This window comes from Candidatus Nitrosotenuis aquarius (assembly GCF_002787055.1).
GTDB classification, from domain to species: domain Archaea; phylum Thermoproteota; class Nitrososphaeria; order Nitrososphaerales; family Nitrosopumilaceae; genus Nitrosotenuis; species Nitrosotenuis aquarius.
The window spans coordinates 614474-671517 of the sequence record NZ_CP024808.1; the positions used below are offsets into that span (position 1 = coordinate 614474).

Genomic DNA, 57044 nt, shown 5'->3' on the forward strand with positions numbered 1-57044 from the left:
GGTGCAACACCAGATTCGACCTGCTTTAGTGGTGCCATCACATCATGGTCTTCTTCATGTTCTTCTTCATGTCCTTCCTCAGATTCTTCCATTGGGAGTAGTGCTTCGGCCTCTTCTAGCTTGACTAGAATTGCATCAACCTGTGAGTTTATCTCATCGGCAGGTGCGCCAGCCTTTATCATGTCGCGGAGTTCCTCTCGCATCATGATTTCGATTTCCTCCATGAGTTCCTCGTTTTGTTGAGCAACTGGAGCCTCGAGGAATTCGTAATTATCCAAGTATGCCTTGGTTGCATGTGCGAGCGCGGCATCAGAGTCTCCATCCGCATAGGTCTCTTTGACCTCTGCTAGGTGGTGCTCGATTCCCTCAAAGTACGCATGCAGTCCGCCTTCTTCGGATTCATCTCCTAGGATTTCTCCTACTTCGTGCTCGATTCCCTCAACATAGATTTGCACATTTTCTATTGGTGCGATGTCCTTTATTGCGGAATCCAGGTCTGCAAAGAATTCCTCGATTTCCTCTGCTTCGTGTTCTGGAAGATCAGCCTTTATCTCGGAAAAGATTTGCTGTGCACGCCAGACAAATGCCGAGCCGTCCTGGTATTCCACCATCTCTGTGATGGTGCCATCCTCGACTGCCTCTGCATATTCTGCTCCGGCAGTCTCTACTAATGTTCGAACCAAGGCAAGCCTAAAGTTTGGATCCGAGCTTAGCTCGTCCCCAACAACTAGGGTTCTTGCCTCTTCAACCAGAGACTTCATCTCATCAATTGCTGCCTGTGCTTCTTCTCTTGGGGCATCTATTGTCTTGTCTGCAAGCTCTGACAGTGCCGTCTCAAAGGCAGCATCAAAGTCTGCATCATGTTCTTGCAGCTCCGGCTTCATGGACTCGTATAGCTCCGCAATTGGGTGCGTTGCATGGGTCCTTGCCAGCTCTGAATTGGACTCGTTCAGATTCAGCTCAAGTGCATGTAGGTGTCCGAGTGTTTCTTCTAGTGCAGATGCAAAAGATTCCTTTTCAGACTCTTCTGCATGTGCATAGGAGAAACCTACTGCAAAAAGTATTGCCGCTAGTGCTGCAATAGTTTTATTCATGTAAGGGCAAGCTAAGCATTTCGATTTAAACGGACTAGCCATTCTAGATTCTTGGAATGAGGCTTTAGAACAACTAGGAAACGCTCATTTACCAAGAATCCAGTCACAAAACCGTTGAGCAAGGAAAGCCCTGGAATCACAGTGTCAAAAAAGGACGACTTTTCTGAATGGTACACGCAGGTGGTGCTAAAGGCAGAGCTTGCAGACTATGCGCCAGTAAAGGGATTGATTGTGTTGCGGCCAGACGGCTATGCAATATGGGAATCCATTCGAGAAACACTGGACAAAAAATTCAAGGCAACAGGACACAAAAATGCATTCCTGCCAGTACTAATTCCAGAATCATTACTAGCTAAAGAGTCGGACCATTTTGCGGGATTTACCCCGGAGGTGTTCTGGGTTACTCATTCAGGCGAAAACGAAATTGGCGACAAGCTAGCACTGCGCCCAACTTCTGAAACGCTGGCATATTCAATGTATTCAAAGTGGATCCAGTCCTGGCGCGACCTACCGCTGAAAATCAATTTCTGGAACACTGCACTCAGAGCAGAGATAAAAGCAACAAAGCCGTTTTTGAGAACATCGGAATTTTTGTGGCAGGAAGGCCACACAGTGCACGCAACAAAAGAAGAGGCAGAAAAAGAAGTGCTTGACATTTTGGAAATTTATAAAAATACAGTAGAGCAGGAACTGGCAATTCCTGTAATTACCGGCAAAAAGAGCGACAAGGAAAAGTTTGTAGGAGCGGTATACACTACTACTATGGAATCAATAATGCCGGACGGCAAGGCGCTGCAAATGGGCACATCACATTTTCTAGGACAGAATTTCTCAAAGCCGTTTGAAGTAAAATACTTGGACAAAAATAACGCCGAGACATTTGCATGGCAGACATCTTGGGGGGTGTCATGGAGACTAATTGGCGCAATGATAATGGTACACGGCGATGACAAGGGCCTAGTGTTGCCTCCGCGAGTGGCGCCAATCCAGGTGGTCATAGTACCAATATACTATAATGACAAAGACGCAGATCGAGTAAATACAGAAGCAGACAAGGTAGAAAAAATTCTCAAGGAAAAGGGCTTGCGAGTCCATGTGGATAGGCGCGACCAACTAACGCCCGGCTTCAAGTATAACGAATGGGAGATGCGTGGCGTGCCACTGCGAATAGAAATCGGTCCCAAAGACATTGACAAAAACAAAGTCATGTATGCAACACGCCACATCAAGCAAAAGCTGGACCTTCCGATGGACAAAATATCATCGGAAATTGACGGAATTTTGCAGAAAATCCAGGATGAAATGTTTGAAGCAGCCAAGAAACTACTCTCAGAGAAAACCATCAAAACATCAGAATATTCCGAGTTTAGAGCGGCTATCGAATCTGGCAACTTTGTTGATGCAGGATGGTGCGGAAAAAAAGAATGCGAGGAAAAGATCAAAGAAGACACCATGGCAGATATCAGAGTGATTCCGTTTGATGCGCAAAACTCTGGAAAATGCGTGTACTGCAAGGGCACAAGTGTTACAAACGCAATCTTTGGCCGCGCATATTGATATACTGAATTTCTGTATTGTATAATACTTGAGTGAAATTCTGCGAGTTGAAAATCTGGTAAAACATTATTCAAAAAAGAATTTCTTTGGCAAAGAAGTCTCTCTGGTAAAGGCAGTGGACGATGTTTCTTTTTCCATACAAGAAGGAGAGACGTTGGTCTTGGCAGGCGAGTCCGGCTCTGGCAAGTCCACAATTGCAAAACTGATTTTACACGCAATACCGATTGATTCCGGCAAGATAATCTTTGATGGTATCGAGATTGCTAATGATGTACAGTCACTCAAAAAAATTAGAATGGGAATCCAGATGGTGTACCAGGATCCGTACGATTCCATCAATCCGCAAATGAAAATAAAGGACATAATTTCAGAGCCGCTTGAAATCCACAAAATTGGCAATTCCAAAGAAAGGCAGGAGATGGTTGGACAAGTCTTGCACGAAGTAAAGATAGAGCCGGCAGAAGAAATAATGGAAAAATATCCGCACATGTTATCAGGCGGCCAGAGGCAGAGAATTGTTTTGGCTCGAGCATTGGTGCTAAAACCAAAGATGATCATTGCTGACGAACCGGTGTCGATGTTAGATGTCTCAATTAGAGCCGAAGTACTTGAGCTGATGAACGAGCTGCGGCAAAAACACCACATTTCTTTTTTGTATATCACTCATGATTTGGCAACTGCCAGGTATTTTGGGCAAAAAATCGCCATTTTGCACAGGGGTAAGATAGTAGAGAGTGGCCCAATCGATGATGTCTTGTTTTCCCCAAAGCACCCCTATACTCAGGCGTTGCTTGATGCAATATCAGAGCCTGACCCAAATAACCTTACCAGAGAGAAAAAGATCCACATACCATAACTAGACAGAACTAGGCAGTTTTGGAATTGTAGAATTATGCATGAACTAGGCAGTTTTGTGCGTAATTTGTGGTGTTGTGATTTAACACTGGTATTACGGAGGTTAAACTAGAATGGAAAATATCGCATAACCCACCCCCGATTTCGCAAAATAATATTTGAAAAAACTAGCTTGTAATTGACGGCATGCGCTTGTCCTTGTATGTTACAACATGCGAGACGCCATTCTTTGGAAAGACGCCGTAAATCAGCTTGGCCTTTTGCACAACAGAATCCTTCAAAGACACCATGATGAACTGGCTTCCCGCAGAGCGCTGCTCTATTATTTTGGCTAGTTTTTCAGAGTTTGGAGCATCCAGGTGCGCATCCACTTCGTCAAACAAATAGAATACAGACGGTTTTAGCTTTTGCAAAGCCAGCACAAACACAATTGCCGCAAGCGTCTTTTCTCCACCAGAAATTGACGTTGATTCTCTTTTTGGCTTGTTTGGGAATTGTATTAGATATGATATTCCTGAATTGAAGATATCGTCTTCGTTTTGCAGCTCCAGCCAGGCCTCACCACCTGTCATGGTGTGGAATGCATCTCGGATTTCCTTGTCTACTCTGTCAAATGCCTCCAAGAATGTCTGGCGCTTGTCCTTGTCAATTTCTTCTATGAATCGCACTATGGCGTTTCGTTCTTCTTCCAGCTCGTTCTTTCTATCAGACATGGAGCGATAACCAGTTGATATCTCTACAAAAGTCTGTGGCGCAGTTGCGTTCAGCTTTGATGTCAGCGAATTCATCTCTGATTCTAATGCAGACAGCATAGAGTCCACCTCAAATGTCTCTGTTATTTCCTGATAGCCGTATTTTTCTAAGACCTTTTGTATTTTTGCCTCATTTTCTATTATGTCTCGAATATCGCGCGAAAGCGAATCTGACTGGCGCTCCAACGCGTTTATCTCTCGCGTTACCAGCCTTTCTTTTTCGTTTAGCAGTGACAGCCTGTCGTCGAATTCCTGCAGTTTTGATATTGACGTGCCAGAGGTTGCGATAAGATTTTGCTCTTTTTCACGCAGTTTGACTAGGTTTTGGCTTGCCAATTCCTTGTCTTTGGCTATTTGGCCTAGTCGAATTTCTATTTCGTGCTTTTCATGGTTTAGTGAGGATTGTTCTTCTCGCAGGTTCTGCATTTTTGTCTTCTCTCCCAGCTCTTGTGCAGATAGTGTTGCTAGCTGGGATTCTTTTTCTCGCAGATCATTTACAATACTAGACTGGCGCGCCATGAGCTCAGATCGTTTCTCATTTAGCCTGTTCAGCTCTGATGCAATTCTGTGGTTTTCCCCGTCTGCATAGTTTTCGTGCATTAATGTTATTCTCTCCTCTAGTGATGCAATCAGGGATTCCTCCTTGGAGTGGTCCAATGTTATTTTTTCAATTTGTCTTGCTAGCTGGCTGATTCTGGATTCTAGTTGTGATTTTGTCTTTTCTATTGTGGAGACCTTTATCTTCAGATCTGAATAGCTGAGGTCTGCATTTGCAAGGCCCGTCTCGGATATTGAGAGTCGCTCTCTATAGTTTTGGATGATTCCGTCTACTTTTTTGATGGAAAGACGTTTTTTGAGAATGTATTTTTTGAGCAGTGATATTGACTGGTGCAGGCCTTCAACTGAGGTGCTCATTGAGATTATTTTTGTGACCTTTGATATCTTGGAGTTGATGTCAATTACCACTGCGGATGCCTTTGCCTCAAAGAACTCACCGTCAATTGTTACGGTTTTGTAGCCAGACTTTGATAGTCGCAGTGCGGAATCCTGGCTTTTTACTAACAACACATTGCCAAACAAGAACGTCAGTAGCGGTGCGTATTTTGCATCGCATTTTACGTAATCAGACAAAACTCCAAGCACGTCTGGGTCTTTTGGCACAGTCAGCGAAAACTTGGGGATTGCCTCCAGTGGAATGATTTTGAGTTTGGGGAGTTTCTTTGCTCGCGCCACCTCTGCAAGACTAATCAGTGTTCCAAAGTCCTGCACTACAAATGACTTGATCCAGTCCGATGCTGCAGCCAAAATTGCGCGCTCGTATTGTTTGTCCCAGGATATCATCTCGTATACTAGGCCCTCTATTCCTAGCTCCTCTCGGTGTTCCTTGAGGTGTGCAATGGTATAATCTTCGTGCATTATGCTTTTGACTACTCTGATTTTTGCATCATATTGGGCAGCTGCCTTTGCGGCTTTTTCCAAGATGAAATTTAGCTCGTCAATGTCGTGCTCTATTTTGCCGTGTTTTCCTGTTTGCTCTGAGATTCTCCCACGCAGTTCTGAAATTGTTGCCTTGTGGTTTTCTATTATAGACTCTAGTCTTGTCTTTAGTGTTGCAAGCTTGATAGATTCAGAGTCGATTTCTGCCAGTCTGTTTTTGTTTGACTCTATTTTGGATTTGGAATCGTTGATTTCGGATTCCAGTTTTGCAAATTCCACCTTGGCGTGGTTTAGCTTTTGCGTCAGTCCTTGGATTTTGGTGTCGACTTCCTTTCTTTGCGATATTGCATGCGATTGCTGCTTGTATACTGTTGATAATTCCGATTCGACTGACTTTATCTGCTCATAGATCTGGTTTTTGTCTTCTCTGATTTTTGACAGCATTGCTTTTTGTTCTGTGCTTTGGGCTTCGATGTCTAGTCGGGCTTGGTGGAGTGATTCCAGGTCCGATGCTACAATAGGTAATCTTGCATTGATTTGCTCTATTCTTCTGGATTTTGTTATGGTTTCAGTGTTGGCTGACTCGTAGACCTGCATTGCCTTGGATAACTCGGAATCAATTGACGCCTTTGCCTGGTTGTAGGCGTTGACCTCACTCATGAATGTGAATTTTTGCGATTCCAGCTCAGAGATCTCCTTTTTGACCAGAGCACGTTCTTCGTCTAGCTTTTTGGATTCTGAGACCAGCGAATGCATGGAGCGCTCTTTGGATACTTTTTCCACCTGGATTGCCTTCATTTTGTTAGAAGCCGAGATTGCGTGTAGCCGTCCAAGCTCAAAGTTGATGAATTCGTGCCTGAGTTTTTGGTTTCTCTCTGCTTCCAGCTCATCGATTCTCTTTTTGATTTCATCCATTCTTGCTAAAGCCACTTCGAGTCTTCTGTCGGCATCCTCTAGCTGTTTTATGGACTCGGATTTTTTCTCATCAAAGTATGCTAATCCGATTAAATCCTCAATTACTGTTCGCTTTTCTTCTGCTGTAAACTCTGAAATCCTAGTTACTGTTCCCTGCTGGACTGCGTTTAGCTGGTTCAGGCTGGCATTTGCCACTTCAAGTAAATCCAGGATCTGGTTTCGGTTTGTCTGTTTTTGGTTTAGGTAATACACATTTTCGCCGTCCTCTCCCATCTCTCTAGTAATTACAACTGCGTTAGAATCAACTGGGATTTTTCTATCAGAATTATCAAAGTGCAACGAGACTCGCGCCATCTTGGTTCCGCGCTTGTTTCCTTCTATGTCGTGGATCAGTGATCGAAGCTTGTCCACCCTCATTATCTTTGGCTTGTTCTCGCCGAGTGCAAAGATGATCGCATCCAGAATGTTGCTCTTGCCGGATCCGTTTGGCCCAGATATTGACACCAGACCAGGCTCAAAGCCGACTGTGGTATTTGTAAATCCAAATGACTTGAAGCCGTAGATCTCTACCTTTTTGATATGAACCAATAGAGTTTGTTGCCTTACAGGTTTGTTAATCAAATATAGACAAGTTTAGTTGACTGGCTTAACAAAATTCTTGTAATGCTATGAAAAATCTTGTCGCATTCATCTGGGCTTAAATTTGGTCGTTATTGTGCAATGATCAAATGGTAAAGCTGGGCATAGCGCAAACCGTCGCAACACGCACAAACGAAGAGGGAATCAAGCAGGCATCGCACCTCCTAGAGCGCCTAGGCAAAAACGAGGCAGACGTCGTGTGCCTGCCTGAGCAATACCTGACAGACAACAAAATAGACGACTTTGAGGCTACGTTTGCGCCCTTTGCCAAAATAGCAAAACAATACTCCATGAGTGTTATTGCAGGCGCATTTTACACAAAATCTGGCTCAAGGCAGACCATCTCTGCGCCAGTAATTGACGGCACTGGGCAGTTTATCGGAGTCCAGGACAAGATTCATCCGTTTGACTATGAAAAAGACGACATAAAACCAGGAGTCGAGGCCAAAATATTTTCAACAAAATGCAAGTTTGGAGTAATAATTTGCTATGACATGGTGTTTTCCGATGTCGCAGAGACTCTGGTCAAAAAGGGGGCAGAGGTATTGTTCTCGCCTGCAAGAATTGTTCGGCGCGGAATCTACCCATGGCACCTGTACTGCCAGACACGATCACTAGAAAACAGAATCCCAATACTTGCTGCAAACACGCAGACGCCCAAGTTTGGCGGAAAAAGCATCATTGTTGACCTAGAGGAAAACGACGGCGTGATGATACCAAAGACAAAAGTAACTGTAGGCCAGGGAATCAGGCTGGAATCATTTGACCTTGGAAAATACGAAAAATCCCGCAAAATCAGATATTCAGATCACAAAAAGTTTTCCTAGTATTCTCTAGAGTGAAACGCCATAATGTGCGCCTCAAGACTTCTAACTGCAATAAGCTTGGAGCAAAAACCGCACTCTACCTCAAATCGCTCTGCCTGCTCTGGAGTAATATCCTGAGACGCCATTATTGTGATTTTGTCTTGTACTAGTGCCATTTCCTTGCCAAGTTTTCAAACTAGTCCTAGCTTGATAAGGTTTTGCCGATAATACCAGTTTTGGAAACGCCGTGATCCCTAATACAGTAATACCATCCCACTATTTTTGTCCACATTGCACAAAATTCAGTCGAATTAGTTTGCAAAAAAGACAAAGTCGGTAATTTGCCAAATTCCAAGTGACGTCTTTACAAAGCAGACATAATCAGAATCAGCCACAAAATCCCTTTTTCTGACCAGATACCTGAAAAACATGCCAGGATCAGAAGACTATACCGTGTTAGTACTTCACTTTAGGCCAAAATATTGACAAAGTATATCAGTGATTTTTCGCAAAAATACACCATGGCTCCAAAGTTATGGGTCAAGGAGACCAAGCCAATTAGCATAGAGGGCGGATATCTCATCGACGGCTTTCCATCAGTTGGATTTACCAGCGCAATAGCAAGCGAGTCGCTGATGCATGGAAATAATTATGAACTGGTCGGATTTGTCGACTCGTATGATTTTCCAACAGTATCAATACTAAAGGATGGGGTTCCCAGCTATGCAACCAGAATCTATGTCAACCCATCACTAAAGGTGGGAGTGTTTTCATCATATCTGACAATTAACGAGCCATACCACAGAGCTATAGCAAAAATGATGCTGCTGTGGGCAAAAAAGCACAAGTGCTCTTTGGTAGTCAGCTCATCTCCTATGAACCTGGCAGACAATGACAAAAAGCAAACAATCGCTGCCGGAAGCACCCAAGAGGCGCGAGAGAAAATAAAGCAGGCCGGAATGATAGTACTCCAAAACGGTACCATCCCTGGAATTCCAGGAGAGCTGCTAAACCAGGGAATGCTGCACGGCCAAAACGTCATCGTTGTTTTGGTAAACGTGGACGAGGCAGGCCCCGACTTTGGCTCTAGTGCTGACTTGTGCATGGCAATGTCCAAGATTCTGCCGGGAGTCTCATGTGATCTATCCATAATGAGAAAGCAGGCCGAAGTAGCAGAAAAACAGATCAAGGAAACAGAAAAGGAAACAAGGGCGCTACGCGACTCTATGTACGGCTAGATGCAAGAATTTTTTGCGTTTTTTGCCACAGTAATCGTGGTTTCTGCCTCTGGAGTGATGGCGCCAGGACCGCTTTTTGCCTCCACAATATCAAGCGGCCTGAGGCAAAGGCTTGCTGGATTTAAGATTGCCATAGGCCATACCATGGTAGAGCTGCCACTTGTGGTGCTGATTGGCCTGGGGGTCTTGACGATCGAGGGTTTTCCGCAATTTCGAATCATAATAACAATACTCGGTGCGGCAAGCATCTTTGGATTTGCCGCATTGCAGCTAAGATCAGCACTGAGTGGAGCAGTCACAAAAGACTCCAAGTACGGACCGTTGTTCACCGGTATTTTGCTTACGGGCCTCAACCCGTTCTTTTTGGTTTGGTGGTTTACAATTGGAGTCAAGCTGATTTTGGATGCCATGGTGTTATGGTCGTTTTGGGGAATCCTAGTGATGTTTGCATTGCACATCTGGATGGATTATGCATGGTTGACCTTTGTCTCGGCATCATCTGCAAAAAGCACAAAGTTTCTTTCCGGGAAATCCTACAAAATATTCATGGTTGGAATCAATGCTGTCCTGGTTTACTTTGGGGTAACTTTTCTGCTGGATGTGCTCTAGCCGCACTGCAAGGTTTCCAGGTTAGACGGACATTCCGCGTTTAGGGTCTGGATTTTTTCTGCCAACGACACGCACATTGAATAGTCCATGGCAGACTCGTACTGGATTATCTCGTCTATTATTGAGAATTGCCTTGCGGGGCACGAGTTGAAATTCTGAAACATGATAAGGGATGCAATAATTATGATTCCGCCGACTACGGATAATTTGTAATAATTACTCTTTTGAAACATCAATTTCTATTGTGGATACGTTTCGGGTCTTGCCGTCTTGGGATTGTAGTGAATCAGACGCAATTCGAACATCCTTGATGTAATATCCCACAGTGTTCATGCGCTTTACTATCATCTGGGATACATCCACTGCCTGCGTGATTCTCTGTCCGCGAGCCTTGATTGTTACGACTGGTTGAGTGGAAAGCTGAGTAAGCGTTGCTGTGACATAGGTCATGATAGGCTTTATGCCGACAAAAATCACGTCGCGCGTCTTTTTTGCGTTTTCGTCCTCGTCTGTTCGAATCTTTTGTGACTCTTCCAAAATTTCTTGTGCTTCGGTTGGCTTGTCAGACTCGCTCATGATTTGCTATGTTGCCCTTTTGCTTTTATTTAATGCTTAAGTTGTTTTTGGCCAAATAATCTTGGATTGTTTTTTCTATTTCGTCTGGGTTTTTGCACTGTTTTACTATTGAGACGATGTCTTCTTCCTCTATTTCGTAACAGTTGAGAAATTCTTGCTCGTCTTTGTATACCAGCATGACTTTGTTGTTGTGATAGCAATAGTACATTTTCTCGGATTCCATTTCCTGGGCGATGATTTTGATTCCTTTTTCGTCAGGAACCAGTGGATATCCCATGAGAATATCTGCAAAATCTGTTATTTAGACTCAGCTTGCCGATATTGTAATAAGGATTTTTTGCGCAATGATATTCATGCGGGTGATATTTCACATTGACTTTGATTATTTTTTTGCCCAGTGCGAGGAGATTAGAAACCAAACACTCAAGACCAAGCCAGTCTGCGTTTGCATTTTCTCAGACAGGGGTGGGGACAGCGGTGCAATTGCCACTGCCAACTATATTGCAAGAAAATATGGAGTAAAGTCCGGCATGCCAATCAAGTTTGCAAAGGCAAGGCTAAGAGAAATTCCAGAATCTGCATTTTTGCCTGCGGATTTTCCATATTATTCAGAGATTTCGCAAAAGGCAATGGAGATAATGAAGTCATATGCAGATGTATTCGAGTATGTAGGTCGCGATGAGGCATACTTGGATGTCACAAAAAGATCAGAAGGCAGCTTTGCCATTGCCACGCACTTGGCCCAGCAGCTAAAAAACCAGATTCGCGCCGAACTGAAAATGACTTGCACGGTTGGGATTTCTACCAACAAGCTTGTATCAAAGATTGCATCAGGATTTAGAAAGCCAGACGGACTAACTGTAGTAGAGCCGGAAAAGACAGAGTCGTTTTTGGCCCAGCTAAATGTAGGTGACATTCCAGGAATAGGCAAGGTGACTGGAGAAAAATTTGCAGAACTAAACATCAAGACAATCTCGGATCTGGCAAGGCTTGACGTATTTACCCTAAACAAGATGTTTGGCAAAAAAATTGCATCATACATGTACAATGCCGCCCGAGGAATCGACGATGACCCAGTGGCAGAGCGAGCGCCTGCTGTGCAGTATTCCAGGATCATAACGCTAAAGCAGGATTCAAAGGACTTGGCCTTTCTATCGGATGCACTGGATGAGATTTGCGCAGACCTGCACGAAACAATACTAAAGCACAGAAAAATGTTCAAGTCCGTTGGAATCCAGTTTGTCCAGTCTGATTTGTCCAACAAGACAAAATCAAGAATGCTCAAAAACCCAACATCAAGCCTGGATGAGCTCAAAAAGACTGCTGTTATTTTGCTCCAAGAAGCCCTAGCTGATCAGGACCAAAACGTGCGAAGGCTGGGCGTTAGAATATCAGAATTGTCCGACATTACTGGCCAAAGATCAATTGAGAATTTCTTCTAGGCTGCCATTTTTTTGATGCGCTTGGTCTCTATTGCAGTTACCGCAAACAGATACGCAAAGAGCCACGGCAGAAACATTATCTCGCCTGCGATTCCGTGAAATTCCTCAAACTCGACTGGATTTGTAGAGACCTTGAGGACAAACAGCGACAACGAGAATATCCTAATCATGTTGACAAAGATTGTTCCCGCAATTCCTATTGCAAAGTACATTGCCTTGCGCTTTGGGGCAATGTTCATCTTTAGCAAAAACGCCATCATTACCAAGGAATAGATGATGACCGAGTGCACACCAGCAGACGGCCAAAACACCTGCAGTGCCATGGAGCCATGCTCGCCTTTGAGAAACATCAGGTTATTTCGCGCAATCGCAGTTCCCAGATCAAAGAACTTGATTATCTCCACGTTTGCTTTTACCAAATACGGCACTATATATTGTAATGGTCCTAGTGTGTCGTACGGGAAAAACGCGTCGAGTGAGAGAATAATTGCGCTGCCACACAGAAAAATCGGTCCTGCCGGCGCAATTCTAATCCATCTTTTGCCAAACAATATGGTAACGGCGGCAATTACAAATGCACCCATTATCACAAAGTCCCAAAGCCATGTCCAGGAATGAATCAGATTTACGTTATAGTATTGGGCGCCATCCTGTATGTATTGCCTGAGGCCATGGTCAAGGGCTATCAAATACGCAAAGACTGCAGTTGCAAATGGAATTGTTGCTATGACTCGTTTTTGGGAAACTATGGTCTTGATTCCAATTAGCTCTGCCACAATGAATGCCATTGCAAAAAGCCAGCCTCCCCTTCCTTGGTTCCAGCTTAGTGAAAACGAGTCAGGCTGATACGCCAGTGCAAACAGAACGGGGCTGATTATTATGATAATGGCAAATGTCAGAGATTTGTTTTGCAACGATTAGAGGAAATCTTGGTTTGAATAAAAACTAATTATTTCTTCTTTATAGTGAGCGTCTTTTGGATCTCATTCATCGAGCTGATGAATTTCTGTTTTGCCTCGTATTCGTTTGAGACCTTGACTATGACCTCAGTTGATGACAACAATACATCCTTGACAACTAGCGGTGCAGAAAGGCCCAACAGCTCTGATAGAAAATCAAAGAGGTTGTGGAACTTGGTTTGGTTCTTGTACTGATACATGACTCGCCCGTCCTTGAACACAGGTTTTGGATCAAGTGGGATTACCAGCTCTGGAGACGTCATGTCGTTGATGAATTTTGCAGTGTCGGCTTTGATGGATGTGGACAGTTCCTCTTTTTTTGCCTCCAGATTTGCCTTGGTTTTTTCCAGGTTTGCCTGCTGGTCGTCATATTCTGTTCCAATCATTTTTGCAAATGCAGACTCTGTTGGCTTTTTGAGCGGGATTTCGTGCAGCTTCATGTTTACTATTTTGAGTTCGTCTTCTATTTGCGCAAGATATTTTCTATTTGCCTTGATCTGGCCGGCAAGTTCCTCAAGATAGGTAAAATCAGACATGATACCCTCACTGGCTAAACTGGTGAACTACGTCCATTAGAGACTGTTTGAAATCTTCAGTGGTCAGGCCCCATCTGCCATATTCGTCCTTGTATGCATCCCAGGCTTCTTCTGCCTCTCGTGCAATCTCTAGCACCTTTGGTCCTACTGCCTTTGTGTTGACAAGAATTGTGATGTTTGCCTGTTCTTTGTCCAGGATTGGAATCTTGACAAATATCATCCTGGAATCCTCAATGTTAAACCTCTCCTTGATTATTCTCTTGAGCAGTTCGCGCTCTTTGATGTCAAATTCTCCTTTTACTTTAACCAGTGCACAGCAAGAGTCTTTTGGTCCGCCATAGTTGCGAATGTCAGTCTCGTCAACATCAAACAATATTGCATCTTGTTTTTTGTTTAGATTCTCAATGATACTGTCCATGGTGTTGTGCTTGTTGCCAGTAATGGTGTTGAGATTCCACTGGTCTTCGTCTGGCAATACAGGTATGACCCACGGGATTGCAAACTTGGGTCTCTTTGTTGCAAGCCAGGTTCTGTAATTGGACATGTCCCATTCTGTTTCTCTTGCAAATGAGGAAATGAACATGGAGATTGCGTTTGCGGCAATTAGGTTCATGCCCTTGTAGTCCTTCCATCCGACTTCATGCTCCTTTGGCAGATCATCTATTATAGATGGAATCTTGTCCACTCGTTTTTCGTACTTGTGTGCCACCTCTCGCAGTCGCTTGTTTGAGAACAATATGGAACAGTCGGAATATTTTATCTGGTATTCCAGATTCATCACAATGTTAATTGCAGCTGCCTCCAGTATGACTGGGTCCCAGCCGAATTCCGGCAACAGTCCCAGTGTCGCAATTGTTGCGTGTTCCTTGGTGTTGCTTCTAATAAATTCGATAAACGAGCATGCAAAAGAGCTGCCTGTTCCCCCGCCCATTGCAAATGGAACGGTGTAGCCTCGAACTTGTTCTGGCGATAATGCGGATAATTGTTTTCCAAAGTCCCATTTTTGTGTGACTTCGTTTTTGAATCTAGATCGTCCCTCTGCCCAGTTTCTTGCAGCGCCTCCGGCACCATGGATTACGTGCTTGTCGCGCAGTGCAAAAAGATCCGGATATGATTGTAAGATGAGATTTGCAGCCCTTGGGTCCAGGTCTACTAGCAATGCCCTAGGAATAAGCGGGGTTTCGCCACCCGTATATGCACCTGGGAATCGGAGTATGGTGCTTCCGTACCTTTTTAGGATTCTGGACTCGTCCTTTGTGTCCTTGAGAACCGGCTTTAATGGGTCAGCTCCTACATCAAGCAGCAACCTACGGTAGGATTCTGCTCCAAGACCAATTCCACAGTGACCAAAGCAGGTCATCAGAACTGGCGCTGGCGGTAGTGGGGCGCTTGCTTGTGCCATGTTATTTGTTTGCCCCTTGGAGTTTAACTTGGTCTACTAAACAAAATAAAGTGATTGCTTGATCGTTGTAGACATGTTTCATGAGTGGAATTACGCGTAAATGGATTTAACCATTAAGTATGAATTATCCGTAGTATACGAACCATAGAATCAGAAAAAATCTGTGATTGTTTTTTGCTTGAGCATCTTTAGTGTAGTTCCCTTGGCAAGCCACTCGTTTTTGCTTATACTCATATTTTTGCAAGCAAGATCAAGCCCCTGATCTAGAGTATCTACCAAAGTTGGTATTTTACTCATTGCGGCCCTGATTGCCTCTCTGACCTGCCACACTCCAACAGGTACTGCATATTCCGGTTGTATCTCTCGCAAAACCAAGACACCGGCTTGCCTTTTTTTCTTTGAGAGATATTCCGCTATGCCAAGCTTTGCCGCAAAATATGCACCTGCAATACTTGGATAATGACCCAGTCCGTTTGCGTCTTCTGCATCTGCGCCAAATCCGATTTCTCCCCTGTCTGTGTGCCAGGCTTCTTCCATTTCGTAAATCCATCGGTGCGGAAACAACAATACGGAAAACAGGTTCCCCAGATGCTCGTGTGTAAATACAAGATACGAGTCAATTTGGGAATAGTCCAGGATTTCATCGACCAGACTTTTTGATATGATATCATCGGTTGCAGTGATGCTCCATCGTGTCGGCACTAGCTTGCGGTCTTTGCCAAACATTCCGATGGAAAAGCATTTTTGGATTTTTGAAATCTCTATTCCGGAATTATACAAAGATAGAACTGCGTCTTCTGCCTTGAGGTCCCTGTCATAGTATGCTTTCTCAACTGGCTTTGATGCAGACATGCCGGAGAATTTTGCCGACTTTATCTCACCAATTGGGCCAAACGGGGCAGACTCGCCGTCAATAAACGTAGTTGGCGTGGTGTTTTTGTAAAATGTGATTTCAGAGTCAGGCGTGTTCGATGACATTGCTAGCTCCTGCAGATTCTCAATGTATCGGCCTTGTGGATTGCTCACAGAAACATTTTGAGTTCCGCGAACCAAATTCAGTCTAAAGTTTACAATTTCCTCCAAGGTTTTCCCAAGCCATCGCTCTGGTAAATCAAGCAGGCTGGTGTCGCCGTGGATTGGCGGAACCATCGGGCCGACACCTACCTTTGGGTAACCAAAAGATCCAACAAAGACGGAAGGCGGACTGGAGCCAGAAACTGAACTGGATGAAAACAGATTCCCATATTTTGAGAGATACTCGTTCCAGTTTTTTTCTATGGATTTGCGAATGTTTGCTGCAGTTGGCTCCACGAGATAATCTTGGGATGCGTATTATTTAGCATGATTCGTTGATGCGGTGCTACTCAAAAACGACATATTGTAGCTTTGATGTAATAATATCAATGAGGATTGTCTCTTTTCTGCCAAGCGCAACTGAGCTTGTCTTTGAGCTTGGTGCTGGAGACGATCTGGTCGGTGTGACGCACGAGTGTCTTTACCCAGAGCAGGCAAGGCAAAAGCCGCGCGTGATCAGCTCCGTTTTTGATCCAGAGACAATGACTAGTCGCCAAATCGACGACAAGATAACCGAGCTTGCAAAGACGGGTGCTCCAATTTTTCTAGTGCATGAAGACAATATCAAAAATGCCAAGCCCGACCTCATAATAGGCCAGGGAACATGCGCCGTGTGTTCTGCATACACCAACGAGGTGAACCGAGCTCTAGAGATTCTAGAAAAAAGGCCGCAGGTTGAAGTAATTGATCCCCACAATATCGACGATATCATATCCAGCGTAAGCGCAATTGCAAAAAAGATTGGCCGGGAAAGCCAGGGAAAAGCACTAGTCGAGTCGCTCCAAAAAAGAATTAATCACATCAAAGAACAAAGCCACGCCACAAGGCCCAAGGTGTTATGTATAGAGTGGATAGAGCCGTTTTTCACGTCGGGTCACTGGGTTCCGCAGATGGTGCAAATTGCAGGCGGCACAAATCTGATAAGCAATACCGGCGAGCACTCTAGAAAAATGACATTAGACGAAGTGGTATCGGCAGACCCAGACATCATAATCATGATGCCGTGCGGATTTGACACAAAAAGAGCCATATCAGAATGCACATCTAATCTGCAAAAAAACCCAAGATGGCAAAACCTCAGGGCGGTAAAGTCAGGCAATTTGTATGCAGTAGACGCAAACTCGTACTTTTCCAAGCCAAGCATTAGAACCATAACTGGAATAGAGATACTCTCAAAGATAATCCACCCAGAAAAGTTTGCAGAACTAGTTACGTCAGACGGCGCATTTGCCAAGATCTAGTCTTGGGGATAATCATCATCAGACTCTAGGGTCTTTTTTGAAGGCCTAGTGGGTACAAAAAGCACAGTCATGTTTTGGAATAATCAAAGCCACTCTAATATCGAATCTGGCGTAAAAAAGTCAAACGCCAAGTTAATTTTTTGCAAACCAAATACGCCTAGATATTAATTTGAGGTTTGTCCACATACAACACACAGCATCTGATATCAGACCAGTCCCATATCAAACCAGAATGGCCTGAATCCAGCCTCCTTTGGTCCTATCTCGTGGCTTTCCCTTCATGTATGATTCAGGCGGTTCTAATTTTTAATACTGCAATTGTCTCGCAGCGACCTTGTTGTTTGATAATAAGCAAGGCCCAATATTCCAAGCGAGAGAATCCTCAAAGGCACCTCATAGGTGGTCAAAAATGCAGTTGCAGTTCCGCCAATTGTGCCAAACGTCGATATTATTGAAAATCCCACAGGCCCGCAACTGCATGCTCCGGCAGACGCACCAATAATAGAACCGACAACTCCGCCACTTGCGCGCTTTACCTTTTGCACCAGTTTTATCAAATAGACATTCATTGGTATAACAAGTGATGACATGGTAGAAACCCCGATTACCAGTGCAAAGCTGAGTATTCGATCATCTGGAATGTAGAAAATAAAGTACGGCTCAAAGAAGACAAACTCTGATAGTGTAGACAGCACCATGAACATTGCAGTAAATACTGCACCTGCAAGGCCAATATATCCATAATTTGAAAAGACTAGTCGGAGTGAATTTGCCATTTTTCAGCTTTTCTTAAAACAAGTTAAAAGGATTCTTCCAGATTATTTTTTCCTAAAGAGTCTTGCAATCATTTTTGGTATAGAGTCAAGCGGGCATGACTCGCAAGAGACCTTGTCTGTTTTTTCTTCCATGGTATAATATAGGCACAATACCATATAAGAAATTCCCAGAAAAGACAATCCTAAATATCAAAAATTTCCCCACAAAACATGCTGGATAAGATCATAACAGGACTGTTTGTCGGAGTTCTTGGGACATTGTGGTTTTTTACAAGAAAATGCGAGCTGCCACACCCATACAGACTAGTCATATACGACAAACTTGGAAGACAGGCAAACTTGGATCTGAGAACCATATTCCACACACATACTGCGGCAGTAAGTTTTGCCAAGCATTATCGGGTGTTGTTTCCCCGTATGATTTTGTCCTAGAATCTGGCATTCCCCGCCTTAGGCGCAGATTTCTGGTTCATTAGAAATAATGCATTTTCATGTGGTTTTGCAATAACACTTCGTATGGGGTAACGTATCCGCAGTGACTGCACGAGAACATCGAGTTTGCCGGCTTTTCTTTTTTTATTGGCCCCTCATGGATTGACGTTATCATAATTATCTCGTCTTTTGGCAATACCCCATAGTTTGCGGTTTCCCCTATTGAGGCAAAAAACTCCTTTATTGCCTTGACCACATGTTCTGCGTCCAGTTTCTTGTCGTCCATTGTACTAAGCACGAATTCGTGCAGCTTCATGGTTGGGATTGCCCCTAGCCAGTCAGATACGAACACTGCCATTTCGTGCTTGAGATGCTCTGCCTCACGGCAGTCAATTGTGATCAATGCCACAAATACGATCGCGGCGTATTTTTAGATGTGGTTTTGCCGGTTTCCTGAACTTAAGGATTACGTACAAGTCCTGTCAAAGCGCTAAATACAAAATCAAACATCATGTGGAATTGATGGCAAGAAACCTGATTGCATGTTCTGTGTTGCTGAGCTTTTTTGTCATTATTGGTACAGTTCTTCCTAGCTTTGCTGAAGAAATCAAGGCAACTGATCAAATCAAGAAAAATCCTGCAATGATGGAGATGCTAAAGAAAATTGAACTATCAAAAAAGATCCTAGCACAGATGCAGGAAGGAAAAACAATCGATAATACCAAGGCGCAGCAAATGCAGGAACTGCGAAACAAAGTAAAAGCAAGCCTGGCCGAAGAAGTAAACAGAATGAACAAGGATTATGAGCAGTACAATTCGCAAAACGCATTTGCAAAATTTGTCTCCAAAAAGCCAGGACATGTCCAGCCAATATACCAAGCAATGTTCTCATACCATCAGGAAAAGGTAAGTCAGGCAAAATCAGAATACAACAAGATAATTTCTTCTGGCGGCAAGACAAAGGACGCATGGGATGCATACCACAAGTCATCTGCCACAAACAGAATAAAGCTGATTCAGCTAAACAAGGACCTTTCCATAAAATACGGCAATGCGGATCCCGCAATACAGAACACCTTTGATGAGAAAGGCAAGCTTCCGCGAACTAGTGAATAGATTTTTCCGACAATCTGTGGCGCAAATAGAACCTAAAGAGCACGACAGAGCCAAGCAGGATAACAGATGATGCAATAAACGTCATGGTGTAGTCAAAGGTCGTAGCCACAAATCCCGCAGTCAGGGCACCTCCAAAGACTCCCATTCCTATCATGGAGCTGTTCACGCCCAAGTACGTACCTTCAAAGCCCTTTGGAATTGCTTTGAAGAGCAAAACCGAGTTTGCAGTGGTAAATATGGAAAACCCGACCACCATCAGGCACATCGAAAGCATTGCAAATGACAACAAGACATGGCCAGAAAACATTGTGAACAAAAATGCCGCAACCAAAGCACCCACGATCCTTGGCAAATACGCAAGCATCGTTGCCTTTTCCTCGCCAAGCCTTGAGATTATTTTGGGTGCTACAAAAAAGATTGCAGCCATCATGCATGTCTGTATCAGATATAATGTAAATACAGTCGAGTCGGAGAGTTTTAGCGTTTTAAGAAACGGAGTCAGCGCCGTAAAGTAGATGTTGCTTCCAAAATAAAACAAAAAGTTTGCCAAAAACAAAAATCCAATCTCATGTGAAACTTTGCCCTTTAGGATAGACAGAATGTGCTTGTAGTCATGTATGCTTGGGATTTTTGGAAAAACAAAATGGTGATGCAGCCTAAAGTGGCCAAACGCATGCTGGATGCCATGCACCGAGTGCGCAATCGTGTGTAGCTCTATGTGAAAGTGTGTCTTGCTGATTTGCGTACTAATACCAAATGCGACTGCGCTTGCAATAGCACATATTGCAAAATATTGCCTGCTATCAAAGTACAGGCTCCACACTGCGCCAATCAGCATTGCGCCAAGGCTGCCAAACGTGGAAAGAATAGACGTTCTAGCAAACAGCCTGCCCCACTGATTGTTCATGCTAGTTTCCATTACCAGCATCTGAGTCACTGGACTGCGCGCAGTCAAAAAGAATCCAGATAGTGGGGCCACTACATAGAGGGGCCCAAGATCATTTGTAAAATACAGCCACATGCAGCACAAGATTATTACAGAAAAAGACACAAGCAAGACTGCCTTTTTTGCATGATACCTGTCCAGAATTTTGCCCCAGAGAATAGAACCTAGTGCAGCTGCCCCGTAATGAATTGCAACCATGATAGAGACTTCGCGAATTCCCCCACCCAAATGAATCACAAAAAGCGGAATTGCTGTGTGTAGTCCTTCGGCTGCTATGTTAATGGGCGGAATAAACCAAATCCATTTTTTGCTTATTGTAGACAACCCAAAGTCAAGCCAAGAGTCAGACTAATCTATGATGCATTAAAACTTGTTGTACAGAATTGTGGATTAGTTTGCGCCCATTTCCATGGATTCGCTAAGATCAATGGTGTGGTTTTGCGGGGTTGGTTCTGTGCCGTTTCCAGAGGATGCGCTTTCTTCTACTTCGACCTCTTCTTCTAGTTCTATTTCTTCCTCGGTTTCTTCTGAGGTTTCCTCCATTACCTCATCTTTTGGTATGGATTCTACCATTCCTGCCAGTTCTTCGTGGGATGGATCATGTGCAGATACCCAGCCTCGTTGTGATAGTATGTCATAGCTTGATTCTTTGATGCATGAAGGTCTAAAGTTGTTTGCCTTGAAGACCAGTTTCATTCCATCTCCACATTGGATTTCATGTGGGTCTGTTCCGCTCTTTAATTGCTGTAGCGGAGATGCAACAGGTGCTGCAGTGGTTAGCATTTCTTCTTCCATAGTGTCATCCATTGTTTCATCTGTTTCTTCCATAGTGTCATCCATGGTCTCATCCATTACTTCCTCATCGGCAACCTCTTCGTCTGTTACTTCCTCGTCAGCAATCTCTTCGTCGGTCATTTCCTCATCTGTCATTTCACCTTCAGATGGTGCCTCTTGAGCAAAAACAGGTGCAAATCCAAACATCGTGGATGCAACTATACCAAGTAACAAAAGCAGTGTCAGTCCCTGCATTGATTAATCTGAATTGACTTTGCATTTAACCTTTTTTATAATCATAGAATAAGTGCTGATCCTGTGGAACCAATAACATGAAGATGGACTCAGAGACCTTTGGCATAGAAAAGGGACATGGTCAAGAAGCAATCGACTGGTTAAACGAGGAGGCAAAAAAAGACAAACTCAAATTCGAGGCAAGACTCTATGGTGAAGAAATAGAGACTCAGAACTTTGGCACCTTTGAGCTGTTTTCATGGATTGGTGATGTTCAGGTTGCCAGAAAACTGGTAATCAAGGCAAGCAAGCGATTCAAAATCAAGGTAATCGAGGGCGGCTACAGGACCAAAGACAAAATCTTCAAAATGTCAAAGCAGGACTATGGCGTAGTCAGAAAAGGAGACAAGGTAATCGGACACCTGGCATTTACTGCACCAATGTTGGGCGGCAAATGGAAGGTAGCCGAAGAAGAGCTTCGCTAAAGCACAAATAATCAAGTGCTGCAATTTTTCTTGTGCGAGTAGGAATTGTTGGCACTGGCCTTCTGGGAAATGCAGTCGGCCTCAACCTCCTAAAGCGAGGACATGTGGTTACTGCATACAACAGAACAAGGTCCAAGACAAAAGAATTGGAAGAAAACGGTGCAAAAATTGTGGATTCACCAAAAAAAATATCAGAGAATTCCGATGTTGTGTTTAGCATTGTAAAAAACGCAGATGCCGTAAGAAAGGTTGCATTTGGGGACGAATGCATTGCGTGTGGAAAGCATGACGGCCTGATTGTGTGCGACATGAGCACAATAAACCCAATAGCGTCAAAAGAGATTGCCCAGGAATTTGCAAATAGAGGAATTCCATTTTGCGACACGCCAGTCATGGGCGGCCCAAACGTTGCAATTACAGGGGACCTAGTAATGATGGTTGGTGGAGAAAAGGCGACATTTGAGAAATGCGAAAAACTATTCAATGACATTGCAAACAAGGTCTTTTACCTGGGGCAAAACGGCACGGCTCATTCTGTCAAGCTTGCAATGAATCTGCAGATAGCAATGCTTGCGCTGGCAATATCTGAGGGAATTACGCTTGCGCGAGCCTCAAAAATAAAGCCTGAAACTTTTCTGGAAATTCTCAACTCGACTTATTTTAAGACGGGAATGAGTGAGAACAAGGCCTACAAGATGCTAAAGCATGACTATTCCCCGACATTTACGCTGTCAAATCTAAAAAAAGACCTTGACACAATCAACGAGGCGGCAAAGTCATTTGGAGTAAATCTCCCCATGGCAACAAAGGCAAACCAAGTTTATCAAGACGCCGAAGAGGAATTTGGCAGCCTAGACTATACTGCAATACTGGAATACCTATCCAAATCAAAATGAAGGATCGGATTTTTTCTTGGCAAGATATGCGCGATATGATATACCGGTGACCAAAAAGAAAACTCCCGCAATGGCACACCAGATAACAAACGGGACTGCTTGCAGTTCTGCCATGGCATGATTTACCACACAATAAATAAATAGATTTGAAGATTGAGCAGCTACATGCCGGAGATAATCTGCAAAGACTGTGGAAAAAAAATGTTCCATGAAAACGAGGATACGCTCAAAATAGAAGAGGCAATCCACAAAAAGTTCTGCAGAAAAAAGCAAGGCGAAGTACACAGCTACATGCACCGCGATTCCGATCACATGGCTACATTTGATGAAGAGCGTGCAGCCGATCAAAAAGGCAAGCAGCTAGTAAAATAATTGGATATTTTCGATTCTGCAATCATCGAGTTTAATCTTGGCAATTTCAAAAAAGCGCTTGTATTATTTGACCAAGTGCTACAGCTAGAGCCATTCCATGTGACAGCACTGATCAAAAAGGGCAATATTTTGGGCAAGTTTGCCAGATATTCCGATGCCATACAATGCTATGACAAGGCATTAAGTGTGGAGGCAAAAAACTCACTTGCCCTCATAAACAAGGGCCTTGCACTGCATTATTTGGAGAGATATCCAGAGGCAATCGCATGCTATAACATGATATTGCAGGACAAGCCAAACAGCGCGCTGACCCTATACAACAAGGCATCAAGCCTAGTTCGAAACAGCCAGACACCAGAAGGCCTCGAAGTTCTAAAAAAGGCAATCAGCCTTGATTTTTCCTGCAAGTACAAGGCACGCTCTGATGTGGATTTTGAGCAAATACAAAAGACGCCGGAATTCAAAAGGTTGGTTTTGTAAAAACATAATATTTGCAGATTATTGCGGTTTGCATTGGCCAGAGAGATAAACTATGACATTGTTATAGTGGGCGCAGGTCCTGCCGGATCGTCTGCCGCATTTTCTGCTGCAAAGACAGGCGCCCGTGTGGCATTGCTGGAAAAAGAAGAAACAATAGCACAGACTGTTCGCACAAGCGGGGTTACCTGGATGGACAGCATACGAGAATTTGAAATCCCGGAATATTGCTACAATCCGGTCAGAAATTACGGATTTTGCTCGCCTGGAAACGAGGTCGTCATATCATCCGATACTCCAATGGCTGCTGTGCTCGATGTTCGAAAGACATACAGATGGCTTGCTGAAAAGGCAAGAAAGCAGGATGTCGAACTATACACAAGCACTGCGGTAACAAACGCAACGCGAAGTCCACATGGAATAACATTACACGCAACATCAAACAAGGAAGAGATTTTGTTTCATGCAAAAATCGTAATTGATGCAAGCGGATTTCAAAGCGTGGTTGCAAAGTCACTAGGATTAGTGACACAGTGGAAGAGGTTTGGTGCCGGCGCAGAATACGAAGTCGAGGTGGAAAATGCAGACCCTGACACTTGGTGGCTCATGGTTGGCCAGGACTATTCTCCTGCAGGCTATGCTTGGATTTTCCCAATGGGTGGTAAAATTGTGCGAATCGGAGTAGGTGTGGGAAAGCCAGAATCCGCACTAGACCCAACTGAGCGACTAGAGCAGATAATGCAAAAAAAACTCGGACCAATTTCCAAGCTTGGCAAAATCACACAGATAGAATTTCATTACGGGTTGATTCCAAATGACGGACTGTCAAGAAAGACAGTCTATGACAACTTGATTCTAGTAGGAGATACTGCTGGACAGGCAAACCCGCTAGTGCTGGAAGGGATTCGTTATGCAATACGATTTGGGAGAGTTGCAGGCGATGTAGCAGCCAATGCAATTCTAAGCGGCGATCTGTCAGAAAAATCCCTCAAACCGTACGAGGGAAACTGGAAAAAGGCAATCCAAAAAAAAATAGAGTCGGCATCAAAGGTCCAGACTCGCTGGATTGGCCTCTCCGACAAAGAATGGGACAAGGAACTAGACATCATAAAGGAGCTCAGCATCGACGAGTTTTTGGATTTTATAAAGGCGGATTTCAGTCTTGCCAGCATAATCAAGATGGCAGTCAGTCACCCAAAGATGGCAGTTCGGCAATTATTCAACATTGTCAAGAGTACGGGAAAGTCATAGTAAGTCAGAGTTTTCAAATCTTGGTGCAAGCTGTCTTTCCAGAATCTCAAATTCGGCAAGCCATTCTTTTCCAGATTTTATCAAATAGATCATGTTCACATCAAATGGTGACTCCAGTACCGCATCAATCTGGAATATTGCAAGTTTGAGTGTTATTTGCGACATGGCAAAGACTTGGCTATCAGAGAACGTGCCTCTGCCTGTCTTTATCTCAACCCAGCACAATTCTTCAGGATAGTTCACTGGAAAGTATTTTTTGCGAGTGCCTACTCGGCATGCCAGAAAATCAAAGACAAAGCTTGGGTTTTGTGCAGAACCGTTTGTGGGCTGCATCATTGCCTCCACCTCATTTCGAATGTTTTGCGGGATTTTGACTCGAATTCGGTTAAACCCTTTTTTGAATGTGAAAACCCACTCGTCGTTTTTCATAAAATACAGATTCTCAAGTGAGATGTACGCCCAGCCCCTCTGATCGCAGTATTCCTTGTAGTATATTTCCCCCAAAGACCCCTTTAGTGCATTAGTTATTCTCGGTCTTGACACATTTTTTGGAATTATTTTCTAAACAAAAAGGGATATGATGTTCTATTCTACAACATATTTTTAGAAATTAATCTATTCTAAAGAAATCAGACACTGTCAGCTCGTGATATTCCAGCTGTGCAACATATACACCAGGACCATACAATTTTGACAGTACCTGGTTAAAGTGCCCAGACGCATTGTCCTTTAGAGGGATTTCGTCAATTTTCTCGCCTGACTGATCAAAAATGTCCACGTAAATGTCCTCTGGGAACGCAACTGTCTTATAGATTGCGCCAGACAAGTACAGTTTTCCGTCATCAACATATGCATCCAGCACTCCAATCTTGGAGCGAGTAGGCAGATATCGCTCAATCATTGATTGTAACTCTTTGATTTCAGATTTTGCAGACGATAGGTCCTTGTCGCGTAGCGCATTTTCAATATCAGTCATTGTAGAATCAAATCTTGCCTTGTTGGAGTTGTATCCAGAAGAGCCAAACACCCGGATAAAGTTCTGCAGGTCTTCGTACTGGCGTGCCAGGTCCACGTTTTGCGTGTATTCCTGCGATGGTGGTGGAGTCTTGGCAGTAACAGTCGGCTTTTCTGCAACATCCACTATTTGCGACGCTATTGCGTTTCTCCACTGCAATTTTACAACATACAGTCCTGGTTCTGTTGGCGCAAACCATTGCGTAAAAAAGTCGCCGTCCTTGGTATCAGAGAACTCTAGTGTGCTGTGCTGATTGCCCTGCATATCATATACAGTAAGGTACAGGTTCTCGCGCCTATCAAATAGTTCCTTGTCTACTGCGCCATTCATTGCCCAAGTTTGCGTTACCGGATTGTACGAAATATCAAAGAGGATCTTTTTGTGGCTTGACTCTATCTGATCTGCCACATAGTTGCGGATTTCCTTTAGCTTCTTGTCTGCATCATCGAAATTGCCCAAGTCGATTTTCTGGTATGCATCATCAGTCATGTCGATGAATCGCTCTGAATCAAAGTCGGCATTATAAAATGTGGTAACAAAGTTAGAGAGATCATCCAGCTTGTTTCGGTATTCAATTCTTTTTAGCTCATCAAGGGAATAGCCGGATTCAGAGCCGAACGGATCCTCGTCGTATTTTTCAGAGACCTGGCGCCACTCATCAAATAATGCGCGAACTTGGTTGTCTGCTGCATCAAGGTCCTTTTTGACTACCAAGTCCCGCGCCTTGTCCAGGCGTACCTTCATGGATTCGGTAAAGTCGGTATAGCCAGGCAGGAACTTGTTGTGGCGCTCGCCAAGCAAAATTAGATTTTCAATTGATTTTGCCCTCTGCAAAATCTCGGATGCCCTAATCTTGTACGAGTCCTTGGTGTAGGAATCAAGCTTGGTCGCAATCACAGAGAGCTGTGTATTGTAATAGTTTAGCAGGACCTCGATTTTGTCTATTTTGTTAATTGTTGGGTTGCCTTTTTCTATTTCAATTGCGGTCTCGATTACCTTGAGTGCGTTTTTGATTGTGTTTAGGCTTTCATAGTCGGATTGCAGCTCTGCTCTTGCCCTTAGTTTTTCATATTCGAATTTCATCGTGGATAGTGGATTGCGCTTTTCTCGCAGCTCGTTAATGGAAATTTCATAGTCTGATACAATTTTGAGTATCTCCTCTAGCGTTTGCGCGTCTTTTACATTGTCTAGTAGAACCTGAAATGACTCTACGGTAGATTGGCTTGCGGCATTGTTTTTGGCAAACGATATTGTGCTGGATAATCTAGATGAAATCTCGATTACGTTTTTCATGTCGACTATTTCTTTTTGTGATGCAATGATATCATCTGGCGAGGTTGCGCCGCCAAGCTTGCTCATAAGCGAGTCCAGCCTTGGCTTTATCAATACTGCAAGCTCAGAGTTTTGCGTATCATCCGATAAGACAAATCGGTCTACTTTGTCCAGGTTGCGCAAAAGCAGCGTCGCCTCGTGAAGCTTGTCCACTTTTGGTTTTGCCTCCAGAAATTGCGCCAGAGTTTCCTTTGCAAGCAGCGACTCTCGTAGTGTGCTCCATTCTGTTCTGATCAGTCTTGATAGGTTGTCGTCTTTTTTGAGCGTGCCATCAAGCAGTCTTGCCTCTGTGAGCAGATTCACCAAGTTGTTTAGCTCATCCGCATACACTGGGCCTGTCCCGCGAGCAAAGATGAATCCAATTTCTTCCTTGACTTGCCTGCTCATAATAGAGCCCGACTTTGTCATTAAATTCAACAATAATTGGTTGAGTTCTGAATAGCTTAGCTGTTTTTCCTGCTGTTGTTTTTGCGGATCCACATTAATCAATGAAACATAAACGTCGCTGAGCTCCCTTACTGCGGATTTTGCATCTCCGATTGCGGAATAAAACGCAACGCCTGCAGTCTGGGTGTCTATTTTCTTTGCAGCCTCGGAATCCAGTTTTGATGCAGATACTAGCGATTTTGTTGTTGCAAACGCCGTCTCTAGTGCAGGGCGGATCCTGGAATCAAGATCCAGCACGTCAGATTCCGAAGGATATGTCAGGAATAGATCAGAGTACAGTGATTTTAGCTTGGAAATATCGCTAGTTGATTGCAAATCAGAAAATCTAGTCTCAAACTCGCCCGATATTGTCCCGGATTTCTTTACTGATGATATTTTTGATTCAATCACTGACATGGCAGACGCCAAATAGTCCTTGCTTGACTTTTCTGTTGCCTTTTCGTTTTTGACATCAAATGAGCTGGATGCTGTATAATCACCATAGAAAACTCGAACGTCGTATTTTCCTGTCAGGCCGCATATTTTGCCAGTCAGCGGTATTGGGTCGGTGATGAAATTTCCATCAGACAGAGGTTTTAGCTGCTGAATCTGGCAGAGGTCCCCATTAGGGTTGATTATTTGCGTTACCACATACAAATCTGGGGAGATCTGCGATAACTGGCCAAAAATAAAGACGCTTTCGCCCTTTTTGTAGTCGCCAAACGTGTCAAGCAGAACAATTCGTGAGCTTTGAGAAAATGCGCTAGTCGGGATAAGCAACATTGCCGCCAGAACCAGTGCCGTGCCTACTTTGCGCATAGAGTGATCGATCAAGGTCGAAAAAGACTACTTAAGCATTAGGTATGATTTCTACTCAGGCTACAATTAGCTGTCTTTGCAATATTTTTGGCACTGGTGCTTCTTCTATTTTCGGAATCTCTGCCATAAAGCACAAGGCGTGAATCTGCTCCTTTGTTCTTGTGCCACACTGTACGCAGACTAGGCTCACTGTTCCGCGGCATTCTGCGCAGATTGTGCATTTTTTTAGTTGCCCGCCACAGTTTCGGCATGATTCGTCTGGCATTTTGTTCTCAAGATTGCTTTTTGTTATTTTTGATATAAGGCTGTGGTAGAATTTGTATGAATGAATCATCAGCGGTTTGTGCGCGACTTGCGTGATTTTCTAATATATAGAATAACACCGACAATTATTGCGCCAAGTATAATGGAAATAATTCCATAGTTGTTTTGAGCCTCTGGCTTTTTTGATTCTATGATGGTTTCGGTGTAGGTTTCATCTATTTTGTCCACCGCTGAAAAGCTTGTCAGGTAAATGTCAGGCCTAAAAACAGAGTCAGATATGGCATATACTTTGATGTCGTGGCCTCCAATCATCATTGTATTGGTAATGTCAGAATCAAGCAAAATTTCTGCAGAGCCATCTTGAACTGGGATTATTCCGCTTGTGATTTCTGCGCCAGACGCGTCATTTACAAAATAATACAGATCAGTCGAGTGCTCTGCAGTAATTGGAATTGTAATTTCTTGGCCGCGCATTATTTTGTCTGGCACGTCAATTGATGTTATTTGCGGTAGGCTTACTTGCTCAAATTTGCTCCAGTGTCCTGCAGAAAACGGATATGACTCGTCATCAAATGCTCGAACAGTAATTGTCCTTGCCTCCGGAGAATAACTATCCAAGTAGAACGGGCCGTTGCTTATTACTGCGTGGTTTTTCTGCTCTATCCAGGATATGGTACTACTATACCTAGAGTCATAGTATTGTGCAGTATTGCCAAATCTTTCCAGTGGGGGGGGGACATAGCCAGACTCTGAGAATTCCTTTAGGTATTGCGATACTAGTTGCGCATCGCGTGGAATTATTAGCGAGAGCCAGTTGAGGCTTTTTGCCTGGGAATCTGTTCTTGAAAACGAGGCCTTTCCATCAATTACTGCCTTTTCCATTGCGGCCATTGGCTCCCACGGCATTGTAACCCAGACTCCGCCCCAGTCGGCAATCTCGGTTTCATCAAAGTGCCAGTAATCAACATAGACTTCGATGGTATCATCATCAATCGGTCGAACAGCAATCAGCGTCTTTGCGGATTGGCTTGCAGTAGGAGTGTATTCAGGATCAAACGTCTTGTCGTTTTGCGTTTGCGCAGAGCCCCATTCCTGCGTGAAATAAACAGAATACAGTACATCGTTCATGTCCATTTTTTGGCCATGGTGCCAGTTGGACCAGAGAAGGTCGTACGTTATCTTGCTTGTTGCCTTTTTGTCCTCTGCAAAAATCCATTTTTGCTGGGTTGGATCCCAAAATATTGCGTCATCTGGCACGTCCAGCTTTTCTGTAGGTCCTGCCGTTTCCACATTCCAGTCCTGACGCACTGCAAAGTTTTGGCCGGAATAGGGATTTTTGAACATTCCAGGATCATACAATACGTCCCAAATGTTTTTGGAATATGCGTCTGCCAGTCCACGCACTGGATTCCACGCTCCCTGGTAGATCTGCTTTACGCCAATTTTGAGTGTGTCATCGTTTGCCCTAGAGTTGATTGGCGTGAATCTGGTTTGTATTCCCCCGCCAAAGTCATTGATTACACCATCAACCTGTTCGTTTACTACAAATGGGTCTATCTTGGCCGCCAGAAATATTCTCACAGATTCGTTTACGCCAAGAACGGTTGCCTGGCGAATGAGCTCTGCCCGCTCACCATATGAAGTGTAATTGCTGGAATAGATTTTCTGTGTAAGCTCATCCAGCTTTTCGTTTTTGTAGTTCCAGTATTGCGGATTGTTAAAGCCAGGCATGTTGGAATACCATGTGGCATACATCTGTGCTAGTCCCAGCGGATCATACTTTACAAATGCGGACCTGCCTGCATAGCCTTCGGTGTACAGGCTCCATTTCAGGTCTGCAGGATCAGAGCCATACACCAGAACATACGCCTTGTTCAAGTCCCCAAAGTCTTTTTTCACTGCAAAGCCCGCCTTTTCAAGCTCGGATGATATTACCTCGCCAATGGATTTGCGCACAGGATCGTCGTTTCTAATAAAAAACGTAACAGTGACCTGCTTGTTATCATAGTACCACTTGTTGTCGATTTTTTGCGCCCCTGCCTCTTCCATTGCCTCCGATATCATGGAATTTGCAAGCTCCGGATTGTACCTAAAGTGGAACTTTTCAAGCTCGGATACAATATTTAGAAAGTCGGGATCAAAGGGGCCATAATTTGATGTCATCACTACTCCATATCCAGACATCAGCTCATCTACGATTAGCTTTCTGTCAACTAGATAATTCAGTGCAAATCGCGCCTTTTGATAGTAAAACGGGTTGAACTCGTCTCCTTGTGCTGGATTTACCAGTATGCTAAACGAGCCGCCTGTCGTGTAAAATATTTTCAGGTCGCTAGTGTCTGTATCCGATATCAGCTCTGCAGGAATTCGCGAATAGTAAATGTCAAGATTTTTCTTTTTTACCTCTTCTATTGCTGTGCTCTCATCTAGATACTGGATGAATTGTATAGTATCAACAAATGTGCCTTTTTCTGCAAACGCAATTCCAAACCCAGAGACAATTAAAACAGCAAAGAATAATACCTTCACGAATCTGCTATGATATCATCTAATTTAAAGCTCCAATGGTGTTTTGTATAACACCACATTTGTACAAATCACATGCAATCCTTTTAATTTACAAAAACACAAAACAAAACAAATTGAGTGCAAGATTATGGCTTGACGGAATCGACGGCATAATACCAGGCGGAATATCAATTGAGGATTTTGCAATTGTATCAAAGACAGACAAAAATACCGCAAGACGCATGATCCAGGAGCTTGCCGCAAACGACATTGGCAGCTTTGACGGAAATACAATAGAATTTGAGGAAGGCGACAAGCTCCGAGCGGCGATTGTTGCCCTAAGCAAGGGGGTTTTGGTAGACGAAATAGCAAAACACTTGGACTGGAAGGACTTTGAGGGCCTGGCAGCAAAGATACTTGAAATTCACGACTTTGCCACAATGCGGAATCTAATCCTGACAAACCCCCGCATGGAAATCGACGTCGTAGGAATCAGGCTGGGCATTGCAATGCTAATTGACTGCAAGCACTGGAAAAAGATGACTCCATCAGCACTAGATGAAATTGTCCAAAAGCAAATAGAGCGCACAAAACACTATGTCGCAAAGACAAAGGGCGCAATTGCGGCACCAGTCATAGTGACACTATACCAGGACAAGGTAAGCTTTGTGGACAAGGTCCCAATTGTCCCCATTTTCCAGCTTGGAAATTTTTTGGACGAGTTTTACGGGAATTTGGAAAACGTAGAAACTATAGGAAAAGAGAGCCAATAAAGATCAGAAAACTTCCAATTGCAAATCCCTTGGTCAAAAGCAGAGACTTGTCTAGTGCCTTGGAGAAATCCTCGAGTACCGCAGTGCCCATAACCTTGACCTCTGCTTTGTGCTCTAGGATCTCAAACGATGTTGGTTCCAGCTTGGCCTCTGCTTGTTTTGCTATTGTATAATACCAGTTTGCCACAGTGTCTGGCGTTGTGATTTTGCCAAAAGGATAGTAGCCGGTTCTTGTGCGCACTACGATAGAGCTAAAGTGCGTATCTGATGTACACAGCTCCACTAGTGACATGCCATTTTTTGCAAAATGATTCACGACATGTTCGCGCACGCCATTTTCCATGTTATTAGAGTCGGACCAGCCAAAAAAGAATTTCTTGCCGTTTATTTTCAGGCACAACACTCCCAATCCACCTGGGCCAAGATCAATTGATTTTACATCTATGCCGTTAGAGTTTGCATAGCCAAACTCTAGTGGGTATGATTCCTTTGTAACCAAGGATTCCAGTGTTGCTTTTGCTGCCTTGAGCATGTCTTGCGAGTCTTCTTGGCCAATTTCCTCGCCCATTGCATTGTGGCAGTCCACCACCAAGATTCTCTCAAAGTCGCGATTGCTTGCTAGATGTTCAATTTCCTTTTTGATATTACTAGGTACATCCTCCATTCCGTGCGGCGACAGCGACAAAAACAAGATTGCAGTTTTATCAAAGAGCATTCCGGTTACGCGCGCCTTGTTGACAGTAACCGTTACTGGCTCTGTACAGTTAGAGCCCTTTTTGAGAACCACATTGGTTGAAAATGTTCCAAGGTAATCGTTTACAGCATCTTGTGATGGCAGGTTCAGTGCATGGTCAGATACGCTGTGCATTACCATTGCAGACGAGTTTAGTGTCTTGTAGATTCTATACGTGATGTTGCTTCCGCCAATTGGGTGGTATGGTCCAGGGTGCACCTCTGGCAGGACCATCCTAAAGTCGCCATTATTTGACTGGAACCTAATCTGCGATGTTAGAACATTTGACGGATTTGAGCGCGACTCTATTATGGATTCTACTTCTTCATAGTTGTCCCTTCCCCTTGATGCCAGATATGCCTGGATTAGCTCGTGCGTGCTTTTGATTTCTGGGCGGCCCGCCCTGTCTGTAAGATACGACCAAATAGACGCAATTGCCAAAAACGTGGCACCCAATATCATTACAATTGGGTCTGTCAGCGATGATATCCACAGTTCCTGCGGAATCAAAACAAGATACATTGCAACCGGCTGGACAAAGCAAATTGCCCATGCCTTTCTCATCGATAGTCCCAGAGTTGTGGTGAGCAGTCCGATTCTAAAGCTGGTAAAAATCAACATTCCTTCTGTTACATATAACAATGACAATTCGGGTTTGCCCAAAACGGAAAATGCCGCCATTCCCATTAGTACAATTGCAAGCCATGACATGTTGCCAAAAAGCGACATGTGTAGCGCCTTGGAGTATTCCCTATTTCGAATCAGCCTTGCATCAATTTTCTGTGTAATTAGCAAGACACCCATCAAAATTGGCAGGCGAAATGCAAGCTCGTCTTGTCGCTCAAGATATGATGTCAAAATGAAATACCCAGTTATTGCGGCAACAATACCAGAAAATATCAGGGAATGGTATTTTGATGAAGGAGTAAGTAATGTCAGGGAATAACGCTTGTGTATTTTAGATACATCATCGTATGATTCTGTCATTTTTGGTCTTTATTTTATTAGGAATAGGTCAAGCATCCAAGATACTACGATTAGGCCGACTGGAATTGCAACTACGATTCGTGGATCGAGTCTGTATCCTTTAGTTTCGTCTTCAAAGAAGCGCAATAAACCTGCGGACGATGCTGGCAATGGTGCACTTTTCTTTTTGCTACTGCTGCTCATTTGATTGTGAAGCTAGGCACTAAAGATAAAAACTTTATCATTTGAGGTTCTGTTACCTTTATGGGACACAACTATTCGTGTTACCGTTCGGGACATTGGATCAAAACTTGTACTCGCTACTTTTATGCGGTTTTGCAAATTCAGGCTTTATGTTTCCATTTTGGTAAAATTCTGACTTCATGATGTTGACTAACTGTAAAATTGGATCATGAACAAAGAACATAGTAATCCCAAAGGTTAACCCCGTGTTTCCATCACCCACATAACTTCTGGCCCACTTGGTAGTCTTACCATCGTTGATAATTTCTTTTTTAGTAACTGATACTCCTAAAACATTCTGAGCGATTGCAATTACAGTTCCATCATTAGCATCCACAATAGGAGAGCCACTAGATCCACCTGTTCCTACAATATCGGTTTGGATTCCTTCTGGCTCTATTGTTCCATCATATGGGAAGATAGTTGAAATTCTACCTGTCTGTAGAGCGGGACTTGTTCTCGTTGTACCTAGTGAGTTTTGTTTAACCATAAATGTCCCCTTTGGAAAACCACACATGAATACTTCATCATAAACTTGTAAAATAGCCCTTTTTAGTTTCAAGTGTTCTAAATTGTGTATATCGCCATAAACTCGACCGACAGAAATATCCAAATTCAAACTACTTTGATATGAAGAACTTGTACTTGCTTTTAGATGAATAATTTTTAGAATCTGAAAAACTTTTACATCTATTTTCCCTATCTTCCCTGTCTCTCTTACGACATTTTGTATTATCATTACCTTCGCATTTTTATTCTCTGCAAACCGATCTTTTAATAAACAATCTAAATCATCTAAAACATGAGATGCGGTTACAAAAAATCCATCCTCACTGATAAAAAACCCAGTTCCACCGATAGCAAGAGGAAACATTGGATTACTTTCATCAATAATTCCTATGGCTACAGTTGATGCTTTAAGGTTAGGAATTATGTCTGTATTTACCATCTATAGTCGAATTTTGTATCAATGTCAACCACTTATCTTTTCCTTCTATCTTAATTCCACACTTCTCAGCAGGTGTTTTATTTTCTAATGCAGAATGTGGTCTAACATAATTATGATAAATTTGATAACCTGAGATTAAAGGAGAACCTACTTTCTTTATCCCCGTACTACTTTCTCTCGGTCACGTATTTCTCCGTTAAGCCTTTCCATCTTGTTGTTATTTCTATCCCCTTTGATTGTGATATGTCGAATGTGAACTGTTCTTGGTGCTTGCATTGTGCGGTATTCTTGCAAGTAGGCGTTATGATATGATCTTAATCCATCTGTAATCATTACTTCGGGTTTCTTGCCTGTAACTTCTTTTCCTTTTCTGAATAGGTTGCTTGCGTCATGACCTTCTTTTCTGTCTGCCACTTCCTGAGCAATTAGGAATCTTTGTCGCATCATCCATTTTGTGGGGTTATTGGGTGGATAAGAAAAAACCAGACAGATTTGAGATCATAGCCTCAATCATAGTACTGATTGGTGTTGCAGTAATCTTTTACTTTCCACGTTGACCCAAACGATTCTGTACACGAATAATTCCCAAGAGATGAACTTACTTTTGCAGCTTGGATACGGTCTCCAATAGCGCATTAATCGACTTTAGTATCTGTTGCTGCTTTTCATGGTCTTTTTCCGCCTCTAGCTCCTTTGTGAGTTCTTCCAGCTTTTTGTTCATAGAGTCTAGGATTGGGTTTGCTGGCTGATCTATTTTCGGCGCCTCAACAGCCTTGCTCTGGTCAGGCTCTTTGCCACAGCTGACACACAGAGCATTGCCGTCCTTCATTACGCGGACTCCCTTGCAATAGGGACACGGTTCTGCAAGAAGTGTGGCCCCCTTTAGCAATAACTCCACTGCCTTTTTTCTAAGATCCTGTGACATGATATGATACACCAAGTCTTTGATAAAAAAACTTGCAAGAAAATTCCAATAAGGCTTAATAGTCGGCTCAAGGAAATTATTTTAGTAAAATAATGGCAGTAATTTGCAACACATGTGGACTACCTGAAGATTTGTGTGCTTGCGGCGATCTTAACAAAGAATCAACCAAAATTGTTATTAGGTTAGAAGAAAGGCGATTTAAGAAAAAGGGCACGATGATCGAAGGACTGGACTCGAAGCTAAACGACCTAAACGGAACGCTATCTGAGCTAAAGCGCAAGTACGCCTGCGGAGGCACTACAAAAGACAATTACATTTTCCTCCAAGGAGACCACCGCGACACCATGAAAGAAACCCTAGTCAGACTCGGATTCTCCGAATCAAGCATCGAAGTCCACTAAATGCAAGACCACAAAATCCTGCAAGGCTTAGCAATTCCATATTCCGCACTAGTATCAGTCATCTTTGGGCTGATGATACTCTCATTCCCAATTGGAGCGTATTTGTTTTTCAACTCCCAGATAGGAAAAAGCATCGACTATGCATTACCAGTAACAGAGATTGACTTTCTAAGTGGGCAGGACTGGCTTGGCTGGCTTGGAATCGGCGACGTCTTCATTGTCGCCTGGGCCGCATTCTTGGTTTTATTTGTAATATCCAGCATGGGGCCAAAAAAGAATTTTCTCAAGGTATTATCTCCCATTATGGCTGGCTCGTACGAGTCACAGGACGGCAGCTACCTAGTCCAGATCATCAAGTGGTTCTCAATTATCGTTGTGCTATCCGGACTAATTGACATCATACAACAGCTGGCAGGAATCACAATAACGCCCCCCGTCTTTGAGAACGACCTTACAGGATTTCTTGGAATCACAACTGCGCCAATAATTGAAGAGCTAGGATTCAGAGTAATTCTGGTTGGCATCCCGTTATTTTTGCTATATTCACACAGGGCGTCTGCAAGATTGTTCTTCAAGTCGCTGTGGAATCCGTCCGCAAATCTTCCCATTACCAACCCAAAAAAGGCAATCATACTTGTCGTACTGGTTGGTGTCATGTTTGGCGCAGCCCATGTTTTATCAGACCAGTGGAGTAACGGCAAGTTTGCCCAAGCGGCAATGGCCGGAATCATAATCGGCTGGGTCTACTATAGGTACGGCTTTGTTGCTGCCTTGCTAATCCACTGGGCGACAAACTATGTAGTGTATTCTTATGCGTATTTGGTGTCCAGCATCAACGAAACCAGAGTGATGGACTCGTTTTCACATTCTTTGATCTTGACAATAGAAATAATTTTGCTTCTGACAGGCATATTGGCAATTACACTAAGTATACTAGAATACAGAAAGAACAAGTTGGCAAAAAAGCCAGAATATCTAAACTAGAAATTTTCTAAGATGGTTTCCAGTCTTTGGGCATAGAGCCGCGGTTTGAGCTTGGCTTTGGTTCGTCCTTTGGCTTGTCATATCCTGCTGGAAGCGAACCACGCGCAGAGCCTTGGTCATAGACGCTTGTGTGTTGCTTGTGGGACGTGTCATCAGATATGAGTTCTGCTTCTCCTCTGTTGGTCTTGTATCCGCCAGATGCCTCACTGGTGTCAACTCCTCGAAGATATTTGGGGTCAATGCCAGTCTGGATGTATTCAGATTCTTTCTTTGCTTTTTTGTTGCTCCACCAAAAGAATCCACCTGCACCGGCTGCTGCCATGCCAGCCATTCCATATATGATGAATATTGGGAATGAGCCAGATGATGTCTGCGCACCAGTCGATGGCGATACAGGTGATACTCCTACTACTTCTCCGCCGTTTAGTTTGTCAGGTGATGCATAGCCTGCAAGGAAAATGTTTCCCGAGTCACCAGACTCGATTGTTCTGATGTGATAAGTTTTATCGGAGGTAAATGTCGCCTCAAATTCCTTTTCTTTGATTTGTCCCTCACGGAAGCTGCTCTCACCCATTGTAAATGACGATACCACTACTTTGGCGCCAGAAAATCCGTACTTGCTAGTCTCTGCAACAATACCGGTTGGGTCTGCCAAAAAGTGCCAGTTGCCAATTCCTAGTCCACCAATGCCGGATGCATCAATTAGTGGCATGCTCATTACATTTCTTGCCTCGCCAGTTATCTGGGCTGCAACTTCGGGATAGTTTTGCTCATAGAATGAAATTGGTTTGTTTATTTCAACGTCGCCGTGTTCTTCTGTGGTAATTACAATAGAGTCATTGACTTTGATTCCTCTCCACAAAATGTCAAATAATGCTGGAGAGCCTTCAGTGTACGGCTTGATCAGATAACCATCAATTTTTGGAGTCAGAATAATTCTATAGTCAACTGATGTGTTCTCGCCTCTTCCAAAGAGGGATGCATGATAGTCAATAGTGATATCAGTTACACGTGCTGAGCTTTGCAACTCGTGTAAATTGTCATTTAGTTTTTCAATCAGCATATCGACGCCGGGGGCAGACGAGTCTACTGTAAAGTCGATTGACTTTGATTTTCCCCTCAGTGCTTCTGCTATTGCGCCGCCTTCCTCGTATTCAATGTAGGCAGTTCGCTGGAACTTGAATTGCGGGACTTCGGCAGTTTCAGGAGTTTTTGCATCCCAGTTTAGCTGGGCAGCAAATGCTGGAGAAACAGATCCTGCAATCAAAATAGACAAAAGTGAAAATGCTAATAGAGAACCCCTATTCACGAATGGTACGCTTGCCTGCGCAGTAATAAATCTTGTCTTGAATAATGAAAATCGGCAAGAAATTTTACAAAACAAATTTTCTTTGAATTTTTTACAATTTTTCTTTGAGATTTTTGTTTTGTGTTGTTTTGATACATTATTGAAAAGGTAATATTGATCCGCGGCATCATACAAAAAGGGTTTTATGATAACAATTCTGGCGGGGGGCACAGGTTCTGTTAAGCTTGTCCGCGGTTTGATCTCGCAGACCCGCGACGTAAATGTGGTGTGTAATGTTGGCGACAATTACTGGTTGTACGGCTTGTACGTCTGTCCTGACATTGACACAATAATTTATGGCCTAGCAGACATTTTGGATTATGAAAAAGGGTGGGGAATTAGAAAGGACACTTTTGGATTTTTGCGACAAATGGAAATTTTTGGTGAAGAGACCTGGTTTAGAATCGGCGACAGGGACGCAGCGACCCACCTAATTAGAACAAACATGCTAAAGAACGGCAAGAATCTAGGAGACATCACCAAGTGGATGTGCGAGAAATTCGCAGTAGAGGCAAAGATAATGCCTGTAACCGACAACACCATTGAAACCAGAATCACGACAGAAAAAGGCGAGATGCACCTGCAGGAATTCTGGGTAAAGTACAAGGGCAAGGACAAAGTCGAAGGAATCCAGTATATTGGCGCAGACAAGGCAAGGCCAAATCCAGAGGCAGTAAACGCAATTCATGATTCAGAACTAGTAGTTATCGCACCAGGCAACCCCCTGACTAGCATAGGCCCCATGCTTCAGATAAAGGGAATTAGAAAAGAGCTCTCAAAGAACAAACGCAAAGTGATTGCAGTAAGTCCGATTATTGGCAACAAGGCATTTTCCGGTCCGGCAGCAGAATACATGGCAGCTGCAGGAATTGAAGTCTCTCCATACGGCGTTGCGCAAATGTATTCAGATGTTTGCGGAAGCATTGTGATTGATTCAAAGGACAGACTGCTGACAAAACGAATTCAGAATCTGGACATGAAGGTCTTTGACACTAGCATCAAGATGACTAATAAAATAGCAGAAGATGCATTGGCATCATTTGTTCTCAAGAACGCAAGATAGCTTGCAAATAGCATCAATCATCCCAGTAAAGACATTCTCAAAGGCAAAAAGCCGACTAGGACTATCGCAAGACAAAACAGAGCAATTATGCAAAATAATGTTAGAAGAGGTACTGTCCGCAATTTCCCAGTCCCAGATAAACAAGACAGTCATTGTATCGCGCGACGAGTCCGCCCTTGAGATAGCAAAAAAATACAACACAGTCCAGATCTATGAGGAAAAGGAAAACGGGGTAAACGCCGCAGTGGCACTGGCGGAAAAATACCTGCTTGAGAATAATTTTGGTGCATCGGTTGTCTTTCCGCAAGACATTCCTCTGATCAGAGCCCAAGACATCGATGAGCTGTTAAGATACCAAAAAACACCCCAGCTTATTGTTGTGCCATCAAGAAAATTTGACGGCACAAACGCGCTTTTGCGCAGCCCGATTAACATAATGGAGACGCATTATGACGAGGACAGCTACAAAATTCACCTCTTCACTGCCAAGTCCCGCAACATTCCAACCACGTTTGCCCTAATTAGCAGAATAATGTGGGACGTGGACGACCAGTCCGACATAGAATTTATCATGAGTAATATTGAAAAGCCAGTCCTCGCAGACAAGCTCAGAAATACACTAGGATAAACCATGATACCACTAATTGGAATATTTTTGGCAGTGACGCTTCAGGCAAGCACAGTACTAGTGCCTGGAGGAACAGTCACATTCTATTTGCATGACGATGATCTCAACACATCGCATCGAGGAATTGACGAAGTCTCTACATCAGGATTGCTTGAATTCAAGCTTGCAGGAACTAGCATTTCCGGACCATCTAAAATAGTAGAAACCGGTGTTAATTCAGGGGTCTTTGTAGGCAAGGTTTCAATTCCCACCACAATCAACGGCCGCGACGTAACGCAGGGCGACGTTCTAGTAATAACATACAATGACGAGTCCGATGCATCAGGCAACTCCCAGACAGTGTCAAAGTCAATCAAGGCAAAAAAATCAACCACGGCACTAGAGACATCGCAAAAAAACATCCGCATAGGCCAAACATTTCAGGTCAGAATCTATGATCCAGACTTTAATCTGGATTCAAGAACCGCTGACAACATTTCACTGAGCCTAATAGAGTTCAGGGGCTCCAATGGAATCAGAACTACTTTGGCAAATTCGGCATTTGAGGCAAAGACATCAACATTAAGAGAGACAGGAGACAACACAAACCAGTTCATAGTCACACTAAAGATGCCAAAGGAAATTGACGGAAAAAGAGTAAAGATTGGCTCTACTGCCCAGCTCAAATTCACAGACACCACGTCCCCTTCCGGCACAACTGAAAAGCTAAAGACCAACATCAAAATAGGTTTGAAATAAAATTGCGTGCTGGCCATAACCCTCCTTCTGTTTGTAAACGACATTTCGCTTTGCAGCCTACCTGAGCCATAGGTGCAGATCCCGGCTCTGTTTGGCTTTTCTCTGTATGGGGCAGATTTTTCATTCCGTCTGCTGGAAATCTCAGGGATTGCCATCATAGTGCTCCAGTTCGGATTTTTTCTGTTCTGTTGCCTGCCATCTCTGGCTTTGCGTCACCGCAACACACATCTGCATTGAGGGAGGAGTTTCCTCTGCTTTCGCAGTAATCGTCCACCAGCTCGCATTGTGTTGTGGTATAATCAGATATTTACACTATTTGAGTTTGGAGTCAAAGTATTCCTCGTCATACCTATGGGCGCGCTTTTCCTTAATAGAGTAGCCAAGGTGTGCAAGGTCGACATAGATTTTGTAGAGGTGTCTGTTTTCGCGCATCCTAGATGATATAATTCTCCAAAATCTTCTGGCATGGAATTCTGAGAACTGGTGGTCGCGAATGACAAAGAGCGACTTTTTTGTCTTGTCCACCACCTCTAGTGTTTTTGGGGAAAACGCCGAGTCTGCCTGGTTGCCTGCACCCAGAATTATTGTCTCATCCTGTATTTTGGAAAAGCTCTCAAGCAGTATGGGTGCAACATTTTTTGTTTTTGGGTAGACCTTTTCAAACTGGATCTTTTTGATGTCAAGATCAAACATGATCTCATTAATTCTATTCATGATTTCAATTTCGGTTTCCGGCTTTTCCACAACACCGCGAACTATACGAATTCTGGACGAGTGCGCCCGGGAAATTGCGTGCGCCACTCGCAGCCCAAGATCAGAGTGTCGCCCTTTATCATACGACACCACAAGATTTGCCAGGTCCTGCTCAAAATTAGCACCAAGCCGAACACCAATAAAGTCACAGGTCGAAAGGGAAAGCAGCTTTCTGTTGTTTCTCAAAAACGCAAAGTCGATTATGACCAGATTGATTCCCTGTTCTTCCACAGTAGACAATATAGCGTCGGTTTCATCGTGAGAGACGCGAACCAAGTATCGGTGCCGAATGGATTGCGGGATTTGCTGCTTGAGCTCATTGAATTCCTCTATTTCCGATTCGGCCACCTTGTTTGTGGCATCAAGAGGCAAATGTACTGGAATCTTTACTACGCTCAAAAACGAGATTTCGCCTTGTTTTTCTTGGATGATGGAGTTTGCTATTTTATAATAATTGGTGACGTATTTTGGGTGGTAGATTATCAGGACTCGGTATTCCTTGCGCTCTTTGGGCCCCTGGTTGTACACAAGCGGGGCATAGTGCTCTATTTCTTTTTTTGAGGTGTATGATTTGTAGATGATAAATCCAGACACGATCCAGATTATTGCAATTACCCAGGATACCGGCTCTGTAAATAACAAGTACACAGACAGCCCAATTGCTGACAAAATTCCAAGTGTCGGAATAATTGGGAAAAACGGCGTCTTGAATGAATAGTCCAGCTTTTTTCCATAGAGCCGGCGTATTGTGATTGCCGCATAGTTGACTTGGGCAAACAAGAATAAGAACATGACACTTGCGGCAATTGCAAGGCCTGTCAGGTCTAGCGACAATGCCATCACAAGCATTATGATTCCAGATGCAATAGTGGAAATCGCAGGAGTTTTGTATTTTGGATGAATCTTGCCAAAAAAGTGCGGCAAATTGTAATGAGTTCCCATTGCATATGAGACCCTGCTAGACGAGTACGTAGTTGCGTTCAGTGCAGCAAGAGTGGAGACAAACCCTCCTGCCAGCACAATCATTGCGCCAAACGGCATAAAGTTCTTTGCAGCCTCCAGTATTCCTAGCTCGCCAAAGCTTCCAATGAACTCCCATGACGGCTGGCCTACCTTGTCCGATGACAGTCCGCCAATGAATGAAAACGTAAATAGAATGTAAATTGCAATTACGACAAACAATGAAATGAAGATTGCCCTTGGGATGTTCTTCTTTGGGTTTTTGAGCTCGTTTCCCGTTTGTGCTATGACCTCATATCCCTCAAACGCAATAAAGGTCAGGCCCATTGCTATTACAAGGCCGGATATTCCATGCGGGAAAAAGTCTGAAAAGTTCGACGGCCATGTAGGGTTTGCAAACGCCATTGCAAATAACGCTGCGACAATCAATACACCAATAATTGTGATTTGCGTTATCGTGATTGCGTTTCCAACTTTGCTGGTTGGCGCAGTTCCGCGAACATTGATGAATGTGAAAATCACCACTGCCATTGCCGCAAATCCTTTTTCTACCATGTCGGAAGATTCCAAGATCCCTGCCATATCCAATAGATGTGCAAAAAACGACGCAAATGCCACCGCGTAAAGACTGCCTGCTATTGTATGTGCAAACCAAGACATCCATCCACTCAAAAACGCATTAGGCCTGGGCATTCCCTCCCTAACCCAGCGATATCCACCACCAGTGTCTGGAAGAGCAGAGCTCAGTTCCGCATATGTAAACGCAGTAAATATTGTGATTATTCCGTTTAGCAAAAAGGCGATCATTAGTGCGGGGCCTGCCTCGCCCATGCCAGGTCCCACCAGAACAAAGATGGCACCTCCTATCATTGCGGCAACGCCTACCATTATCACATCTAACAGGCCTAGGTTACGCGTAAATCCCGCATTTTGGGCTTCATGTGCCATGTCTAACCGACCCCAAAGAGTGTTTGAATAAATCTTTACTCTGAATAGCTTATTTGCTACTCAGTCAATATTTTGTACAATTCCGTATTCTGCAAGCAGGGGTCGGATCTGCTCTTCTAGTTCTAGCTTGGAATAGTCTGCGAGCAGCTCGGAATTTAGCTCATAAAATGTGTGACCCCAGTTGAACTTTGATAGCAACTCCATTGCAAGATCATCATATCGCAAAATGAATGCGGCCCCTGCAATTGCCTCAACAGTAGTCAGCTTTCCAAGCTTGGCATAGTTTACGGGGTTTCCTGCCAAAAGCGGCGGCAGTTTTCTTGGGATTCCTCCAAATCTTTTTTTGAATGTTGTATCTGCCAGGTTCCATGAACAGTCAATTCCGGTAATAGAGTCGGCAAGCTTTGCGTCATGGTATAGTAGGGTTTGTTTTGCAAACGGGTCCAGTATGATTGTGTTTTGTGCTGTCCTTGTGACAGATTTTGCCAGATTGAACTTTACTAGCTTGGCAGCTGTGCATTTTTTTGGATCGTCTTGGCGAAACATCAGTACCTGGACATTCATGATTCCAATACAAAACAGGAGAATATCTTCCTACTGGACATTCATGATTCCAATACAAAACAGGAGAATATCTTCCTACTGGACTTGCTTGTAGACTATCTCGTAGTATAGCTTGGCAGACGGAACATGGTTTTCTACTTGGATTATCCATGCAGAATCCGGAATGATATCATCGTCTAGTTCTGGAGATATTGCAAATTTTTCTAAAATTGTGTCAGGTCCAGAATATGTAACCTTGTATGGCAGGCCTGCAAATGTCACAATTTGGTATGCTACATCTTTTGTCTTGGTAGGTCCTGAGATTAGGCATTCTTCTGCCTGTCCTATGATGCATGTCCCATCATCAGCCAGTATTGTAAGATTTGTAGTCTTTTCAGCGCCTCTTGATGCCACCATGGAGCCTTGGAGTGTGTTTGGTGCAATCACCAGATCATCTTTTGTCTGCTCCACTAGGGCAACTTCGACTATTGGGTCTGTGATTCTGTTGAATTTTTCAGATATTTTCACGTCGCTGGTTGCCTTTTTGGCGAGCTTGTCCACCACCTCAAAGGTAGTCTTGAAAGTGCCAAATTCCGTGTCTGCAATCACTTCGTATGTTCCAAGTGCCGAGTTTGCCGGAATTTTATAGTCATACGAGTAAAATCCATTCTCATAGCTTCGGGAAATGTCGACTTTTTTGTTGCCCAAACCGCAGTAGAATGTTCCACAGTCGATTTTGTCATCTTTTTTGTGCTCGACTAGTAAGTTAAGTTTTGCCAAGTACAGAATCTTGTTAGTGGTACCTGTAATGTATGCAGTCTCCCCTGGGAGATACGCCTCTTTATCGGTGATAATTGTTAGCGTGGTTTTGCCCGTGACTCCAAGAGGAATGTCGTTTTTGATTTCAAATGTGGCGTCTGCTCGCAGTTTTTGGTATGTTGCAACAATCTTGTATTTTCCATCCTTGAATACAGTCAGTGGAAGGTCGTATGTTGTCTTGAATGCGCCGCCCTTGTCCAAATCCAAATTAGAATTAAAGATGACCTTGTTAGACATTGTTCGCACCTCAACGTTTACTCTCTCAGCTACCCCACCATATGTGGTGCGCACATCATCTTGTCTTTTAATCACATTACCAGTTACTTCCAGCTTTTCACCTGGACGATAGACTGCCTTGTTTGACTTTACTTCAATTGGTTTTACCTCTAGCGTGTCCTGTGAGGGATTCTCAGACAGCTTGAAGAACAAGTCAATGCTCTGCGAGGTTGCAATTACAGAGACTTTGTATGTCCCAAATACGGTTGGGCGTGCCTGTCTTGGGTCTCTGATGTCTGCCAGATCAAAGTCCTTTGTTGGCGCAGTCCAGCTCCAAGTGAATCTGCTGTTGTCTATTTTTGCACCACTGCCCACTGTTTTGCCATCAGGCTTTGTTAGGACAATTTTGACTGCAGACTGCCCGCTGACTAGGGTTCCCTCCAGATTTACTGTTTCTCCTAGGCCATAGACTTCCTTGTCTAATTTGGCTAGAATTTCCCTGTTTTTGACATCAATGTCACTGTCCACTGCAAATGTGGTCTCAAAGATTCTCTTGTCATACATTCCTCGAATTGTATACACGCCAGGCGTAAACGATGACGGATTTATCTTAAAGTCAAGCTTGAAATTTCCTGCAGCGTCAGGAATGGCAGTAAACGAGTAAGTGGATGTCTTAGTCACTACCTTGTCTTGGACCAGCTGCTTGCTGCCAACAAGTGCCACCTTGATTTGCTGGCCCTTGTCATCCATGACAGATATCGACACTGGTGCTACCTCAAAGCTACTGCGCTCTCTTAGCTCAACGTGTCCGTTTACTAGGACTGTGTCTCCTGGGACATATCTGTCCTTGTCGGATTTTACAAAGTATTTTGGAGTCGCCACATATTCTTCAGGGTTTTCCACTATTTTGAAATCAGTTGTCGCCTTGCCAAATTCCTTAGACACTGTTACTGTGTAATCACCAAGATTGATTTTTCCTGCAGGGACTTTGAGCTCGTACCTAAATGTGCTGTCACCTGCCAGCTTTACTTGATCTTTGATTTTGAAAATATTATTTACAGTATTGCCAATAGAGCCAGTGCCTGTCTGAATCACTTCTAAATCCAGTGCAACTACATACTTGTTGCTCCTACCAGAAATTACGATTGGCTCGCCAGGTGCATATGCGTCCTTGTCAGTTACCAGAATTATTTGTTCTAGGTTTTTTTCGTCTTTTGCAAGCTCAAATGATGTTTCGGCGTGCTGCTTGCCATAGTCTGCCACAATATCCAGAGTACCATAGACTGGCTTGGTTGGGCTCATGTAGACATTACCAGAGAATTCGCCGAACTTGTCTGGAAAGAGCTTGCCAGAAAATATCTGGATTCCATTTGGATTGTACACGGTATACTTGAGGCCCTCGCCTGGAATGACATTATTAGTAGAGGCGGAAATCTTGACTGTCTGTCCTGGAATATACGTAGACTTGTCAGTAGAAATGGCAAGCTCCGATATTTCCTCTTCTTGGTCTGCTATGACTTGTTCTCCCATTGAGAATATTGTCGAGTCTGTTGCTTCGCCGTATTGGACATCAACACGATATGTTCCTGCACCAGCACCAAGAACCTTGTGTAGTTTTATTTGTGTCTTGTATTCCAAATTCAAGTCCGGGTATATCGTAAAAGATCTTTGATAGCTGCCAGGACCGTCAACATCTATTCGGAGTTGTTGCTGCGAGAAGAACGGCTTTTCCTGGTATACTCGCTTTGATACATTTCCAGAAATTATTGCTGTTTCATCAAAAATGTAATTTTTCTTGTCCGACTTTACAAACACAGTTAGTTCTGTTGATTTTGCGCCAGCCCCAGGAAGCTTGCCATTAGAAGAGCCTGGAGACGACGATTTGAAAATCCAGACATTTGATTCAGATACTACGCCGTCGTATTTTCTCTGCCAGGATTGGAAATCATTTTTCTGATCAGTAATTATCTGGGTTTCATCAACAACTTTTCCCTCCTTGTTCTTTAGCTGGACTTTTTCTGAGACATCAGTAAACCACAGGCTTTGGTAAGAATAAACTAGGAATTGTCCTGGCTTTATCATCGTTCCAACTGGCAGAGTCAGAGTCTTTTTTGTAACAGTAGTCGATGCGATTTTCCATCCACCAATGTCCACCGTTTCATCTGTTGGGTTGTACAGCTCGACCCATTCTGAAACTGTCTTTGAATCATCGCCTGCCGGGTTTGTGTCTACTTCATTAATTACAACATGGTCAGCCAAATCCTCAGCACCATACGATACTCCGATTATTCCAACGAATAGTAAAGCTGCAAATACGCCAGCTAGGGGCAAAGTCCTCATTTTTTCTACCTACGTAATTTCGAGCCCAATATCATTTTAGATCTAAATTGAGCAAAAGTTGAGCAAGTGGTGAATTGGGGGTGCATTTTACCCATTTTGGGCGTTGATTGCTAAAAAAGAATGCGTATGATTCCTATTTGATACCATCACAGTTTGGGCACTTGCCGCCAGTGATTTTTGCCCCGCAATGAACACAGATTCCCTCTGGAATTTCTTTTTGGAGTTTTAGATTTTTTCGACCTACATATGCCTTGATTCCAACATATATTGCAACTGCAATCAGCACTGAATAGATTAGAGGAAGTCCTGCGCCAAGAAGACCAATCATGAAAAACAAAATTCCGGCAATTAGAATCCATTCGCGTTTTGCGCCCAACGATTCAGTACAAAAAATCTCAATTAAAAATGATATTATTAAAGTGGGATCGGCCGGATTTGAACCGACGACCTCAGGTACCCAAAACCCGAATCATACCAAGCTAGACCACGATCCCGCTTGTGTGTGCAAATTTTTTGCCCCAATTTAAGATGTATGATTTTAAATAACTATTCCAGTCCAGTGCAACTATTGCAATTAGACGATTACATCAAGGCAGGCAAAATAGCATCCGAGGTCCGTGAGCTTGCAAGGGCCAAGGACTGGGTTGGAAAAACGCTCTACGAAATCTGCGAAACAGTCGAATCTGAAATCCAGTCACGCGGAGGAAAATGCGCATTTCCAGTAAACGCAAGTCTAAACGAGATTGCAGCCCACTACACCGCAGAGCCAAACGACCCCAAGGTCCTGACCAGCTCGGATCTGATCAAAATAGATCTTGGAGTCCAGATAAACGGATACATTGCAGACACCGCAGTATCCGTGTCTTATGATCCCCAGTCTGCAATATTGGTAGAAACGGCAGAAGAGGCACTCAAGGCGGCAATGGCAATGGTAAAGGAGGGAACCAAGTCAAGCGAAATTGGAAAGACAATACAAAAAACTGTAATGCAGTACAATCTCAAGCCAATTGCAAACTTGTCAGGTCATTCCCTAGAACAATACACGATCCATGCGGGAAAATCAATCCCAAACATGTGGTCAATTGGCTCCTTTGCTCTATCCACAAAGGAAGCATATGCCTGTGAGCCATTTGTCACCACGTCAAAGGGGCTAGGGTTTGTCAGGGAGGGAAAGACAAGGAACATTTTCGGCCTCGTCTCACGCAAAAAGACAAAGAACGAAAATGCAAACAAGCTAGTCGACTTTATCTGGGACAACTTCAACACACTGCCATTTGCCCTCAGGTGGATAACAAAGTCATACGAGGAAAAAGAGGCAAGAACACTGCTTGAGGAATTGATAAAAAACAAAATTGTTCGCGCATATCCAGTGCTCAATGAGGCAAATAGTCAGCGCGTAGCGCAGGCAGAGCACACGTTCATCCCTACCGCAACGAGTGCAATAGTAACTACTCTATAGCCTGGCCGAAAATCTTTGAGATACTAGTCGGGATTTTGCAGGTTGTGCATTCCGAAGCATGTACAAAAAGACAGTCGCCTTCCTGAAATTTCCTTTTGGTCTCCTTTTTGCAAGAGGGACATTTTTCTATTGTAAATGCGACCAGCGGTTTTTCTTTTTTTGAGAACATTATTGCGGCACCCCCAGCGTGTTGCCAACGCCGACTACCAGTACAGATTGGCCCTGCTTTGTGTTTTCTTTGATCATTGTGTAAACTTTGGATTCCACTTCGTCCGCCTTGTCTGCAATTTCTTTGGTCATCAGTGTGATTGCTTCCTTGATTGATTGTTTTATGACAATTGCGTAAACTGGAATGTTGTACTTTGTTGCGACTTCTTCTATTTGGAATCTGTCTGTTCCAATTCCTCCAATTGCTGCGCCAAAGCCCTGTGCCACAGTGCCTGAGGTTTCTCCTTCCAGCTTTAGGCCTGCATCGACCATGATTATTAGGTCTGGCTTTTTTTCTGCAGCCAGAATCTCTACTGCATCTCCAGGCCTACCCACAGTAGCAGAAGGACCTTCTGCCTTGAGTAAGATCAGTTTTCTTCCTTCAAAGTCGGACTCTGCATAAACTGTCTCTAGGCCTATTGGCTTTTTTTCTGATTGCAGCATCATTTTGCCTATCACCATTGGGCCTATTCCGTCGCCAAGGGGTTGGCCTGACTTTAGTGCCGGAACTGCTCCCTTGAGTGCCTCTGCCTGCTCCATTACAAATGGAAGCATCATTTGTAGCGGCAAGATAAGTGGAAAGTTGTTTTGCTTTTTTGCAGTAAGGAAAAGGTGCCTTACTATTTTGTGCAACAGGTTCAGCGACGTTACTACCTCCAACAGATTTTGAATTTTGCTTGCCTCAAGCGGTGTGAGGTTTTGCGTAAGGGACAAAACTTGGGCTCTGGTGTAATCCTCTCGAGAGCGCAACATGTGCTTTATTTTCGGCATTATTCCGTTTGGGTCGATATCGACAGGCATTATGGTAAAGTATTCCAAATAGCCGTCGATTTTCTTTGTGACGTCGCCAGAGGATTTTTTTTGCAAATAGTCAAGGAGGTCCTTTCTTGTTTCATCCTTGTATCGGCTGAGCTTTTCAATTCCCTTGTTTATCTCGCCAGAAGTTACCATGAGCTGGATTCTCTGGCCGTAAAAGACAAAGATCACAATCGGCACGATCCAGATCAACCACATTATTGGGTTTGAGGAGTCGCTGTTGCTGCCAAACAGATTATCGACTGAAAATATCTCGGTATAGTTCAATTACACTGCAAGCCTTGGTTTGCCAAATTAATGGATTTGTGTAGGGCGATCATAGAACCTGTGCCAAATTTCAAAGAAATTGGCTGCCGGGTTAACAAATAGAAAGTGCTCTTTATATAGCCTAGATAAGTCAACTGCTAACGTATGCCACAAACAAAGCCGATAGTAAGCATCGAAAATGTAGTTGCTTCTGCTTCAGTGGATCAGAAAATGGACCTAAACGAGATTACTCGTAATTTTCCAGATGTAGAGTATCATCCGGATCAGTTTCCAGGACTTGTCTTCAGACTAAAGAGTCCCAAGACTGCAACTCTGATTTTCACATCAGGTAAAATGGTCTGTACTGGCGCAAAATCTGAAGAGATGGCACGAAGTGCAGTAAAGTCGGTTGTTCAAAAGCTCAGAAAAGGCGGCATCAAAGTCAAAAAGGATGCAGTAGTGGACATCCAAAACATTGTTGCATCAATTAACTTGGGTGGAAAGATTCACCTCGAGCAAGCAGCAAGAACTCTACCACGTAGCATGTACGAGCCAGAACAATTTCCAGGTCTGATTCACCGAATGCTTGACCCAAAAACGGTAATCCTGCTTTTCTCATCAGGAAAGCTGGTGTGCACTGGAGCTAAAAAAGAGCCAGACGTGTACCGTTCTGTTAACAACCTGCATTCGTTGCTTGAAGAAAAGAACCTAATGATCTACGACTAGATCTTTTATTTTATTTTAGTTCCCAAAGGAACTGATTCATCCACCGTCAACCAATAGGGTTTGTCGTCTAGGTCAGCTGCCAAAAGCATTGCGTTTGATTCTACGCCGCCAACTGTCTTTGGTTCCAGATTTGTAATTGCAATTACCGTTTTTCCCACCATTTCTTCCGGCGTGAAATATTGCGCGCCGCCGATTATGAGGTCTCTTGTTTCCCCGCCAAGGTCAATTGTGCCCTTTATTATCTTGGTTTTTCCTGGGATCCTCTCCGTTGCGGTGATTTTTGCCACCCTTATCTCGAGTTTGGCAAAGTCGTCATATGTAATTGCCATAGGAAGGGGTCTTTGGCAGCGCTTAAAATGAATTTCGACACCTAGGCGTAGTTTTGTAAAACAATCTTTGGCAGATTGGCAATATTGCCACACAGTTAATTTATCTGAAAAGAATTCACAAAATCCGTATGGGTCAGTTCTTTACAGACGACATCGACTCACTCCTAAAGTTGGGCCACGGAGACTCTGCCCGCCTAGCCAAAATAAGGGAGGAATTCGTTCGCACTAAACTAGTATCAATTGATGATAGAAAATACGTAGAAGGCTTGCTTGCAAGATATTCACAGCCTGTCGAGACAAAACAGGAAAAACCAAAAGAGTCCCGCATAGTTCCTCCTCCACCGCCGCCAAGAAACCCGCCAACATTACTAGAAGTAAAACAAAAACCAAAAAAAGAGGAATCTATTCCAAAACTAGAAGGTAGTAAAACAAAGCTGCGAAATGTCGTAATTGCAGTCTGTGCCACAGTGTTTGCTGTTCTGGTAGTATCGTTTGTTGCAATGAACCAGGATTTGGAAACAGGAATCGGCACGCCAAGTGTTGCCAAGGCACTAGAGCTAGATTCTACATCATATGTTAGAGGCGACATAATTTCAATTTCCGGCAAGACAAAAGAGGCAACAAGCATTGCGACACTATCCATTACAAATCCAGCAGGCACACAAATTTGGAGCGAGACAGTCACTGTCAAGCCAAGCGGCACATTTGCCACACTTGCAATAGCTGGCGGAGAAGGATGGGACCAACCCGGAACATACACTGTTTCGGTGTCATATTCGGGAAATTCGGATACTGCCACGTTTAGTTTTGATCCTAGCTAATCAAGACTAATATTTGCGGATCAAAAAATCACACCATGGCAACAATAGAGGCCACAGTTACAATTAATGCACCTGCAGACAAGGTCTGGGATGTTGTCTCTGATCTTGACGGTGAGCCAAAATTCTGGAAGGGAACAAAATCAGTCCGAAACATTTCAAAGGATGGCAACACAATACAGCGCGAAATAACAATTGCATTTAGAGATTCCAAATGCATGCAGACAGTAACACTGCAGCCAAAGCAGAGAATTCTTGCCACATTCACAGAAGGCATCATAAACGGAACAAAGACAGTCCAGCTAATACCTGAAGGGCAAAAAACAAGGCTAGAGACAATCTGGGACATCAAGATGACAGGCATGCTGGGCATGTTCACAGGCATGGTCAAAAAACACATCAAGAGCGGAACCGAACAAGCACTAGAAGCAATCAAGCAAGAAATCGAGAAATAAGTCATGATTTTAGATGCAGTAAACTATGCCTTTGTGGCAATCCTAGTCGGAATTTGCTTTGCATGGGTTGCGCTGATAAAATCCATGGCAGACTCGTTCAAGCACACGCCGATTTTGGATAAATTCGATGCAAAACCCCACCACATGCCGCGAGTCTCAATAATACTTCCTGCAAGAAACGAGGAAGGATTCATTGCAAAATGCCTTGACTCGCTAATATCGCAAGATTATTCCAACTACGAAATAATAGCAATTGACGACTCTTCAGAAGACTCTACTGGAGAAATAATTTCAAAATATGCAGAGAAAAACTCCAAGGTCATTCATGTCACTGCCGGACCAAAACCGGAAGGATGGATGGGAAAAAACTGGGCCTGCATGGAAGGCTACAAAAAGGCAACAGGCGAATTGTTGCTATTCACAGACGCAGACACCAAGTTTGAGAAAAACGTAATATCGTTGGCAGTCTCGCATCTGGAATCAGCAGGCCTTGATGCGCTGACTGTAATCCCAAAGATGGTCTGCCTTGATACTTGGACAAAAATCACACTTCCTGTGATTTCGACATTTTTGCACACAAGGTTTTCCGCAATACGGGTAAACGATCCTACAAAAAAGACGGGCTACTTTTTTGGCAGCTTTTTCATTATCCGAAAAACAACGTACAATTCCGTTGGAACCCATGAGGGAGTAAAGCACGAAATCATAGAAGACGGCGCACTGGGTAAAAAAGTCAAAGAAGGCGGATTTAGGATGAAGATGGTCCGAGGCGACCGACTAATTGAGGCGGTCTGGGCTCGCGACCGGTCAACACTGTGGAATGCGCTAAAGCGACTGATGATTCCGCTCTTTTTGCAGAACGGCAAAATTGCAGTAGGAATATTCTTTGCGGTATTGTTTTTGCTCTTTATGCCGTACATGTTTTTGGCCTATTCCATACCGTTTGCGGCTAGTTCTGCGTCGTTTTCTGCTGTCTTTGTGTCATCTGCAGTGTCGTCTGCATTGTTGTTCTCAGCATGTGTGGTAGATGCCAAGGCACTGCAAATCAAGATGCAATATGCCATTTGCGCACCTCTTGGAAGCCTAGTGGTGGTTGGCGGATTTTTGGTAGGCCTCATCCAGGCAAAGAGCAGCTCTGCAGTGTCATGGAGAGGAAGAACTTATTCCATGAAAGACCACAGTCCAGACTTTATCAATGTCTAGGCAAAGATTATAGGCGCACCAAAAAGAACCGAGTCATTGAGCAAATCAACTGTAATTTTGGGAGGATTGCTTGCAACAGTGATTGTTCTGGTATCATACAGCATTTTTCTAAATCCTCCAAATCAAACCCCTACAATAGAAGACATTTCTGAAAATACAAAAAATTCAGTAATTGCCCAAGACAAAAAAGACCTATCATTAGTTGAGATATTTGAGAAAAGCGAGGCAGGGGTTGTTCGACTAAACGTAAAAAGACCTGCAAACGATGCAAGGGGAATAGGCGGAGTCGGCTCTGGCTTTGTGTACGACTCCCAAGGATACGTCATAACAAATGATCATGTAGTGCAGAATGCGGAAAAAATCACTGTCACGTTTTTGGATGGACGATCATACAAGGCCAAAGTGATAGGCCAGGACCTCTACACGGACTTGGCAGTAGTCAAGGTAAATGCAAGCTCTGATGTTTTAGTGCCATTGCCTGTTGGGGACTCGTCTAAGCTTCGAGTGGGCGAGCCGATTGCGGCAATTGGAAACCCGTTTGGGTTATCAGGCTCCATGAGTTCCGGTATAGTAAGCCAGGTTGGAAGGCTGTTGCCATCCCAGGACAGGGGATTCCAAATCCCAGATATTATACAAACAGATGCGGCAATAAACCCTGGAAACTCAGGAGGCCCGCTCCTTAACATGCGAGGCGAAGTAGTTGGAATCAACACTGCAATACAATCTGAATCTGGCGACTTTGCAGGAGTCGGATTTGCAATACCCTCAAAGACTGTCCAGAAAATCATCCCGGTCTTGATAGAAAACAAGACATACCACCACCCATGGGTTGGAATCTCTGGCAGAGACATTGACCCTGACTTGGCAGATATTCTAAACCTCAAGGACGCCAGAGGATTTTTGATAATCAATGTGCTAGACGACAGCCCTGCACAAAAGGCAGGCCTGCGAGGAACGACAGAAACAAAGGAGGTGGACGGGGTTCGACACCAAATAGGCGGAGATGTTGTGTTGGGGGTTGATTCCAAGACTGTCAGAAAAATTGATGATATTTTGATTCACTTGCAGCGAGAAAAAAAAGTCGGAGATGAAATGGTTCTGCAGATTTTGCGGGACGGCAAAGTAACGGATGTTGTAATTACACTGCATGAGAGGCCGTCATCCATACTTGCACTGAACACGACAAGTGCGACAAATTCGACTCAAAGATAAATACCACAACCAAAGATTAGCCTTGTTGAGTGATCTGGTGCTGGCATGCGAGCCGCTAAATCATGTTCTAGAAGGAAAAGAGATTTCAAAAAAACAGGCCTATGAAATTTTTGATCAGACCAAAAATAACACCACAGAACTATACAAGACTGCAAGCCTTCTACGAAACAAGCACAAATCCAACAATGTTACATTTTCAAAAAAGGCATTTTTCAATTTGGTGAATCTGTGTAGGGATGTCTGCAGATACTGCACGTACAAGGCAGAGCCAGGCGAGCAAAAACTGTCCATGATGAGCAAAAAAAATGTGCGTGAGCTGGCAGAATTGGCAAGAAAATACCATTGCACCGAAGCGTTGTTTGTGACAGGCGAGCGACCAGAAGAAAAGTACTCACTTGCAAGGGAATGGCTCAGAGAAAACGGATTTGCAAGTACTGCTGAATATTTGGTCCATGCCTCTGAAATCGCACTGGAGTCAGGCCTATTCCCCCATACAAATGCCGGAAACCTCACAAAATCTGAGATCAACTCGCTCAAAAAGACAAACGTCAGCATGGGCCTGATGCTGGAAAACTCTAGCGAAAGACTGGCAGAGAAGAAAATGCCGCACAACCTAGCTCCAAGCAAAAGCCCCAAGGCAAGACTTCAGGTATTGGAAAATGCAGGCGAGCTTGCAATGCCGATGACTACAGGAGTATTGGTTGGAATCGGCGAGACACCATACGAAATAATTGATTCATTATTTGCAATAAAGCAGCTCCACGACAGGTTCGGCCACATTCAGGAGATAATTTTGCAAAATTTTCAGCCAAAGCATGATACCATGATGAAAAATGCACCGTCTGCAGAGGAAAACTATTTCAAAACAATGGTTGCTCTAGCAAGAATAATCATGCCAAAAATGAACATCCAGATCCCCCCAAATTTGTCACCGAACTCGTACCAGTACTTTTTAGACGCAGGAATCAACGACTGGGGCGGAATATCGCCATTGACTGCAGATTATGTCAATCCTGAATTTGGTTGGCCGCAAATCGACTTTGTAGAAAAGAACACAAAGAACGCAGGATTTGCTCTCAAGGCAAGATTTCCCATATATCCTGAAATGATGAAAATGATTCCATCCGAATTATATCAAAAAATGGCACCAATAATGGATAAAGAAGGGTTTGTCGCAGAGGAATATTGGAGATGAACATCGACTCGCTTCTAAAGCATGCAGACCCGCTAGTTGCCGAAGCCCTAGACCATGCATTATCTGAAAAAGAAGTTACAGTATCCGAGGCATTGCGACTGTACGGCGCGCGCGGCCTTGACTTTCACTTGGTCGGCATGGTTGCAGACGAGCTTCGAAAAAGGCGCGTAGGCGATATTGTGACATTTGTGGTAAATAGAAACATCAACTTTACAAACGTCTGCATCAAGCAGTGCGGATTTTGCGCATTTAGCAGGGACTTTAGGGAAGAGGAGGGGTACTTTTTGCCAACAGAGGAAATTGTACGTCGCGCAAAGGAAGCCCACACACTTGGCGCAACAGAGGTCTGCATACAGGCAGGCCTTCCGCCAGACATGGACTCTAAAACATATGAAAACATTTGTCGTGCAATAAAATCAGAGATTCCCGACATTCACATCCACGGGTTTTCCCCTGAAGAAGTACTCTATGGCGCGACACGATCCAACATATCAGTAAAGGAATATCTGATGCGACTAAAGGACGCCGGAGTCAACACCCTGCCCGGAACCGCTGCAGAAATACTAGACCAAGATATGCGCGATAAAATATCTCCAGGCAGAATCAGCGTAAACGACTGGATTGACGTAATAAAAACAGCACACAGACTTGGAATCCAGTCAACATCGACCATAATGTTTGGCCACATTGAAACGCCAGAAGACAGAGTGCGACACATTGCAAAAATCAGGGAGATCCAAAAGGAGACGGGCGGCTTTACCGAGTTTGTACCGCTTAATTTCATTCATTCAGA

Annotated in this window: 61 protein-coding genes, 1 tRNA gene and 1 other RNA gene (2 of these 63 running past the window's edge); 29 read left to right on the forward strand and 34 right to left on the reverse strand. The window is 43.7% G+C overall.

The features are described 5' to 3' along the window. A protein-coding gene (locus NAQ_RS03690) for a PEFG-CTERM sorting domain-containing protein (RefSeq protein WP_100182301.1) crosses the window boundary here: on the reverse strand, positions 1–1094 show its 5' portion. The gene continues 124 nt to the left of window position 1, outside the view; only the first 1094 of its 1218 coding nucleotides appear in the window; the start codon lies at positions 1092–1094; the stop codon falls past the left edge of the window. Between the two features lie 114 nt (positions 1095–1208). Here NAQ_RS03690 and proS point away from each other — a divergent pair, with 114 nt between their 5' ends. After that, complete coding sequence (gene proS / locus NAQ_RS03695) at positions 1209–2651, forward strand: proline--tRNA ligase (RefSeq protein WP_100182302.1); 1443 nt, start codon at positions 1209–1211, stop codon at positions 2649–2651. Between the two features lie 28 nt (positions 2652–2679). Continuing rightward, on the forward strand, positions 2680–3507 hold the full coding sequence (locus tag NAQ_RS03700) for an ATP-binding cassette domain-containing protein (RefSeq protein ID WP_100182303.1): 828 nt from the start codon (positions 2680–2682) through the stop codon (positions 3505–3507). 166 nt (positions 3508–3673) lie between these two features. Here the strand turns inward: NAQ_RS03700 and NAQ_RS03705 are convergent, their stop codons facing one another. Then, on the reverse strand, positions 3674–7198 hold the full coding sequence (locus tag NAQ_RS03705; RefSeq protein WP_100182304.1) for a chromosome segregation SMC family protein: 3525 nt from the start codon (positions 7196–7198) through the stop codon (positions 3674–3676). A 140-nt stretch (positions 7199–7338) separates the two neighbouring features. On the opposite strand from NAQ_RS03705, the gene NAQ_RS03710 reads away from it, so the two are divergent. After that, positions 7339–8076 carry a carbon-nitrogen hydrolase family protein gene (locus tag NAQ_RS03710; RefSeq protein ID WP_100182305.1) on the forward strand — a complete coding sequence of 246 codons (738 nt, stop codon included), beginning with the start codon at positions 7339–7341 and terminating at the stop codon, positions 8074–8076. On the opposite strand, the gene NAQ_RS10065 is transcribed toward NAQ_RS03710, so the two are convergent. Then, on the reverse strand, positions 8073–8231 hold the full coding sequence (locus NAQ_RS10065) for a hypothetical protein (protein ID WP_162858632.1): 159 nt from the start codon (positions 8229–8231) through the stop codon (positions 8073–8075). The genes NAQ_RS03710 and NAQ_RS10065 overlap by 4 nt on opposite strands. 345 nt (positions 8232–8576) lie before the next feature. Between NAQ_RS10065 and NAQ_RS03715 the strand changes: the two genes are divergently transcribed. Then, complete coding sequence (locus NAQ_RS03715) at positions 8577–9293, forward strand: proteasome assembly chaperone family protein (protein WP_100183431.1); 717 nt, start codon at positions 8577–8579, stop codon at positions 9291–9293. Beyond that, entirely contained in the window at positions 9294–9902 is a 609-nt protein-coding gene (locus tag NAQ_RS03720) for a LysE family transporter (RefSeq protein ID WP_100182306.1), read from the forward strand. On the opposite strand, the gene NAQ_RS03725 is transcribed toward NAQ_RS03720, so the two are convergent. Genes NAQ_RS03725 through NAQ_RS03735 form a run of 3 tightly spaced genes read right to left on the reverse strand, consistent with a single transcriptional unit; the run spans position 9899 to position 10755 of the window. Next, complete coding sequence (locus NAQ_RS03725) at positions 9899–10135, reverse strand: hypothetical protein (protein WP_162858633.1); 237 nt, start codon at positions 10133–10135, stop codon at positions 9899–9901. The genes NAQ_RS03720 and NAQ_RS03725 overlap by 4 nt on opposite strands. Continuing rightward, entirely contained in the window at positions 10119–10478 is a 360-nt protein-coding gene (locus tag NAQ_RS03730; protein ID WP_100182308.1) for an AlbA family DNA/RNA-binding protein, read from the reverse strand. The genes NAQ_RS03725 and NAQ_RS03730 overlap by 17 nt, the downstream gene beginning before the upstream one ends. Positions 10479–10503: 25 nt before the next feature. Beyond that, a complete protein-coding gene (locus tag NAQ_RS03735) occupies positions 10504–10755 on the reverse strand; it encodes a hypothetical protein (RefSeq protein ID WP_100182309.1) in 252 nt (83 codons plus the stop codon). A 76-nt stretch (positions 10756–10831) separates the two neighbouring features. On the opposite strand from NAQ_RS03735, the gene dinB reads away from it, so the two are divergent. After that, positions 10832–11920: a DNA polymerase IV gene (gene dinB, locus NAQ_RS03740; protein WP_420887494.1), complete on the forward strand. Its 1089-nt coding sequence runs from the start codon at positions 10832–10834 to the stop codon at positions 11918–11920. Here dinB and artG read toward each other — a convergent pair. From artG to NAQ_RS03760, 4 genes are all read right to left on the reverse strand, one after another. Then, positions 11917–12834 (reverse strand): thaumarchaeosortase, encoded by a 918-nt coding sequence (artG, locus tag NAQ_RS03745; protein WP_100182310.1) that lies wholly within the window; start codon positions 12832–12834, stop codon positions 11917–11919. The two genes, dinB and artG, sit on opposite strands and share 4 nt — an antisense overlap. Positions 12835–12869: 35 nt before the next feature. After that, entirely contained in the window at positions 12870–13415 is a 546-nt protein-coding gene (locus NAQ_RS03750; protein ID WP_100182311.1) for a hypothetical protein, read from the reverse strand. Between the two features lie 7 nt (positions 13416–13422). Then, the gene (locus NAQ_RS03755; protein ID WP_100182312.1) at positions 13423–14817 is read right to left on the reverse strand and encodes an FtsZ/tubulin family protein; all 1395 of its coding nucleotides are present in this window, start codon (positions 14815–14817) and stop codon (positions 13423–13425) included. Positions 14818–14967: 150 nt separating this feature from the next. Beyond that, a complete protein-coding gene (locus tag NAQ_RS03760) occupies positions 14968–16128 on the reverse strand; it encodes an Nre family DNA repair protein (RefSeq protein WP_100182313.1) in 1161 nt (386 codons plus the stop codon). A gap of 92 nt (positions 16129–16220) precedes the next feature. On the opposite strand from NAQ_RS03760, the gene NAQ_RS03765 reads away from it, so the two are divergent. Beyond that, a complete protein-coding gene (locus tag NAQ_RS03765) occupies positions 16221–17132 on the forward strand; it encodes a cobalamin-binding protein (RefSeq protein WP_245871713.1) in 912 nt (303 codons plus the stop codon). Positions 17133–17431: 299 nt separating this feature from the next. Here NAQ_RS03765 and NAQ_RS03770 read toward each other — a convergent pair whose 3' ends face one another. Further along, the gene (locus tag NAQ_RS03770; protein WP_100182314.1) at positions 17432–17908 is read right to left on the reverse strand and encodes a hypothetical protein; all 477 of its coding nucleotides are present in this window, start codon (positions 17906–17908) and stop codon (positions 17432–17434) included. Positions 17909–18118: 210 nt separating this feature from the next. On the opposite strand from NAQ_RS03770, the gene NAQ_RS03775 reads away from it, so the two are divergent. Then, entirely contained in the window at positions 18119–18340 is a 222-nt protein-coding gene (locus NAQ_RS03775; protein ID WP_100182315.1) for a hypothetical protein, read from the forward strand. A 40-nt stretch (positions 18341–18380) separates the two neighbouring features. Here NAQ_RS03775 and NAQ_RS03780 read toward each other — a convergent pair whose 3' ends face one another. After that, positions 18381–18743 (reverse strand): hypothetical protein, encoded by a 363-nt coding sequence (locus NAQ_RS03780; RefSeq protein WP_100183434.1) that lies wholly within the window; start codon positions 18741–18743, stop codon positions 18381–18383. A 116-nt stretch (positions 18744–18859) separates the two neighbouring features. On the opposite strand from NAQ_RS03780, the gene NAQ_RS03785 reads away from it, so the two are divergent. Further along, positions 18860–19456: a hypothetical protein gene (locus NAQ_RS03785; protein WP_162858634.1), complete on the forward strand. Its 597-nt coding sequence runs from the start codon at positions 18860–18862 to the stop codon at positions 19454–19456. On the opposite strand, the gene NAQ_RS03790 is transcribed toward NAQ_RS03785, so the two are convergent. Next, positions 19446–20726 carry an MFS transporter gene (locus tag NAQ_RS03790; RefSeq protein ID WP_245871715.1) on the reverse strand — a complete coding sequence of 427 codons (1281 nt, stop codon included), beginning with the start codon at positions 20724–20726 and terminating at the stop codon, positions 19446–19448. The two genes, NAQ_RS03785 and NAQ_RS03790, sit on opposite strands and share 11 nt — an antisense overlap. A 66-nt stretch (positions 20727–20792) precedes the next feature. Beyond that, positions 20793–21431, reverse strand: coding sequence for a hypothetical protein (locus tag NAQ_RS03795; protein WP_100182317.1), 639 nt, complete (start codon positions 21429–21431; stop codon positions 20793–20795). Positions 21432–21508: 77 nt separating this feature from the next. Between NAQ_RS03795 and NAQ_RS03800 the strand changes: the two genes are divergently transcribed. Then, positions 21509–21895, forward strand: coding sequence for a hypothetical protein (locus tag NAQ_RS03800; RefSeq protein WP_245871717.1), 387 nt, complete (start codon positions 21509–21511; stop codon positions 21893–21895). A 32-nt stretch (positions 21896–21927) separates the two neighbouring features. Continuing rightward, positions 21928–22791 (forward strand): NAD(P)-dependent oxidoreductase, encoded by an 864-nt coding sequence (locus tag NAQ_RS03805; RefSeq protein ID WP_420887495.1) that lies wholly within the window; start codon positions 21928–21930, stop codon positions 22789–22791. Here NAQ_RS03805 and NAQ_RS10415 read toward each other — a convergent pair. After that, positions 22783–22905, reverse strand: coding sequence for a hypothetical protein (locus tag NAQ_RS10415; RefSeq protein ID WP_256387166.1), 123 nt, complete (start codon positions 22903–22905; stop codon positions 22783–22785). The genes NAQ_RS03805 and NAQ_RS10415 overlap by 9 nt on opposite strands. Before the next feature lie 51 nt (positions 22906–22956). Here NAQ_RS10415 and NAQ_RS03810 point away from each other — a divergent pair, with 51 nt between their 5' ends. The 3 genes from NAQ_RS03810 to NAQ_RS03820 are packed head-to-tail and all read left to right on the forward strand — an operon-like array spanning position 22957 to position 24891. Next, positions 22957–23163, forward strand: a complete 207-nt coding sequence (locus NAQ_RS03810; RefSeq protein WP_100182319.1) for a hypothetical protein — start codon at positions 22957–22959, stop codon at positions 23161–23163. Then, a complete protein-coding gene (locus NAQ_RS03815; protein WP_100182320.1) occupies positions 23164–23643 on the forward strand; it encodes a tetratricopeptide repeat protein in 480 nt (159 codons plus the stop codon). It abuts the gene before it with no gap. A gap of 33 nt (positions 23644–23676) precedes the next feature. Then, positions 23677–24891 (forward strand): geranylgeranyl reductase family protein, encoded by a 1215-nt coding sequence (locus NAQ_RS03820; protein WP_100183437.1) that lies wholly within the window; start codon positions 23677–23679, stop codon positions 24889–24891. Here the strand turns inward: NAQ_RS03820 and NAQ_RS03825 are convergent. From NAQ_RS03825 to NAQ_RS03840, 4 genes are all read right to left on the reverse strand, one after another. Beyond that, complete coding sequence (locus NAQ_RS03825) at positions 24886–25434, reverse strand: hypothetical protein (protein ID WP_162858635.1); 549 nt, start codon at positions 25432–25434, stop codon at positions 24886–24888. The genes NAQ_RS03820 and NAQ_RS03825 overlap by 6 nt on opposite strands. A gap of 67 nt (positions 25435–25501) precedes the next feature. Continuing rightward, on the reverse strand, positions 25502–28498 hold the full coding sequence (locus NAQ_RS03830) for a hypothetical protein (protein WP_218192571.1): 2997 nt from the start codon (positions 28496–28498) through the stop codon (positions 25502–25504). A gap of 40 nt (positions 28499–28538) precedes the next feature. Beyond that, positions 28539–28817 carry a hypothetical protein gene (locus NAQ_RS03835; protein ID WP_100182323.1) on the reverse strand — a complete coding sequence of 93 codons (279 nt, stop codon included), beginning with the start codon at positions 28815–28817 and terminating at the stop codon, positions 28539–28541. Further along, complete coding sequence (locus NAQ_RS03840) at positions 28817–31276, reverse strand: ABC transporter substrate-binding protein (protein ID WP_100182324.1); 2460 nt, start codon at positions 31274–31276, stop codon at positions 28817–28819. Before NAQ_RS03840 ends, NAQ_RS03835 begins: the two co-directional genes overlap by 1 nt. Before the next feature lie 113 nt (positions 31277–31389). On the opposite strand from NAQ_RS03840, the gene NAQ_RS03845 reads away from it, so the two are divergent. Beyond that, the gene (locus NAQ_RS03845; protein WP_177585556.1) at positions 31390–32028 is read left to right on the forward strand and encodes a hypothetical protein; all 639 of its coding nucleotides are present in this window, start codon (positions 31390–31392) and stop codon (positions 32026–32028) included. On the opposite strand, the gene NAQ_RS03850 is transcribed toward NAQ_RS03845, so the two are convergent. The 4 genes from NAQ_RS03850 to NAQ_RS10075 form a co-directional block, all read right to left on the reverse strand. Further along, positions 32006–33748, reverse strand: coding sequence for a DUF2070 family protein (locus NAQ_RS03850; RefSeq protein WP_100182326.1), 1743 nt, complete (start codon positions 33746–33748; stop codon positions 32006–32008). The two genes, NAQ_RS03845 and NAQ_RS03850, sit on opposite strands and share 23 nt — an antisense overlap. 9 nt (positions 33749–33757) lie before the next feature. Next, entirely contained in the window at positions 33758–33931 is a 174-nt protein-coding gene (locus NAQ_RS03855) for a preprotein translocase subunit Sec61beta (protein WP_100182327.1), read from the reverse strand. Between the two features lie 100 nt (positions 33932–34031). Continuing rightward, positions 34032–34919, reverse strand: coding sequence for a S1 family peptidase (locus NAQ_RS03860; RefSeq protein WP_100182328.1), 888 nt, complete (start codon positions 34917–34919; stop codon positions 34032–34034). Positions 34920–35075: 156 nt separating this feature from the next. Further along, positions 35076–35366: a DDE-type integrase/transposase/recombinase gene (locus NAQ_RS10075; RefSeq protein ID WP_162858636.1), complete on the reverse strand. Its 291-nt coding sequence runs from the start codon at positions 35364–35366 to the stop codon at positions 35076–35078. Positions 35367–35386: 20 nt separating this feature from the next. Between NAQ_RS10075 and NAQ_RS10325 the strand changes: the two genes are divergently transcribed. Continuing rightward, a complete protein-coding gene (locus tag NAQ_RS10325) occupies positions 35387–35476 on the forward strand; it encodes a YnfA family protein (RefSeq protein WP_245871718.1) in 90 nt (29 codons plus the stop codon). 41 nt (positions 35477–35517) lie between these two features. Here NAQ_RS10325 and NAQ_RS03870 read toward each other — a convergent pair whose 3' ends face one another. Next, positions 35518–35844: an Sjogren's syndrome/scleroderma autoantigen 1 family protein gene (locus tag NAQ_RS03870; RefSeq protein ID WP_100182330.1), complete on the reverse strand. Its 327-nt coding sequence runs from the start codon at positions 35842–35844 to the stop codon at positions 35518–35520. Between the two features lie 92 nt (positions 35845–35936). Between NAQ_RS03870 and yciH the strand changes: the two genes are divergently transcribed. Both yciH and NAQ_RS03880 read left to right on the forward strand, forming a co-directional pair. Beyond that, positions 35937–36245, forward strand: a complete 309-nt coding sequence (gene yciH, locus NAQ_RS03875) for a stress response translation initiation inhibitor YciH (protein ID WP_100182331.1) — start codon at positions 35937–35939, stop codon at positions 36243–36245. Continuing rightward, a complete protein-coding gene (locus tag NAQ_RS03880; RefSeq protein ID WP_100182332.1) occupies positions 36246–37229 on the forward strand; it encodes a CPBP family intramembrane glutamic endopeptidase in 984 nt (327 codons plus the stop codon). A 7-nt stretch (positions 37230–37236) separates the two neighbouring features. Here NAQ_RS03880 and NAQ_RS03885 read toward each other — a convergent pair whose 3' ends face one another. Further along, positions 37237–38538 carry a hypothetical protein gene (locus NAQ_RS03885; RefSeq protein WP_162858637.1) on the reverse strand — a complete coding sequence of 434 codons (1302 nt, stop codon included), beginning with the start codon at positions 38536–38538 and terminating at the stop codon, positions 37237–37239. Positions 38539–38722: 184 nt separating this feature from the next. On the opposite strand from NAQ_RS03885, the gene cofD reads away from it, so the two are divergent. Genes cofD through NAQ_RS03900 form a run of 3 tightly spaced genes read left to right on the forward strand, consistent with a single transcriptional unit; the run spans position 38723 to position 41006 of the window. Then, the gene (gene cofD, locus NAQ_RS03890; RefSeq protein ID WP_100182334.1) at positions 38723–39640 is read left to right on the forward strand and encodes a 2-phospho-L-lactate transferase; all 918 of its coding nucleotides are present in this window, start codon (positions 38723–38725) and stop codon (positions 39638–39640) included. Between the two features lies 1 nt (position 39641). Continuing rightward, positions 39642–40268, forward strand: a complete 627-nt coding sequence (cofC, locus tag NAQ_RS03895) for a 2-phospho-L-lactate guanylyltransferase (protein ID WP_100182335.1) — start codon at positions 39642–39644, stop codon at positions 40266–40268. Positions 40269–40271: 3 nt separating this feature from the next. Then, entirely contained in the window at positions 40272–41006 is a 735-nt protein-coding gene (locus tag NAQ_RS03900; RefSeq protein WP_100182336.1) for a hypothetical protein, read from the forward strand. A 4-nt stretch (positions 41007–41010) separates the two neighbouring features. Here NAQ_RS03900 and rnpB read toward each other — a convergent pair. The 6 genes from rnpB to NAQ_RS03930 form a co-directional block, all read right to left on the reverse strand. Further along, an RNA gene (rnpB, locus tag NAQ_RS03905) (RNase P RNA component) lies at positions 41011–41288 on the reverse strand. A 30-nt stretch (positions 41289–41318) separates the two neighbouring features. Further along, entirely contained in the window at positions 41319–43667 is a 2349-nt protein-coding gene (locus NAQ_RS03910; protein WP_100182337.1) for an amino acid permease, read from the reverse strand. A gap of 60 nt (positions 43668–43727) precedes the next feature. Further along, positions 43728–44231, reverse strand: coding sequence for a DUF367 family protein (locus NAQ_RS03915; protein WP_100182338.1), 504 nt, complete (start codon positions 44229–44231; stop codon positions 43728–43730). Positions 44232–44306: 75 nt separating this feature from the next. Next, positions 44307–47585, reverse strand: a complete 3279-nt coding sequence (locus tag NAQ_RS03920; protein ID WP_100182339.1) for a lamin tail domain-containing protein — start codon at positions 47583–47585, stop codon at positions 44307–44309. 133 nt (positions 47586–47718) lie between these two features. Next, complete coding sequence (locus NAQ_RS03925) at positions 47719–47961, reverse strand: hypothetical protein (protein ID WP_245871720.1); 243 nt, start codon at positions 47959–47961, stop codon at positions 47719–47721. 44 nt (positions 47962–48005) lie between these two features. After that, a tRNA-Pro gene (locus NAQ_RS03930) sits at positions 48006–48079 on the reverse strand. A 74-nt stretch (positions 48080–48153) separates the two neighbouring features. Between NAQ_RS03930 and map the strand changes: the two genes are divergently transcribed. Further along, entirely contained in the window at positions 48154–49044 is an 891-nt protein-coding gene (gene map, locus NAQ_RS03935) for a type II methionyl aminopeptidase (protein ID WP_100183439.1), read from the forward strand. On the opposite strand, the gene NAQ_RS03940 is transcribed toward map, so the two are convergent. Together NAQ_RS03940 and NAQ_RS03945 are read right to left on the reverse strand one after the other, a co-directional pair. Continuing rightward, on the reverse strand, positions 49034–49213 hold the full coding sequence (locus NAQ_RS03940) for a hypothetical protein (protein ID WP_245871722.1): 180 nt from the start codon (positions 49211–49213) through the stop codon (positions 49034–49036). The two genes, map and NAQ_RS03940, sit on opposite strands and share 11 nt — an antisense overlap. Further along, positions 49213–50334, reverse strand: coding sequence for a DUF1512 domain-containing protein (locus tag NAQ_RS03945; RefSeq protein ID WP_245871724.1), 1122 nt, complete (start codon positions 50332–50334; stop codon positions 49213–49215). The genes NAQ_RS03940 and NAQ_RS03945 overlap by 1 nt, the downstream gene beginning before the upstream one ends. Positions 50335–50478: 144 nt before the next feature. Between NAQ_RS03945 and NAQ_RS03950 the strand changes: the two genes are divergently transcribed. Next, positions 50479–51039 carry a TATA-box-binding protein gene (locus tag NAQ_RS03950; protein ID WP_048188237.1) on the forward strand — a complete coding sequence of 187 codons (561 nt, stop codon included), beginning with the start codon at positions 50479–50481 and terminating at the stop codon, positions 51037–51039. 5 nt (positions 51040–51044) lie between these two features. Here the strand turns inward: NAQ_RS03950 and NAQ_RS03955 are convergent, their stop codons facing one another. Then, positions 51045–51368, reverse strand: a complete 324-nt coding sequence (locus tag NAQ_RS03955; protein WP_100182341.1) for a tRNA-binding protein — start codon at positions 51366–51368, stop codon at positions 51045–51047. A 128-nt stretch (positions 51369–51496) separates the two neighbouring features. On the opposite strand from NAQ_RS03955, the gene NAQ_RS03960 reads away from it, so the two are divergent. The 6 genes in view from NAQ_RS03960 to cofH are tightly spaced (at most 36 nt apart) and all read left to right on the forward strand, a layout consistent with a single transcriptional unit that may run on beyond the window. After that, positions 51497–52189 (forward strand): flagellar hook assembly protein FlgD, encoded by a 693-nt coding sequence (locus NAQ_RS03960; RefSeq protein WP_100182342.1) that lies wholly within the window; start codon positions 51497–51499, stop codon positions 52187–52189. A 35-nt stretch (positions 52190–52224) separates the two neighbouring features. Further along, positions 52225–52641 (forward strand): type II toxin-antitoxin system RatA family toxin, encoded by a 417-nt coding sequence (locus NAQ_RS03965; RefSeq protein ID WP_100182343.1) that lies wholly within the window; start codon positions 52225–52227, stop codon positions 52639–52641. A 3-nt stretch (positions 52642–52644) separates the two neighbouring features. Continuing rightward, positions 52645–53844, forward strand: coding sequence for a glycosyltransferase family 2 protein (locus tag NAQ_RS03970; RefSeq protein ID WP_100182344.1), 1200 nt, complete (start codon positions 52645–52647; stop codon positions 53842–53844). A gap of 36 nt (positions 53845–53880) precedes the next feature. Continuing rightward, positions 53881–55056 (forward strand): S1C family serine protease, encoded by a 1176-nt coding sequence (locus tag NAQ_RS03975; protein ID WP_100182345.1) that lies wholly within the window; start codon positions 53881–53883, stop codon positions 55054–55056. A 25-nt stretch (positions 55057–55081) separates the two neighbouring features. Beyond that, the gene (cofG, locus tag NAQ_RS03980) at positions 55082–56251 is read left to right on the forward strand and encodes a 7,8-didemethyl-8-hydroxy-5-deazariboflavin synthase subunit CofG (RefSeq protein WP_100182346.1); all 1170 of its coding nucleotides are present in this window, start codon (positions 55082–55084) and stop codon (positions 56249–56251) included. Further along, on the forward strand, positions 56248–57044 hold the 5' portion of the coding sequence (gene cofH / locus NAQ_RS03985; RefSeq protein ID WP_420887500.1) for a 5-amino-6-(D-ribitylamino)uracil--L-tyrosine 4-hydroxyphenyl transferase CofH. It continues 451 nt past the right edge of the window; only the first 797 of its 1248 coding nucleotides appear in the window; it begins with the start codon at positions 56248–56250; the stop codon falls past the right edge of the window. The genes cofG and cofH overlap by 4 nt, the downstream gene beginning before the upstream one ends.

Coding starts and splice junctions, on each gene's coding strand:
- NAQ_RS03915 (WP_100182338.1), bottom strand. CDS start 44,231: ATGAATGTCCAGGTACTGATGTTTCGCCAAGACGATCCAAAAAAATGC.
- NAQ_RS03735 (WP_100182309.1), bottom strand. CDS start 10,755: ATGGGATATCCACTGGTTCCTGACGAAAAAGGAATCAAAATCATCGCC.
- NAQ_RS03965 (WP_100182343.1), top strand. CDS start 52,225: ATGGCAACAATAGAGGCCACAGTTACAATTAATGCACCTGCAGACAAG.
- NAQ_RS03940 (WP_245871722.1), bottom strand. CDS start 49,213: ATGTTCTCAAAAAAAGAAAAACCGCTGGTCGCATTTACAATAGAAAAA.
- NAQ_RS03855 (WP_100182327.1), bottom strand. CDS start 33,931: ATGAGCAGCAGTAGCAAAAAGAAAAGTGCACCATTGCCAGCATCGTCC.
- NAQ_RS03870 (WP_100182330.1), bottom strand. CDS start 35,844: ATGTCACAGGATCTTAGAAAAAAGGCAGTGGAGTTATTGCTAAAGGGG.
- yciH (WP_100182331.1), top strand. CDS start 35,937: ATGGCAGTAATTTGCAACACATGTGGACTACCTGAAGATTTGTGTGCT.
- NAQ_RS03715 (WP_100183431.1), top strand. CDS start 8,577: ATGGCTCCAAAGTTATGGGTCAAGGAGACCAAGCCAATTAGCATAGAG.
- NAQ_RS10415 (WP_256387166.1), bottom strand. CDS start 22,905: ATGGCAGAACTGCAAGCAGTCCCGTTTGTTATCTGGTGTGCCATTGCG.
- NAQ_RS03850 (WP_100182326.1), bottom strand. CDS start 33,748: ATGACAGAATCATACGATGATGTATCTAAAATACACAAGCGTTATTCC.
- NAQ_RS10065 (WP_162858632.1), bottom strand. CDS start 8,231: ATGGCACTAGTACAAGACAAAATCACAATAATGGCGTCTCAGGATATT.
- NAQ_RS03810 (WP_100182319.1), top strand. CDS start 22,957: ATGCCGGAGATAATCTGCAAAGACTGTGGAAAAAAAATGTTCCATGAA.
- NAQ_RS03720 (WP_100182306.1), top strand. CDS start 9,294: ATGCAAGAATTTTTTGCGTTTTTTGCCACAGTAATCGTGGTTTCTGCC.
- NAQ_RS03920 (WP_100182339.1), bottom strand. CDS start 47,585: ATGAGGACTTTGCCCCTAGCTGGCGTATTTGCAGCTTTACTATTCGTT.
- NAQ_RS03910 (WP_100182337.1), bottom strand. CDS start 43,667: ATGGCACATGAAGCCCAAAATGCGGGATTTACGCGTAACCTAGGCCTG.
- NAQ_RS03710 (WP_100182305.1), top strand. CDS start 7,339: ATGGTAAAGCTGGGCATAGCGCAAACCGTCGCAACACGCACAAACGAA.
- NAQ_RS03860 (WP_100182328.1), bottom strand. CDS start 34,919: ATGGTAAATACAGACATAATTCCTAACCTTAAAGCATCAACTGTAGCC.
- NAQ_RS03955 (WP_100182341.1), bottom strand. CDS start 51,368: ATGGCAATTACATATGACGACTTTGCCAAACTCGAGATAAGGGTGGCA.
- NAQ_RS03835 (WP_100182323.1), bottom strand. CDS start 28,817: ATGATTCATTCATACAAATTCTACCACAGCCTTATATCAAAAATAACA.
- cofD (WP_100182334.1), top strand. CDS start 38,723: ATGATAACAATTCTGGCGGGGGGCACAGGTTCTGTTAAGCTTGTCCGC.
- NAQ_RS03765 (WP_245871713.1), top strand. CDS start 16,221: ATGAGGATTGTCTCTTTTCTGCCAAGCGCAACTGAGCTTGTCTTTGAG.
- NAQ_RS03725 (WP_162858633.1), bottom strand. CDS start 10,135: ATGTTTCAAAAGAGTAATTATTACAAATTATCCGTAGTCGGCGGAATC.
- NAQ_RS03970 (WP_100182344.1), top strand. CDS start 52,645: ATGATTTTAGATGCAGTAAACTATGCCTTTGTGGCAATCCTAGTCGGA.
- NAQ_RS03770 (WP_100182314.1), bottom strand. CDS start 17,908: ATGGCAAATTCACTCCGACTAGTCTTTTCAAATTATGGATATATTGGC.
- NAQ_RS03750 (WP_100182311.1), bottom strand. CDS start 13,415: ATGTCTGATTTTACCTATCTTGAGGAACTTGCCGGCCAGATCAAGGCA.
- dinB (WP_420887494.1), top strand. CDS start 10,832: ATGCGGGTGATATTTCACATTGACTTTGATTATTTTTTTGCCCAGTGC.
- NAQ_RS03800 (WP_245871717.1), top strand. CDS start 21,509: ATGAAGATGGACTCAGAGACCTTTGGCATAGAAAAGGGACATGGTCAA.
- NAQ_RS03900 (WP_100182336.1), top strand. CDS start 40,272: ATGATACCACTAATTGGAATATTTTTGGCAGTGACGCTTCAGGCAAGC.
- NAQ_RS03755 (WP_100182312.1), bottom strand. CDS start 14,817: ATGGCACAAGCAAGCGCCCCACTACCGCCAGCGCCAGTTCTGATGACC.
- NAQ_RS03880 (WP_100182332.1), top strand. CDS start 36,246: ATGCAAGACCACAAAATCCTGCAAGGCTTAGCAATTCCATATTCCGCA.
- NAQ_RS03950 (WP_048188237.1), top strand. CDS start 50,479: ATGCCACAAACAAAGCCGATAGTAAGCATCGAAAATGTAGTTGCTTCT.
- NAQ_RS03730 (WP_100182308.1), bottom strand. CDS start 10,478: ATGAGCGAGTCTGACAAGCCAACCGAAGCACAAGAAATTTTGGAAGAG.
- NAQ_RS03960 (WP_100182342.1), top strand. CDS start 51,497: ATGGGTCAGTTCTTTACAGACGACATCGACTCACTCCTAAAGTTGGGC.
- NAQ_RS10075 (WP_162858636.1), bottom strand. CDS start 35,366: ATGATGCGACAAAGATTCCTAATTGCTCAGGAAGTGGCAGACAGAAAA.
- NAQ_RS03795 (WP_100182317.1), bottom strand. CDS start 21,431: ATGCAGGGACTGACACTGCTTTTGTTACTTGGTATAGTTGCATCCACG.
- NAQ_RS03775 (WP_100182315.1), top strand. CDS start 18,119: ATGCTGGATAAGATCATAACAGGACTGTTTGTCGGAGTTCTTGGGACA.